This is a genomic window from Anaerotruncus sp. AF02-27 (assembly GCF_003465835.1).
GTDB lineage: Bacteria > Bacillota > Clostridia > Oscillospirales > Ruminococcaceae > Anaerotruncus > Anaerotruncus rubiinfantis.
Map to the genome: position 1 here is coordinate 1 of NZ_QSBX01000026.1, position 40,834 is coordinate 40,834.

The following is a 40,834-nucleotide window of genomic DNA, read 5'->3' on the forward strand; positions in this document are numbered from 1 at the left end:
TGTAAAGAGGCGGTATCGGTACTTTTGGGACACCCCTATCCCCCATTGGCAAGAATTAAAAAGGCAGGGCAGACTTTCGTCCGCCCTGCCCCGAAGCAGTCAGAAAGAACTTATTTGGAAGCCTTCTTGACAGCGATGGCGCCAGCGCCGGCGAGGGAAGCGATCGCGGCCATAACAGCCATGTTGATCATGTCGCTCGCACCGGTGCCCGGGTTGTTCTTGTCGGAGTTGGAGGAGCCGTTGTTCTGGCCCTCATCGTCCTTGTCGCTGGAGTCCGCTTCGGTCACAACAGTGCCGTCTTTGATCAGCTTGTTGGTGACAACGAAGGTGTCCAGCTTGTTGGTGCGGAAGGACAGGGTGCTCTCATCGCCGTCAAAGGTGGCGTTGAGTTTATAGAGCTTGCCATCCGCATAGCGGTAGGTGTACATCTTGTCGAAATCATCGACGATGTCCTCAACATCCAGCACGACACGGCCGGTTGCGGAGAAGCTCGGACGGCCCGGGAAGTTATAGAACTTGAAGTCCTGGTCGTCGAACTTGGAGAGGATCTCCTTGACGCCCGCGTTGTTCGAGAGCATGTTCTTGGTGGACTCATCGGTCACATTGACGGTGAATTCCCAATCGCTGCCCGCGAGGGTGACGTTCTTGTAGTTGTTGATCTTGGCGATCTTGTTGAACTGGGAAGCGGTGATGACCGGGCGGGAGTTGTCGATCTCGACGACGTCGCCTTCGTCCAGGCCGGTGACATAATCGTGCTCAGCCTCGTCATAACCGTACTGGAACTTCACTTCCTGGGAGAAGACGGACAGGTTGTTCGCCTTGCGGACCAGCTTGACGTTGTATTTGACGTCAACCGGCTTGGTCGGGGTCGCGTCTTTCGCCTCAACATAGAGGTAGTAAACGCCTTTGTAGTCATCGATCTCAAAGGTCTTCATGCCTTTGGTGGAAACCTTGGAGTAGCTGAACTTGTAGGTCTTGAGCAGCTCGTCGGAAACCGGGACGGTCTTGTCGCCGATCTTGACGGTTACCGGGAATTTGTACTCGGTGCCGGGCTCCAGGATATCGTCCAGGGTCGCGCCGGTGTCCTCGTCAGCGCCGAAGTAGAGCACGGAAGGCTCGGCGTTCGGATCAGCCTCCTCTTCGGAAGAGCTGCCTTCGGAAGAAGTGGGCTCGGAAGAGCTTTCCTGGGAAGAGCTGGACTCTTCGGAAGAAGACTCGGAAGAGGACTCTTCGCTCGAGGAGCTGGAGGATTCTTCGGAAGAAGAATCTTCGAGGGTAACGATGGAGTTGGTTTCGTTTTCGATGGAATTTACGTCATCAGCCAGAGCAGTCACGCCGACAGACATGGCGGCGGAAGCGGCGAGCAGTAATGCAAGCACTTTTTTCATGTGGTGTTTCCTCCTGAAAAATAAGTTTTGGTTCGGCGGCCTTACGAGCGGCACGCTTGGAACGAGTCTCAGTATACGGGAGAGTCAACAGATTTTCAAGAGGTTTTTGTTACCAAATTGTAATAATTGTCGTATAATATACACAATAAACTTTCGTTTTATAAATCATAATATGTCAAATATGATAATTCCCAGATATCCACTCTCCTTTTGTCCAACTTCCGCTAATTTTCCTGTCAGCTTTGTGTTCCCTTCCCCTTTTCTTCCCATTTCGTTTTCCAATCCCCGTATTTGGGCTGCTTTTCCAGCACTCGACCTTTCTATATCCGTGGGACCCCCTAAGGGGTCTTCTTTTTGCACATCAAAAAAACACGCCCGGAATCTTCCGGGCGTGTTTTTTAATAATCCATTTTGAACGGCAAGCGGTTGTCCTGCGCATAAGCAGCCAAATCATAAAAAATTGAAAACGCATATTTCGCAAGCGACTGTGCGTCAAATTCAGTACAGGATTCACCGGCCGGAACAAGTTTTCCATCCACAATTTGCGCATCCTGTGGATATCCTTCGCTCTTTTGCCAGGAAACAATCGTTTCCCGGTCGGCCTGCCACATCCCCGCGTTGATTGCATCGAGCTCTCCCAGCAACCCGCCGATGGTACCGATCCGCGCGCTGTCGCCGCAGGGATCAGAATAGTCAAAAGTGATCGCCTGATCCAACGGAATCCACAGTTCCACTCCGGACAGCAGCGACCCGCCGCACTCTTTTGACGCGTGTGCCTTCTGGATGACCGGATCCTCATACCATTTCCAGCCCTTCACAACTGTCTGCGGCATCCGCTCCCCAAGCTGATAGCAGGCCGAACAGAGCACCAGACAGCCATATGCCTCCCAGTCGGGCTTGTTGGTACGATAAGCTTTTTCATTATCCTCGGTCCATGAAACAACCGGTTCCCCCAATGCCTGGGAAAGCCCCGCCACGACTCCGTCTCGCCAGCCGCACATCCCTTCAAGCACCTCTTCGGGAGTTGCCGCGTCCCCTCCGTCCTGTTCATCCGGTCGGATTGTCTGGAAGCCCCAGCCATTTTCTTCCGCAAACTGCTGCGCCTGGGTCTTCCAATTGTGGTTATAGTATCGGGTCAGGGTTCCCGCGTAGATATCCAGTCCCATAGGTCTCCTCCTCTTTAAAATGCAATTTTTAAACTGTCGCCATCCACCGAAACGCCCTTTGAGCGGGTGATCGGCAGCTTCTGCCGCTCGGAAAAACCAATTGTCTCTCCATCCCGCAGAGTGACATTCGATGAAAGCACATAATAGGACACATCGAACAGGAACCCGTACAGATCCGCGGGCGCGGCCCTGCTGCCAAGGACCTCGATTTCGTCTTTGCCAAAGGCTGTCATCCCGTAGGTGTAACCGTTCATCCCGCCCTCGCTTGGATAGATGCCGAAATAGATCCAGTCAAGCACCGGCAGCTCATCCGGGCCGTTTTTCATCTCCTGCGCGGCGGCGCAATAGGCATCCGCCTGGAATACCGTCCCGCTGGTGTAGACGCCGATCGCCCCCGGCTGCCGCGATGCGGCGTCGCAGAGCTTCACCAGCAGCTTTCCCGCTTCGATCGCGCTTTTTTCACCCGGAAGTACCGCCGTCATAATATGCGCCCGATGCTTTTTGACCTCCGCCGCTCCGTCCTTCCACAGAAAGTTGTTCGCGGCGTTGCGTTCCGCTTCACCGTCCGGAATCGGAGCGCAAATCAGGCTCATTGCCGCCATCATGCCATCCACATCAAAGGCCAGGGTGGTCCTGTCCTCCGATGAAGCGGATTTGTCCTCTTTTGGGAAGCGGATACTCCATTCGTTTTCCAGATCCGCGCAGAGCTTTTCAAAATCCCACGCGGTATTCCCGAGCAGGACAAACCCCACGAACGGCCCGGTTTTATCCGCGCCGTCCCGCTGCGCCTCCGGGTCATTTTCCGCGTCCGGGCAGGTCCCGCGGCGTTCCGATTCCTCTTGGGCCCGCTGCATCCAGTATTCGCGGATCATCTCGACCATTGCGGCGGCCTTCTCCTGGGCATCTGCCGGGTCGTAAGGCTCCATCTCACTGAACACGTGGCCGCAGTGCTCGGTTTCGCCCGGTTCATATCCGCCGCAGACCCCCAACAGCCATCTGCCCAGCAGGCTTTTCTTATATTTGAAAATATAGTAGTGCATCTCATGCAGGTCGAACTCCCCCGCGCATTCTATCTTTGCGGGTCTACGGCCAAGCTCATGTTTGTCCGCAAGCCATTCAGTCATCGCCCGCTGCGCTGCAATTCGCTGTCCTTCCATCCTTCGGCTCCTTTCGGTGGTATCCACCCTTGCAAAATACGCACTGCATAAACAGCTGCGTGTTTTGTCATTCTAACACAGACCCGCTATTTTTGCAAAAATTCCCTTTGATCATTTTCCTTCATCTGCAAATGCTAAAACCGAGGTGATGAATATGGGTTCCGAAAAATCCATGCAGGAAGGGGCAAACCAGCCCCGGCAGCAATACACGCTTTCGCCCGCGGACATCAAGCTGCTTTCCGCGCGGTTCGGGCATTCGCAGACCTATCCAAACAGTGTGGTTGGCCTCACGAGCGAACAGATGCGCCAGCTGGCTGAACATTTTACACCGTAAGCAAAACGACGGTTTCGCTTTGCCTTTAAAGTTTCTTCACACATTCTTCTCAGAATGTTTTGATAACCATTAAATCTGTGTCATATCTTTCCTTTATACTTTAAACATCTTAGAAAGCCGCCCTGACTGATGGTCGGAATACCGGATTGGCCAGCGGCGGGACAAACAGCTATCCTCCTCTGGAGGTTTCTATATTTTTTCTTTTTCATCTTTTCTTCTCTTTTTCATTATCCTTCTTTATTTCTTATCCCTCCTTTTAAACAGAGTGCGGCATCTGCCGCGCTCTTTCTTTTTATCGGGATTCCTAAAAAAAGCCTACGCCGGGATAACGGGCCGGAAAGCGGCCACAATAAATCCGGAAAGAATCAAAACGTCAGGCGGTGAAACGGTGGAACAGGAAAAGCTGCAGGAAATTTTGGAGCGCTACGCAAAAATACGCGACACCGGCGGGCAGGAGCTCATCGTGGCGCTGCTTCGTGAAATCCAGGACGCGGAAGGCTATATTCCGGATTCGCTCCATGCGCAGGCTGCCCGGGCAATGCAGGTCTCCCCTGCTGTAATCACGGCGCTTATAAAGCGAATTCCCGGATTCAAAAGCGCGCCCTCCAAATACGCCATCACTGTCTGTACCGGGCCGCGCTGCGCGGCCAAGGGTTCCCGTGAAATCCTGCGCGCCTTTGAAACAATCCTGCATATCCGCGCCGGACAAGCCACATCGGATGGCCTCATCAGCCTGGAAACGCAGAATTGTTTCAAAAAGTGCGGCAGCGCTCCGAACGTCCGGTGCGGCCACACCATCTATACCAGTTTCTCCCCGGATCAGGCGGCTTATCTGATCGCAAAACTGCGGGACAGGCAGCCGGACCGGAACACCTGACAATCCCACAGGAGGTATCCAAATGAGTAAAATCAGTAAAGTGCATGCCCGGCAGATCATCGACAGCCGCGGCAATCCAACCGTTGAAGCGGAAGTGACGCTGGAGGACGGTTCCCGCGGGATGGCGGCCGTACCGAGCGGAGCTTCGACCGGAAAATTTGAAGCGCTCGAGCTGCGCGACAACGACAAGAGCGCCTATCTGGGACGCGGCGTCCTTCGCGCAGTAGAGAATGTAAACACCCGTATCGCATCCGCGGCAGCCGGGATGGACGCTGCGGATTTTGTGGCGGTTGACGAGGCGATGCTTGAACTCGACGGCACTGAAAACAAACACAGCCTCGGCGCGAACGCGATCCTCGCGGTGAGCCTTGCCGCAGCAAAAGCAGCCGCCGCATCGCAGCCCGCGCCGCTTTTCCGCTTTCTTGGCGGTGAAGATGCTGTCACACTTCCGGTTCCGATGATGAATATTTTAAACGGCGGCGCACACGCTTCCAACAATATCGATATCCAGGAATTCATGATCATGCCGGCCGGCGCCAAATCCTTCTCCGAGGGTCTGCGCTGGTGTGCGGAAATTTATCACACGCTGGCGCGGCTTTTGAAGGAAAAGGGGCTTTCCACCGCTGTTGGGGACGAAGGTGGATTCGCCCCCGACCTTGCGGGCAACGAAGCCGCGCTCGATTTTATCCTGCAGGCAATCGGGCAGGCCGGTTACCGGCCGGGGGAGGATATCCTGCTCGCAATCGACGCTGCCGCCAGCGAATGGGCGGTGGAGGGCGGCTACTGCCAGCCAAAGAGCAAACGCGCTTTTACAACCGGCGAACTGATCCAATACTGGGCCCAGCTTACCGAACGATACCCCATTGTTTCGCTGGAGGATCCGCTCGGGGAGGAAGACTGGGCAGGCTGGAAGGAGCTGACCAAGCAGATTGGCAGCCGGGTCCAGCTGGTTGGGGACGACCTTTTTGTCACCAATGCCGCACGCCTCTCCCACGGCATCCGCAACGGCTGCGCAAATGCCATCCTGATTAAACTCAACCAGATCGGCTCCCTTTCCGAAACGCTGGAAACGATCCGCATCGCGCACGAAGCAGGCTATGCTGCGATCGTTTCCCATCGTTCCGGTGAAACCGAGGACACCACCATCGCGGATCTCGCAGTCGCGGTAAACGCGGGCCAGATCAAGACCGGCGCTCCCTGCCGCAGCGAGCGAGCCGCGAAATATAACCGTCTGCTGCGCATTGAGGAGCGCCTTTCCCAATCGGCTGTCTATCCGGGCCGGGCCTGTTTCAAATTTGGATAAGCTCTCGCTGGCGGGCCGGTAAATCCGGCCCGCTTTTTGTCAGGATCCCAAATTTGAGGGATGCTTGAGGATTCCACTCCATCCAAACTTTCCCGGCTCCTTTTCTTTATGATATAATGGTTTTGTGTAATACGGACCATAATAGCTTCGTGTGATGCGATCTGCGCCGGGCGTTTCAGCCCCGGTTTAACATACGAAAAAGGGGAGTCATAATGTACCGGGTTCTGATGGTGGACGATGATCCTTCCATTCTGGAGGTCAACCGGAAATACTTTAATTCCAAGGGGTACGATGTCTGCTGCGCGGCAAACGCGCGCGACGCCTTTGCGATCACCCGGACCGCGCAGCTCGACTGTATTGTGCTGGACGTCGATCTGCCTGATCTGGACGGGTTTGAACTTTGCGACCGCATCCGGGAAATCAGCGATCTGCCGATCATTTTCCTCTCCGCCTATACGCAGCAGCAAAGCCGCGTACGCGGGCTTTCTGTCGGTGGGGACGACTATATCTGCAAGCCGTACGATCTTGAGGAACTTGAATTGCGCTGCCGTATCCGCATCCAGCGCAGGCTCGGCGTGGAGGACAAGCAGGTGATGCAGTTTCCCGGGCTTACGATTGATATCGGCCGCCGGATCGCTTTCTGTGGCGATCAGCAGGCAAGACTCACCTCATTAGAGTTCGACATTCTGGCCTTTTTGGCCAAACATCCCGGCCAGGTATTCTCATATGAGCAGATCTATGACCGGGTATGGCGCGCACCAATCAACAGCAGCCTGCACAGCCTGCATGTCTACATGTCCAAAATCCGACAGAACATTTCCATACTCTGCCCGGAATATGAGTATATCCGCACGGTGCGCGGCAAAGGCTATGCGTTTACCCCGCCCAAGGAGGAACCATGATTTGTCGCCGGGAGCATCTTTTTTCCCGGGCGGCATTGGTTGGAGCGCTTCTAGCAGCTTTGCTGTTCTTTTTTTGCGTTTTTCAGCTCGACAACAAATATTCCGAATCCGGTCCACAGGGGGAAAACGGCGTATTCCCCTACTGCGCGGGCCAACTGAGTGAACAGCCCGCCTTTTTGATTGACGGCTGGGAGGTCTGCGCCGGGATCATCCTGCCCGAAGACTTTATAAAACAGGATGTCCAGACGGTTTCCATCGGGCAGTATTCGGATTTTTCCTTTCTGACCGGGTTCCCCTACGGCACGGCGACCTACCGGATCACACTGCGAAACATTGGGGACGCACAAACCATGACCGTTTATCTGCCGGAAGTTTTCTGCGCCGCCAAGGTTTATGTTGACCGCAAGCTGGCTGCACAATCCGGCTCTTTTTCACCTTACCGTCCGTTGGCAAGAGATTTGACCGTTACATTCCCGGCGGATGGAGACACCGAACTGGTTGTACAGGTTGCCAACTACACCCATTACCATGGCGGGCTTTTTTTTATCCCGATGCTCGGCTCACCGGATGTGGTTACCAGAATGGCCGCTATCCGGCTGGCCTTCTATGCCATGCTCTGTTTCGGTTTGCTGGCGGTTTCGCTCTTTTCTACCGCGGTGTGGGTCCTCTTCCGCCATGACCAGCCCACCTTTTGGCTGGGAGCGCTCAGCTTCGCGTATACGCTGACCGTTTCATATCCCTTTCTGCAGCTGGCACGCGTCCCTGTCGTCCGGATGCGTTATGCGCTCGAGGACGCCGCAGCTTCGGCCATGATCTTTTGCGCGGTCTGTTTTGTATCGATCCTGTCGGATGTCTGCCAGAAAAAATTCTACAGGACGTTGGTTCTGCCGGTCTGCGGCGGCTTCCTGCTTATGAGTGCAGTCGCGCCGTTATGGGTGCTGCCGCATCTCCCAGGATTCCTTCCATTCTATGATGCGCTCATCACTTTTTACGAGCTGACCGCTGCCGCCTATCTGGTGATATGCGCATTCCGGGCGGAATGTACCGGGCGGCTTCTCATGCTGACCGGCAGCGTCTTTTTCGGAACTACCCTTTTCTGCGCGGCTCTGAGCGCCGGCATCTATGAGCCGGCACAGTTTGCCTGGCCGCGCGAATACGGCGGATTTGTACTGGTCCTGATCTTCGGTATACTGATGGTGCGCCGGAACCGGCAAATTTTCCTGGAAAATGAACGGCTGACCAGCCATCTTCAGGAGGAGGTCGCTCACAAAACCCAAGGGCTTTCCACCCTGCTTGCCGAACGCAAGCAGTTTCTCTCTGACGTCACGCATGATCTGAAAATACCAATCACCTCGGTGCGCAATTATATACGGATGATCGAGCTCAGCGGCGCGCCGGTCGACGGCAAAATTCGAAGCAGCCTCGATGCGATCAGCATCAAATTTGAAGATATGAATACACGGATTGGGGATCTCCAGCGATTCACCGCGGAAGATGAAGCGCCGCTCGAAATGCGCCCGATATGCCTGAATGAGCTGCTTGCCGATTATCATCGGCTGAACAGGCCCGATGTGGAGGTAACTGGAGCGGATTTTCTGCTGCACCTGCCGGTCCGGCAATATTTTATCCGTGGCGACCGCGACCGGCTCTGCCGGCTGCTGGAAAATCTGGTCTACAATGCCGTCAGCTTTGTCGGCGAAGGCGATTCCATTTCCCTTTCACTGGAAGGCAGCCGGACAACGGCGGTTATCAAGATTTCGGATACCGGCCCAGGTATTCCTGAATCGGCCCTCCCGAACCTGTTCAAGCGGTTTTACAGCACCCGGCCGGAAGGCGGCGGCCGCGGGCTTGGACTTTTCATTGCAAAGTCGATTGCGCTCGAACATGGCGGGGACATTTCCGTAACCTCCACAGAAGGCAAAGGCACTACATTCTCAATCTGTTTTCCTCTGGAACCTGACCGGTGACAAAAAAGCCGGCGTGCTTAGAGCACGCCGGCTTTTCGTTTATTTGTGTCCTGTCCACAGCTTTTTCAGGCCGGCACGCAGTGCCGGACAGTTGACCGCAACAGCCACGCCGCAGATCAGCAACAGGAGAACCGCCGTCCCACCCACAGTGTCCCTAGCCTGCTCTTCCCTGGACAAACCCGGCGCTTGCGCTCCGGTTTGCACCGCTTCCGTTTCATCCGGCATGGAATCCGCAGGCACGGAGCGGGCCTGTTCCGGATCAACGGATCGCGGCTCATCGGACGCGCGCAGATCCGAAACAGACGGCCCGGCTCCACCTGCCGCGGCCGCGATGACAATATCCTGCGCGTACATCGGAAATGCCGTCCCCATCACCTGCAGGACTGCAAAGACAGCCATGAAAAAAGCTACCGGCCGAATGCGGTGCATCGGGTTTCCTCCCAACCAAAATTGTTTTCTTGGTCCTGCGCGGTGTTGGCTCCAACTTTACGGCCGCACCAGAGCATTGATGGTACGGATACTTTTCAGGAAGCTTTCCCCATTCCCGCGCTTGATCCGCAGGCTGCTCACCAGTACACACCCAGCCGGAACCGATTCTCCGCCTTCCGGCGGGACAAAATTGAACGGCTGATGAATGACATACGGTTCCCCTTCGTAAGCACCGAGATACATCACAATGTGGCCGCGCATCTCCAGCAGAGCGCCCGCGGGCATACTGAGGATTTCCGCGGTCTTTTCCGCATCCGACAGCTCAGCGGCGGGGATGCGCCTGCCCGCGACCGCCGCCTGATTGTTTGCATTTCGGGGCAGATCGATTCCAAAACAGCGATAGACATCCAGCACATATCCGGAGCAGTCGCGGGCATTCCAAAGGTTGCTCCAGCCATAGCGCTCCCCAAGCAGCTTAAAGCAGAGCTCCACCAGATTGCGCTGGGTATATGGCAAAAAACCAACCGAAACATCCAGATTATATGGGACGCGCACCGGCGTGAGGATGAGCCCGCCGTCCGGCCCGCGCACCGGAAACTGCACCACGTGGCTGGTCACTGTTGAAAAGCCGTCGATTTCGGCAGGCTTTTTTGCAATAAGCGGCAGACGGGTCCCCATTGTCAATTCCCTGCGCGATACCGCCGGATTTTCCAGGCTGTAATCAAGCAAAACCCGATTTCCAGTAACTACCAGACAGTTTTGGGGATTTCCAAACGAAAGCCAGTCGTCCCGGCCGGTGAAAGCGATCTCCGAAGCGGCAACCCATCCGAGATAATTGTAAGCCTGGACCAGCAGCCATTCCTCATCGGTGGAAACATGCAGCACCGCCACGCGTTCGCCGGTTTTCAGCACAGTCTCGCAGTTGAGGTCAAAGTTCACGTCATCCTGCAGGTCATAGGAAACGTCATAGGTAGGCCAAGTTCGAAGCTGCGCCTCCCCGGTAACCACGCCCCAACGCACGGCATTCTGCTCCTGCACCGCGATTTCGTTCCGGTTTTGCATAAGGGCCGCGTAATATTCCGGGCCAAGCTGCCGGGAGCCGATATAGCGCGGCTCCTTTGGGATTTCATACGCCCGGATCCTGGCGAGCAGTTCGTCCCGCGTCAGGGTTTCGGGATATTTTTCCAGATTGGCGCAGGCTGTGTCCGGCGTCTGCGGGATCATCTGATTGAATTCCGCAATTTCCTGCGGGGTAAGCAGGACTTCATCCGGATTCGGTATCCTTGCAATCCAGAACGCAGGATCATTCATTTCCAGATAGGCATCCGCAAAAGTCTTTTCGCCCTGCACGCCGGGAGTCTGGCTCGGCTCGGAAGGAGAAACAGCCGCCTGCTGGGAACTGCCGGCGGATTCCGCCGGCTCGGACGGCTGAACGTCAGAATTTCCGGGAGAACATCCGCCTATCAGCAGCAGGGCGGCCATCAAAAGTGCCTGTCGTTTCATCCGGTACCTCCTCTTTTTCTGTATAGTTATTTTAATAATAACATATATGTTTTCTTTTTGCAGTTATCCCTCCCAACAAACCTTCCTTTTCTTGGAAAATGAGCAAATATTGAGAATCCGTCCAAACGAAAAGCCACTCCTGATACACCGGAAACTGTGCCCTCCGGAATGATATCCGGGATGATTGCAGAGGATTTTTATACTATTTTAACAAATAACGCTTCGTTTCTAAGTGCACATTAACGAACCATATGATATTCTAAAGCCACAAAGAAAAGATACCAACACCAATTAAAAAACAAAAGGAGTTATCATTATGGGAACTTATGTATTATACAGAATCTGCATGGCCATTTCGGTTGTCATCCTGACTGCGCTTGTTTTGAACGGCGCCAAGCTGATCCACAAGATCTATCGAAGCTATTTTCTCCAGCACACCACTGGGCCGAACCTGCCGGGTTCTTCTGAAAAACTTCCGGCTCACCGGGCCGCGTAAATCCCAAGCTTTTCCTCTTCATATCCTTTTCATGGGGCCCGCCGCCGTGCGGGTCCCTTTTTTCTGGCCATCAGCCGGCCGTGAGGAAAAGCAGCCAAAACCCCCGCCGGAAGATTCCCGGCGGGGGATAGGCCCGCATTTAAAACATCCGGTTTTTCAGGACGCCTGCCAGCGTAAACAGTAGGAACATCACAATGTTCGCAACCACGATGGTCGCGCCAGCGGGTGTGGAAAAAGCAAACGACCCAAGCATCCCGCCAAAAAAGCAGATTACCGAAACAGCGGCCGCGGTGACTACCACGCCTTTAAAACTGCGGCAGACACGCATGGCGGTGAGCGCGGGAAAAATGATGAGGCTTGATATGAGCATCGCGCCCATAATCCGCATACCAACCACGATGGTCACAGCGGTCAGCAAGGCGATCAGCATATTGTAGATCCTCGCGTTGGTGCCGGTGGCCTGCGCGAACGCCTCGTCAAAGGTCACCGCAAAAATCTTATTATAAAAGAGTACGAACAGCACCAGCACAAATGCCGAAAGCACCAGCGACAGGAACACATCCCCTTTGCTCATCGCAAGGATGCTGCCGAACAGATAGCCGTTTACATCGGCATTCATTCCGGAGGTGAGCGAGGTGACAATCACGCCGATTGCCAGCGCGCTCGAAGCGATAAGCCCGATGGCCGCGTCGCCCTTGATTTTACTCTGTTCGCTGAGGCGCAGAAGCAGGAATGCCGCAAGGATCACCACCGGCGTGGAAACGGCCAGTGGTGCGACATTCAACGCCATCGCAACCGACAGCGCGCCAAAGCCCACATGCGAAAGCCCATCCCCAATCATCGAATAGCGCTTGAGGACTAAGCTCACCCCCAGCAGCGCCGCACAAAGCGCGACCAGTGTGCCCACGATGACCGCGCGGGTAAGAAAACCATACGAAAAAAGTCCGCGGACCAGCTCAATCATGGCAGTCACCTCCCAGAAAACGGCGGCAGATGTCGCTCTTCAGATACTCCGCGGACGATCCGTAGAACCGGACTGTCGTATCCATGTGCAGGATCTTGCCCGCATTATGGACCGAACAGTTGATGTCATGCGAAACCATGATAACCGTCACGCCATCCTGGTTGAGGGCGCGCAGCAGCGTGTACATATCCGCCGTCACAACCGGGTCGAGCCCGGTGACCGGCTCGTCAAGCAGCAGCAGCTTCTCGGTCGCGCAAAGCGCCCGTGCCAAAAGCACCCGCTGCTGCTGGCCGCCCGAAAGGTCGCGGTAAGATTTTCGGCTAAGGCCGCCGATCCCAAGCCGCTCGATGTTCTGCGCCGCAATTCTGCGTTCCTTCTCGGAATAAAACGGGCGCAGACCCCGCCGGTTGAGGCATCCGGACAGCACAACCTCCCGGACCGAAGCCGGAAAGTCCCGCTGGACGACCGTCTGCTGCGGCAGATAGCCGATCCGATCGCGGGTAAGCCCGCCGCCAAAGGTGATCGTTCCGGCACTGGGCTGCATCAGGCCGAGCAGCCCTTTGAGCAGGGTGCTTTTTCCGGACCCGTTTTCACCAACAATACAGACGTAGTCGCCTTCCTCGATATCAAAACTGACATTTTCGACCGCCAACTGGTTTTCATAGCGCATGCTGACGTTTTTACAGGAGATGAGCGTCATCCGTTGAGTCCCTCCTTCAGGTTTTCGGCATTCTGCCGCATCAGCGACAGATAAGTAGCGCCTTCCCGCAGTTCATCCCGCGACACATTGTGGCAGGAATGCAGAAGCAGCATCTTTGCGCCTGTTTCCTCGGAAATGGCCCGCGCCACTTTCGGGTCGGTCAGTTCCTCGTAGTAAATGACCGGAATCCGCTCCCTTCCAATCGTGTCAATGATCCGCGCCAGTACCTGCGCGCTCGGTTCAGTCTCATGAGAACAGGAATCGAACGCCGCCGTGTAGTCAAGCCCATACCGCTCGGCAAAATAATGCAGCGCGAACCGCCCGCCAAAGACGATCTCCCTGCGTTTTCCATGAGAAACAATTTCGGAAAATTCCCGGTCGAGCGCTGCAAGAGCTTCAAGATAGTCCCGTTCGTTCCCGCGGTAAAAGGCTTCGCCTTCCGGGTCCGCCGCGCAGAGCGCATCCGCGAGGTTTTGCACCATCTGCCGCGCGTTCACCGGGTCGGTCCAGATGTGCGGATCATATCCGCCGTGCCCATGATCCGCGTGGGCGGCATGCTCCGTCTCGGTTTCGCCCGCGTGGTCATGGTCCTCCGGGTCGAGCACGATGCCCGTGGAAATGTCGAGCACATCGCCGCCCATCTCCACACCGTCCAAAATATTCTGCGCCCACGGTTCCATATACTGCCCGGTGTATACGAACAGGTCCGCGTTTGCGATTTTGATGATATCAGCCGGCGTCGGTTCATAAGAATGACTCTCCACGCCAGGGGGAAGCAGCAACGTGACTTCCGCCCGTTCCCCGGCAAGCTGCCGGGCAAAATCGTACTGCGGAAACAGGGTTGTCACGATCCTCAGCCGTCCGGCCACCGGTTCTTCCGGAGCCGCGCATCCGGCGGCGGATGCCGCCAGCGCGGCTGAAAGCAGCGCTGCGCAAATTTTTTTCAAGAACTGCATGATCTACCTCTTAAGCTTTTTGTGCGCAGGACTCACAGAACCCATAAAGCACCGTCTTTGTGTTATCAATGGTGAAATGATGATGCTCCAGAACATGCCGCGCGACCTCGTCGAGATAGTCGCACTCAACATGGATGAGCCTGCCGCATCCGATGCATTTGAGATGGAAATGTTCCCGGCAGGCTGTGCCTTCCCCGGCATACTGGTAGCAGGCCCCCACGCCTTCTTCCAAAAAGTACCTGCGCACCGCGCCCTGCACGACCAGCCGGTCGAGGCAGCGGTAGACGGTGGAGCGCCCGACCGGTGAACCCTGTCCACGCAGGTAATCCACCACCTCGTCGACGCTCAAATGCCGTTCACGATTGGCTACCAAAAACTGTTCTATCAATTCCCGCTGCCGTGTCCGGTATCCGCCTGAGCCTTCCATAGCGCTCCCTCCAATTTGAATTTGAATTTCAATTTCAAATTTTACGCGCAGTTTTTCACTTTGTCAAGCGGATTCTGCACTTTTCCCACGTGGAATATACATTTTCCCCAAATGAAAACGGGCCCACAAGCTTTGTGGGCCCGCTGAAGGGGCTGCCGCATAGGAAAAATTATGCTTTTCCGGCGTCGGAAACAGCTTCCCGCGCCGCTTCCAAGATTTCCTTTTTCACCTGCGGATCGATCCTGCGCGGGATCGGCTGCGGCATCGCCACATAAAATCCCTGCAGGTAATCCACGCCGCTGCGCACCAGCGTCTCCATCTCGGCATGGGTCTCGACCCCTTCCGCAATCACCTTGATCCCACGCGCTTTGGAATAGGAGATGAGGTTTTGCAGGATATTCTGACGGTTTACGTCACTGTCAATGTTGCGCACGATCGAGATATCGATTTTTACAAAATCCGGGCTGATCGAAAGCAGCGCCACATCACTGTTATAGCCGGTTCCAAAATCATCCAGCGCGATCTTGGCATACCAGCGCCGGGCCATCTCCCGTTTGCAGCGGGTGCAATCCTCTCCGGATTTCTCCTCTTCGGTGAACTCCACGACCACACGCGGCAGCATCGGCGCGTATTTGTCCTGCACCGTTTTGATATCCGTCTCGTTGAGGATCTGGTTCGCGATCGAGTTGATAAACAGACAGGTTTTCGGGTCGACACAGGTAAGCTTGCTGAAGCATTCCAGGCTTTTGCGCCATGTGAGCCGTTCGATACTGTAAAGCTTCGATTGGCTTTTTGCAAGCGCCAGAATTTCCAATGGGGATTTGATGGTCGGCAGAGTCGACCGCATCAGCGCCTCGTAACCAAAAATCTCACCGTTTCTCGCGTCGACAATCGGTTGGAAATGATAGGTCACTAGCTCTCCGTCAATCAGGCGGTTGAGCTCCTCCTTGTTGTGCAGCAGATAGGAATCGCGGTTGTAGCTCTCCATGTCAAACTCGTTGAATTCGCCCTTGGTGGTGTTCTTGACCTTATACATGGCAAAGTCCGCATATTTGATCAGCATCTCGTACGAACCGGAATCGTCCGGATACCAGGCAATCCCTGCGGATGCGCGCACCCTGAATACTTCATTGTCCGGCAGCGGGAACTCGGTGGACTGAATGCCGTTATGAATCCCCGCGATCACTCCGCGGACTTCTTCACGGGAATGGTATCCATATAGGAACACATAGAATTCGTCGCCCGACATGCGCGAAACCAGCGCATGGTATGGGGTGTGGCGTTTGAGGGCATTGGCCATACAGCGGATGTATTCGTCACCGTAATCGTGCCCATAACTGTCGTTGATGAATTTGAGGTTATCCAGGTCGAGCATGATCAGCGCGCCGATCCCCAGTTCCTGCGGATTTTCAAAGTGCTTGGACAGCTCGGTGGTAAAAGCGCGGCGATTGAGCAGGTTGGTCAACAGGTCATAGTCGCGTTCCCGTTCAATCTTGCGCCGTTCGAGCACCTCCTGGGTGATGTCGCTCACAACGCCCATGGCTTTTCCGTTTTCCTCAACGACCTTCAGGCGCACCCAATGCGTCCCTTTCACCTCATTATAAAGCCGCAGAATCCTCGTTTGTCCGCCATCCCGGCGTTCCTCCACCCGATCCCCCATTGCGGCTATCAGGTTCTGGAATTCTACAGAATCGATCGTGCCATCCTGCGCAAGCTCCGCCCGGATATCGAGCAGCACGAAAAAACGCTCCGTACAGTAAACCCGTCCAGTATCCGGCAGATACTCAAACGCTCCGATCGGGACGCCGGCTATATCAATAATTTGAGAAAGACGGTTTGCCGCCTGCACGACACGATCGCTGAGCGATTCGATCGCGCCGGCGAGCTCGTCGACTTCATAAATATTGATCTTTTCGAGCTGGAGCGGCTTCAGCGGATCGCTTTCCCGCACCTGCCGCACCATCCGGATGACCGGCCGCGCAAGCAGCAGACTGGCAAACCACGCGGCAAGCAGCCCAATCAGGAGCGAAATACCCCAAGTGCCCCAGACCGACCGCGCTACCCCATCCGAAAAGCCGAGCAGCTGTTTGCGCTCAAGGATCCCGATAAGCGCCCAGCGTTCATATTCAAACGGCGTGTTGCTGTTATAAAGGGTGAGGTACTGTACGCATCCGTAGACCGGCTGGTCAGTCCGTTCTGTGGGCAGCAGCTCGTAGCTGTTGCCATAAACCGGCGTCCTGGAGAAACCGACTGAAGGCTCTCCGCCGAACAGATGGGTAAAAGCCGGCCCCGTCGAGAGAACCACATCAAAATTCATATCCTGGCTGTCATCCAAACCGAGCAGATACATTCCCTTTTTATCCGCGTTGATCTCCTGGTAAGGAATCAGTGAACGCAGATAATCAAGGGTGATCTCCACTCCTATCACGCCGTAAATTCCCCCGGTTCCGCTGCGCAGCGGGATCGAATAGGTGATCACTTCGAGCCCGGTTTCATCCAGCCGGAAAGGCCCGCACCAATAGCCCAAGTCCTCCTCCCCAATATCCGGGTGCTTCATCGCAGCCTCAAACGGCTTATGGTAAAAGTCCCAATGCTTCTTGTCCTGCGGGTCAAACTGCATGTGCGCCTGCCATTTGGAATCAAGCGAAATGCCCAGTGCTTTTGTAACGCTTGGCGGCGCATATTCTATGAGCAGGTCTGAATTGTCCGCGAGGTAGGTGGTTGGGTCCATGTCACGAATATAAAGCGCGGTTTTCTGCAGCTTCCCCAGCGCGTCGTATTGGTCCTTTTTCCCTTCGAGAATCAGGAATGCGCCGGTCACGGAATTCTGCCGCATCAGGCCGATCAGCTGATCCGACGCGCCCAGCAGGATCTTGCTTTCCAGCGCGGAGTCCATCCCATGGTAATCCCCACTTCTGCGTTCTCCCGCAATGAACTCGGAAATCGTTCCGCGGATGGCATCCGCCGTCTGTCCCACATTTGACCAACGCTGCACCATTTCGTTTTCCAAGTAATTTTTCCGGTTGATCACCTGTTCGTTCAGGATGTCAAACGCATTATTGTTCAGTTTTTCGATGGTGCCGCCCCATAAAATGTTACCGGAAAAAAGCCCCGCCTGAACGATCATCGCAATCGCCATCGGAAGCAGAATTTTATTCATAATGGAATTCATCCGTTTGTGCGCTTTTTCCATATCATCCATCCACCCCGGAGACTTGTTTCCCCAATCGAGGCATGTCTTACGCGATTGCCTCCCGGACGGCGCTCACCATCTGCTCATACCAGTCTGTGAATTGCGCGTCGGTGGTAAACTCGGCCACGGCGTCCTCATGGGACACTCCCCCGGCAATTCTGTCCAGCACCCGCTGCCGGTCAGCATCCGCCTGTTTCTGCAGGCAGGTTTCCAATACATCCCGCGCGGCAGCCGAACCGCGGAACGCACGTTCGGCATACATTTCATGGGTATGCACCTCTTCAATTGCGACAGCAAAGGTCTTTTCAAGGGTTGGGGTGAACGCATCCCCTTCACTGTGCGCCATCAGAATCTTTTCCATATTGTTCGCCGCTTTTTTGACAGGGAGATATCCGGAGCTGACCGAGAAGCGGATATTGCGCTCCTCCTCGGTAAACCATTTCAGGAAGGTGACCGCGGCCAGCTCGGTCTGCGGATCGGACTTGATCACGGCCATCCCGGCGCCCTGCTGTACCGCGCTGGGCTTTGCGCCGTCAAAAATCGGGGCGGGCATCACGACCGCTTCGATCGGGTAGGATTCCGTATCGGAAAGGGTCACGGTATCCGGGAAGTAGAGCGAACCGGAAGTGGAACCCACTAGGGCAATAATATCTCCGGTTTTAGCGTCGTCCGAGCGAAAGCGTCCATAAGCGCCGAACCAGCCATTGATATAGGGAACGTAATAGTTGTCCCACAAGCGTCGGAAAGCAGCTTCATCCGGCTCAAAAACGACAGCGCCGTCCCTGGTTTCAAAAAGCGGATGACCGGCGGTCTGATAATATCCGATCACCATATAATTGGCCATCGCATCCCGGCCGAAAAATGCTCTGCCGTCGTTTTCAATCTCCGGAGTGAGGCCATCGGTCCAGTTGTAGTAGCTTTGCGCGGCGGCCACCACACCTTCGATTGTCGCAAGGGAATCGAGATCGGCCCCGGTTTCGGCAGCGAATTTATCCCAGTCGGTTTTATTGATCATCATGATTTCGGTGGACTTGGCGGTTGGGAAGATTTTCAGCGAACCGGACGCGTCGAAACGGCCTTCCGCTATGTACCCCTCCACATACTCAGAGAGCTCCTCCGGCGTGATGTAGTCGTCCAGCGCGGCAACCAACCCCGCCTGGTCAAGGTCGTATACCGTGTCGCTGTAGGCGGCAAAGACATCCGGAACTTCTCCCGCTCCAACCTTTTTGTCGGCCGCTTCGTGCACCTTGCGGAACAGATCGTTGACATTGCCTTGGCTGAATGCCTCCACAACGATCCCCTTCTCCTGGCCGACCGTTTCGTTGAACTCGGTGACCAGTTCGTCAAAAGCCATTTTCTGCGGGCCATTATAATAGTGCCAGATTTCGACCGACACCGGATCGTCCGGATTGAGTTCCTGCTGCTGTTGCGCAGCCGGAGCGCCCGAGCAGCCAACTGTCAGAACCGCCGTTGTCAAAAGAGCCGCCAGTAATTTTCCAAAACCGCTTCGTATCATTTCATTTCTCTCCAAACCTTACGGTATTTCGCTGCATAATTTCTTCTATTATACTTCCTTAAGATGCAAATAGCAACGGATGACTTCGATTTTGCCTTTTCCCAAGTCCGGTTATTTTTTTCTATAAAAAGAAACGTTTGTTGCAGCCCGTTTTCAGGTATATTTCACCATCAATATGTAAATTGCACAAATATTAAGAACCATCATCGTCTAAAATGGATTAAGTGCAAAGATATTTTATAAATTTCAAAAGAATATTTTATAGATTCCGGATGTGTTCCTGCCTATAATGATGACAGTGGGCCGAATGAGTTTGGGAGAACCGGTCCCACAGAAAAAAATGAAAAGAAAAATTTAGGAGGAATTTACCGATGAAAAAATCTCTGGCGCTTATCGTTGCGACCCTGATGGTTGCCACGCTGGCTGCTTGCGGTGGCAACAGCACTGCTCCGGCATCTTCTGCCGCACCTGCTTCGTCCGCTGCTCCCGCTTCGTCCGAAGCTGCTTCGTCTGAGGCCGCCTCTTCCGAAGCCGCCGCACCGGCAACCCTCGATGGGTCCGGCATCACCATCGGCGCCTGCATCTACAAATTCGACGACACCTTCATGACCGGCGTGCGCGGCAGCATGGATGATACCGCGAAAGCTCTGGGCGCAACCCTCGAGATTGTGGACTCCCAGAACAAACAGCCGACTCAGAATGACCAGGTCGATACCTACATCACCAAAGGTGTCAACGCCCTGGCAGTAAACCCGGTTGATCTGACCGCTGCCGGCCCGCTGGTTGACAAGGCGATGGCGGAAAACCTGCCGATCGTCTTCCTCAACCGCCAGCCCTCAGAGGACGATATGAACAAGTATGACAAAGCCTGGTACGTCGGCGCGCGCGCCGAGGAATCCGGCACCATGTCCGGCGAGATCATCGTCGACTACTTCAAGGCCAACCCGGACGCCGACAAAAATGGCGACGGTAAAATCCAGTATATCATGCTCCAGGGCGAACAGGGCCATCAGGATGCAACCCTGCGTTCCAAATATTCCATCGAGGCGATTCAGGCCGCCGGTTACGAAGTCGAGGATCTCGGCACCGATACCGCGAACTGGGATAAAGTTCAGGCGACCGACAAAATGAAAGCGTTCATCGCTTCCGCTGGCATCGACAAAATCGAAGCGGTCCTCGCGAACAACGACGACATGGCGCTCGGCGCGATCGAAGCGCTGAAAGCCGAAGGCTACAACACCGGCGATCCCGCGAAGTTCATTCCGGTCGTTGGCGTTGACGCGACCGCCCCGGCTCTGGAATCCATGAGCAAAGGCGAGCTGCTCGGCACCGTTCTCAACGACGCACAGAACCAGGGCAAGGCGACCATCAATGTGGCTGTTGCGGCTGCGCAGGGCCTCGAGATCAGCAAAGATACCGTTGGTTACGATGTCTCCGATGCGGATGGCAACGTGGTCGCGGGCGGCAAATACATCTGGGTCCCGTACGTTAAGGTCACCACCGAAAACTACAAGGACTTCATGTAATCCAAAAAAACATTTTTAAGCGGTAACCAAGGGCGGGGAACGCGAAAGCAAGCGCTTTCCGCGTTTCCCGCCCCTCTTTTTGGCAAAGATCCGGCAACCCCTTGTCCCGCCGCCGGACGGCGGCCAATTTTGAGGAAAGAAGGAGGACGGTAGTGTGGGCGAATATGTGCTGGAAATGAACAACATCACAAAAGTTTTCCCAGGCGTCAAGGCATTGGACGGCGTCACTTTAAAAGTGCGGCCGGGCACCGTGCATGCGCTGATGGGTGAAAACGGCGCCGGAAAATCTACCCTGATGAAGTGTCTCTTCGGCATCTATCACGAAGACGGCGGAGAGATCATTCTTGACGGCAAAAAGGAACTCATCAACACGTCAAAGCAGGCCCTGGATCTCGGGGTTTCGATGATCCATCAGGAGCTGCATCCCATCCGGTTCCGGCCGGTTATGGAAAACATCTGGCTCGGCCGGTTTCCAATGAAAGGGATCGCGGTCGACAAAAAGGAAATGATCCGCAAGACCAAAGAGCTCTTCGAGCAGGTTGACCTCGACATCAACCCGGAAATCATGGCAGGAGAGCTTTCTGCATCCACTTTACAGCTCGTTGAAATCGCACGGGCTGTCAGCTACAACTCGAAAATCATCATCATGGATGAGCCAACCTCATCCCTCACCGACAATGAAACCGAACATCTTTTCAAGATTATCAATAAACTGCGCAGCGAGGGGCGCGCGATCATCTACATCTCCCACAAGATGGAGGAGATCCTGCGCATCTCGGACGAAGTCACCATCATGCGCGACGGCCAATACGTCGGCACCTGGCCGGCAAGCGAGCTGACCACCGACCTCATTATCAACCGCATGGTCGGCCGCGACATGACCAACCGCTTCCCGCCCAAAACACATACCCCGGGCAAAGAAGTGGTGCTCAGCGTCCGCGACCTCTGTTCCCCGCTGCCAAAATCCTTCCAGCATGTCAATTTTGATCTGCACAAGGGTGAAATCCTCGGCATCGGCGGCCTGGTCGGCGCACAGCGCACCGAACTGGTCGAAGCGCTGTTCGGCCTGCGTGACATCGAATCCGGCACCGTGGAAAAGGACGGCCAGCCCTTCAAGGTGAAGTCGGTGCGCGACGCGAAGGAACACGGTATCGCCCTGCTCACCGAGGAACGGCGCGCGACCGGCGTGTTCGGCATCCTCTCGGTACTTGACAACACCGTTATCGCAAGCCAGAAGGATTATGCCAGCCACGGCGTGCTTAAACAGAAAAAACGCGCGGATGCCGCGCAGGATTCCTGCAAGCAGCTGAACGTAAAGACCCCTTCGCTTGAAACCCTCATGCAGAACCTCTCCGGCGGTAACCAGCAGAAAGTCCTGATTGCCCGCTGGCTGCTGACCCACCCGGATATCCTGATTCTGGACGAACCCACGCGCGGCATCGACGTCGGCGCAAAGTATGAAATCTATTCGATCATGCTCGAACTGATCGCACAGGGAAAATCGATCATTATGATCTCTTCCGAAATGCCGGAACTGCTCGGTATGGCGGACCGGGTCATGGTCATGTGCGAAGGACGGGTTTCGGGCTTCCTCGAACCGGATCAGTTCAATCAGGTGGAAGTCATGCGCCTGGCGACACAATTCATTAAATAAGGAAAGTGAGGCAATCGGAATGAACGAAAAAATTATCCCGCGCAGGACCTACTCCTTCGCGTTTATCATCGCTGGCATCGTAATTGCCGCAATCGGAATCGCTTTGAAAATCGCTGATATCACAGGCGGCGGCGCGCTGCGCCAGGTCATCTTCGACCTGCCGTGGCTTCTCATGGGAATCGGCCTGATCGTTGCGATCTACGGCGCGTTCCAGCTGCGCAACGCAGACCGGCTCGGTAAGGAAGTCGTCTTTTCCACCAAAACTGTCAAGGCCTTTCTCACCAACAACGCGATCATTCTCGCGCTGCTCATCCTGGTCATCGTCATCTGCTTTATTGAAACGCGCTTCATGCAGATCCGCGTTGTGCTTGATATCCTGACTCAGTCCTCCACCAAGCTGATCATCGCGCTCGGTATCTGCTTTACCCTTTTGATCGCCGGTACCGACCTTTCCGCCGGCCGCATGGTCGGCCTGGCCGCGGTCATCTCGACTTCGATGCTCCAGACAGTCGATTATGCGAACCGTTTCTATCCCGACCTGCCGCAGCTGCCGATTATCCTGCCGATCATCGCGGCAATCGTCGCCTGCATGCTCTTCGGAACCCTGAACGGCTTCCTCGTCGCGAAATATGATATGCACCCGTTCATTGCAACGCTGGCGGTACAGGTCATGATCTACGGCGCCTGCTCGCTCTACTTCGACATGGAGCCGAATAACTCCCAGCCGATCGGCGGCGTGCGTCCGGACTTTGCGATCATCGGCCAGAAAAAACTGCTCGAAGGCGCCTTTATGATCGACGGCAAACCCTTCCCCGGCGTTTCGATCCTGGTGCCGATCGCACTTATCATCTGTGTAATCATCTGGTTCGTCCTCAATAAGACCGTGTTTGGCAAGAACGTCTACGCAATCGGCGGCAACCGTGAAGCGGCGGTCGTTTCGGGCGTCAACGTCTTCAAAACCATCATGGGCATCTTCATCCTGGCCTCCTGCCTGTACGGCGTGGCAGGCGTGCTCGAAGGCGCGCGCACCGCGGGCGCTACCAACAACTACGGCAACGGTTATGAGCTCGACGCCATCGCGGCGTGCGTCGTCGGCGGCGTGTCCTTAAACGGAGGCGTCGGAAGGGTTGGCGGCATCGTGTCCGGCGTTCTGATCTTCTCAGTCATCCAGTACGGCCTGCAGTTTATCAACGTTTCCCCGATGTGGCAGCAGGTCATCAAAGGGATCATCATCGCGGTCGCGGTTGCGATCGATATGGGCAAATACCGCAAAAAATAAGGCTTGTTCACCCACGGGGGAAACCCTGTGGTTCCAGCACACCGGCGGCCGGGTTCCGAAAGGGGCCCGGCCGCCGTGTTTTTCCCACCCCGCCGGAATTTCGGCAGGCAAAGACTGCCTCTTTTCTTTTCCACTATAAAATGGTACAATAAGCGTGGATTATTGCGCCCCAATTTATGCAGGACGCATCAAAAGGAGGATTCCCGTGGCCCTGTACCGCATTATGCTCGTTGACGACGAAGAGGAGATCCGTGAAGGGATCAAACGCAAAATCGACTGGGAGCAAAACGGCTTTGCGCTGGTCGGCACGGCCGAGAACGGCCAGGAAGCGCTTGAACTGGCAGAAGCGCTCCATCCGGACGTGGTGATGACCGATATCAAGATGCCGTTTATGGACGGGCTCACGCTTGGGCGGCGGCTGACCGAAACGATGCCGGGCATCAAACTGCTCATCTTCTCCGGCTTTGACGATTTCGAGTATGCACAGAAAGCGATCCAGATGGGGGCCGCGGAATATATCCTCAAGCCGATCAACGCGCGGGAACTGACCGCGGTGCTGCAAAAGATCCGCGGCCAGCTCGACGCCCAGTTCGCGGAAAAACGCAACATACAGCGGCTGCGGGAACATTATGCTTCCTCCCTGCCGCTTTTGCGCGAGCAGTTCTACTGCCAGCTTCTGGATGGGCGCGTTTCCGAAGCCCGTATCCGGGAGCAGGCCGAACGTTACGAGATCGATCTCTCCGGAAGCTTTTGGACGGCGGCCATTCTCCAATATGACACCGATTCGGCCGAAAAGACGCCCATTGGCGAACAGGAGCTGATCCCGCTGTCGATCAAGCAGCTGGTCGATGAAAACCTGGGCCGGCGGTGCTGCTTCAAAAGCCTGATGTATAACGATCACATCGCGGTGGTCGCCTCCTTCGACGCACGCTCCCAGGTGCTTTCGCTCATCGACGGCATGAACCAGATTTGCAAGCTGGCCCGGCGTTTTCTGGAGCTCACTGTGACAGTGGGGATCGGCTCCCCGGTGGACAGCCTCGCCGACCTGCATCATGCGGCGGACGGCGCGCGCGGCGCGCTTGACTACCGGGTGCTCATGGGTTCCGGGCGCGCAATCTATATCGACGACATCGAACCCGATCCGGCCGCGCAGCTGCAGTTTGACGAGCAGGATGAGCGCGCCCTGCTTTCCGCCATCAAAATCGGCTCGCCGGACGACATTTCCCGGGCCGTCGAGCAGATGATCGGCTGTTTTCGCGCTTCACGGCTGCCGCTGGGACAGTATCAGCTCTATTTCATGGAAATGATGGCGGAGCTGATCAAGATCATCCGCACCTATCAAATTGACATCACCGAGGTGTTCGGCCCGGATTTCGACGGAAACTTCCATCTCTCGCGGTTCGATTCGCTTGATGCGCTCGGCAGCTGGTTCAATGAAACCTGCCTGAAAATTTCTTCGCTTATCCGGCGTGAGCGCACCAACTCCTCCAAAGCGATTGCTGAACGCGCCAAACAGTTCATCGCGGAAAATTTTGCAAATTTTGACATCTCAGTCGAGATGCTCTGTGACCATCTGCATGTCTCACCCGCTTATTTCTCCACACTGTTCAAAAAGGAAACCGGGATGAGCTTTGTCACCTATCTGACCCAGGTCCGCATGGAGGAAGCGATCAAGCTGCTTTCCACCACCGAGGACAAAACCTATGAAATCTCTCTGAAGGTCGGCTATTCCGAGCCGAACTATTTCAGTTACGTCTTTAAGAAGCAGTTTGGGATGTCCCCGACAAAATACCGCAGCAGCAAAGGAGCAGGCAATGGTTAAAGCGATCCGCGCGCGGATACGCCAGTTTTTCAAAGCGTTCCAGAAAAGAAACATCCAGTACATGATCTCGATCTCGTTTACAATTGTGGCGATCACCGGGATGCTGTTCTTGGGGATGGCTTTATACTTGCGCTTTGCCGCTTCCACGCAGAACATGGTCGAGGAGGACAATAAACGGGTCATCAACCAGGTCAATATGAATATCGACGTCTACCTGCGCAATATGATGCGCATTTCGGACGCGATGTACTACCGGGTTATCAAAAACGCCGACCTGGCATCCGATTCGATTGATCCGGCCATGGACCTGCTTTACGAAACCAACCGTGACCTGCTGGTGAGCATTGTGCTGGTGGACGACGACGGGCAGCTTGTAGCGGCCTCGCCGCTCTCGAAGCTGAAAAAGACCGTCCGCCCGCAGGATCAGGAATGGTTCATCCGCGCGATGGGAAAGATCGAGAACCTGCATTTTTCCGCGCCGCATGTGCAAAATCTGTTTGAGGACCCGGATTTCCGCTACCGGTGGGTGGTCTCCCTCTCCCGCGCTGTCGAACTGACTTTCGACGGGAATGTCCGGCACGGCGTGCTGCTGGTCGACATGAACTTTTCCGGCATTGAACAGCTCTTTAAAAATGTCACGCTCGGTGGGAACGGCTATGTCTATCTCATCGATTCCAATGGGGAGATCATCTACCATCCGCGTCAGCAGCTGATCTTCTCGAACCTCACCACCGAAAACAACCTCACCGCCGCCGGGTATCAGGACGGCAACCATCTGGAAAACTACCAGGGGGACGAACGGGTTGTGACCGTCAAAACGGTCGGTTATACCGGATGGAAAATCGTTGGGGTCACGCCGGTGGACGACATCACCTCCAGCTACTATCATTTCCGCGCCTTTGCGGTGTTCATTCTGTTTTTCACCATCTTCCTGATGATCTTCGCCAACCTCTTCGTTTCCTCACGCATCGCCGATCCCATTAAACGGCTGGAAGCTTCGGTCAAAAAGCTGGAGCAGGGCGATCTCAGCGTCAAGATCGCAATCGGTGGATCGTATGAGATCCAGCATCTGGGCAAGACGATCCGTTCGATGGTGGCGCAGATGCGCAAACTGATGGACGACATCGTCGTCGAGCAGGAATCGAAACGCAAGAGCGAGCTCGACGCGCTGCAAAGCCAAATCAATCCGCATTTCCTTTATAACACGCTCGACTCGATCATCTGGATGATTGAAAACGAACGCTATCCGGAGGCCATCTCGATGGTCACCGCGCTGGCGCGGCTGTTCCGCATCTCGCTGAGCAAGGGCCGCAATATCATCCCGCTTTCAGATGAGCTGGAACATGCCCGCAACTATATGACCATCCAGCAGATGCGCTACAAGAACAAATTCACTTTTAAGATAGACGCCGCGCCCGAAACGCTGCGGCTTTCAACCATCAAACTGATCGTCCAGCCGCTTTTGGAAAACGCCATCTATCACGGGATGGAGTTTATGGACGGTGACGGCGAACTGCTGGTCAAGACCTATTTGCTGGAGGACGGGCTTTATGTGGATGTCATCGACAACGGCTCTGGAATCCCGGCGGAAATCTGCCGCACGCTGCTCACCGACGAGACACGCGTGCGCTCGAAGGGCTCCGGCATCGGCCTGCGCAATGTCCATCAGCGCATCCAGCTCACCTACGGCAAGGACTACGGGCTCACCATCCTGAGCGAACCGGACGTTGGTACCACGGTGCGCATCCGCCTGCCGAAGGTCCCCTTCGATACGCCGGACACGACGAAGGAGGTGACGGGCAGATGACCAGGCGCAGAATTTTGATATTCCTGCTGATCCTCGCGGGCTTTGGGGTATCTTTCCTGATCCTGATGTTCGATATGCTTGGAGAAAAGCGTCCTCCCGAGGTCTACAACATCTCGGTGATCGTACGCGGAAAAAACTCCGACAGCTGGGAAGGAATCAAACAGGGCGCCGACCAGGCGGCGAACGAAATGAATGTGGACCTGAGCTTTATCACCCTTTCGGAAGAAAATGACCTTGACGAACAGATTTTTCTGTTGCACCGCGAGCTGGAAAGCGGCGTTGATGCGATCGTCCTCTCCGCCGCCGATTCCGCCGGACTTGCCCCGGCAGTGGATCAGATTGCGGAAAAAGTGCCGGTAATTTGCATCGAGTCAAATGTCGAAAGCCCCGCGGTCACTTCGTATATCTCGGCCGACAACTACGAGATGGGCGTGCAGCTCGGGGAGGAGATCCTCTCCTCCGGCAACTCGCGCAAGCGGCTCGCGGTGATCAATTCCTCACAGGGCTGCAATAACGTCCAGCAGCGGATGGAAGGGCTGATGAGCATCCTGGGGCCCATCGGCGGCGAAATCGGCCTCTGGACGATCCCAAACAACACTGCCGGGGCTGTCGAGGAGCTCGAACACAGGCTTTCCGAGCGGGATGTAGACGTGGTCGTGACCCTCGATCTCGCGGCGCTCGAGGCGGCTGCACAGGCGGCAGCGAATGAAAAATCCACCTATCTTGACCTGTTTGGTATCGGCGCAACCGGCAAGGTAGCTTCCTTTATTGAGCAGGATGTGATCAGCGCCACCATTGTGCAAAACGAATTTGGCATTGGCTATCTGGGGGTGCAGGCCGCGGTGAAGGCGATCAGAAAGCAGCCTGTCCCGCCGGTCACCACGCTCGAACACCGGGTGATCAACCGTTCTAATATGTATGACATTGACAACCAGCGCCTGCTCTTCCCCTTTGTACGCTGACACCCGACCGAATGAATTCGCAGGAGGTAATCCTATGAAACGACATTGGATGCTGCGTGCCGCCGCCCTTGCGTCGGCCCTCTGCCTGATGGGTACGATTGGCGGATGCACCGGCTCGAAGCCGGATGCGAAGCTGACCCAGATCAAGATCGGCATGACCCTTTATAAGCAGGATGATACCTTCATTGCCACCGTGCGGGATCATTTTGTGGAGGCCGCCAAAGCCCGCGAGGCGGCGGACAACGTAAAGATTTCGGTCAATATCATGGATGCCAAGGGCAACCAGGGAATCCAGAACGATCAGGTGGACAAATTCCTCTCCCAGGGATATGATGTGATCTGTGTCAACGAAGTCGACCGCACCGCAGCGTCGGTTATCATTGACAAGGCCATGGCGGCGGACATTCCGGCAATCTTTTTCAACCGTGAACCGGTCAGTGAGGATATGCAGCGCTGGGATAAGCTCTATTATGTCGGTTCCGATCCGAGCGAATCCGGAATGATGCAGGGCAATATCGTGGTGAATCTTTACGACGCGGATCCAGACGCAGTTGACCGTAACGGCGATAGAAAAATTCAGTATGTGATGCTGGAAGGTGAACCGGGCCATCAGGATGCGGCTATCCGCACCGAATACACCATCAAGACATTACTCGCCTCCAATATCCGCGTGGATAAACTGGCCAACGACACTGCAAACTGGCAGCGCGCGCAGGCCTCCGCCAAGACGGCGCTCTGGATCGAGGAATTCGGCGACGCAATCGAAGTGGTATTCTCAAATAACGACGATATGGCGCTCGGCGCAATCGACGCATACCGGGCGGCCGAAATCCCGCTCCCGGTCATCGTTGGGATCGACGCAACCCCACCCGCGTTAGAGGCTGTGCGCAACGGAACGCTCGCCGGAACAGTGCTCAACGATTCCAAAGGCCAGGCCCAGGCGATCTTCGAGATTGCCTACGCGCTGGCAACCGGTAAAGATCCCGCTGAAACGGTTCCACAGCTTGAAGGCAGATATGTCTGGATGCCGCACCGGATGGTCACCATCGAAAATGTAGAGGACGCTCTTGCAGATTGATTGGCTTTCAGGAAGATTTTTTTCGATTGGGGCTTTACAACGCCCGTCCAAAATGATATAATATCATTCGTGACGGGAGCATAGCTCAGCTGGTTAGAGTGCCTGCATCACACGCAGGAAGTCCAGGGTTCGAGTCCCCGTGTTCCCACCAAACGGCCTTGCAGAAATCTGCAGGGCCGTTTTTCATCTATTTTCTGCCTTTGGGAATTATAGATTAAAAAAATGTCCGGCCGCCCCTCCAGTCACATGTCATTACACCTATCTCTCTTATACAAATTATTTGTGACCGATTTATTTATTCTTACAAATATTGGCATCACCTCTTGAATTTATCTGCTAAAGTATGGTAAGCTATAAGCACTCGGAGCAACGAGAATATTGTTTTCCTGCAAAGATGCCCGCTATTTTGCGGGTATTTTTGCATTTTAACGATTTTTTGCATTTTCTCAAAATTAAAATGTCATTCTTTCATGCTGTCATTTTCACATCCAAATTTTTCAGTCACAGACTCAGTCACACAAATCCAATATTTTTTTAATCTCCGTACGTTTTATGACCTATTTATATGAGCAGCTCCAATGCCACACTGTACGCTGTTATGGAAACGGGTATCAGCCGGGAGCGGGATCACGTTGAAGCAGTCGGAAGGGTACGCTTATATAAAACCATAAAAAAATTTTTTAATCTTGCAATAAACAGATCTCCTGCCGCATTATACGGATGAAAGGCACGTACGGCCAACCAACGTACCAAGACTGAGAGGAGATTAAAATCATGAACACCAACTGTATCCATAAAAAACGGGGAATTCTTTTCGGGCTGCTGGCTGCCGTTTTGTTTGCGGCAGGCGCACTCTATTTTTATCTCACCACTCCGGTGAACTTTCTTGCAATCGACCTCAACCCCAGCATTGAGATTCAAACCAACCGGCTGGATAAGGTGGTTTCCCTAAAAGCGTCCAACGCTGATGCCAAAAAATTGCTCGAAGGCTATAAACTCACCGATCGGGACCTTGACGATGTCATCGAGGATCTGGTCGATCGGATGATCTACTTCGGTTACCTCGATGGAAAAAATGATGATATCCTGATCACTGTGCAAGACAATAAGCTTTCGGCCCCCCTGCTCAAAAAAGTCAACCAGTCCATTCAGGGGTATCTTGACCATCGCAACCTGCAGGTCGGTATCCTGAACCAACTCGTCAAGATCACCGACGACGATCGAACTGTGGCAGAGGAAAGCAAGATCTCCGCCGGAAAGCTCGCCATGATCCGCCGCCTGCTGGACGATAGCGATGACCTGGAAGATATCGCCAAGTTTGCCGATGTTTCGGTTTCCCAGCTGGTCGCCTACGCAAACGAGAATAAAATCGATCTGGGCGATCTTTTGATCGATTGGGACGACGTGGACGATCTGCCTTCCAACCACGCGCCTTCCGATAAAGTCATCAGCCTCGACCGCGCCAAGAAGATCGCGCTCGAGAAAGCCCCCAGCGGCGCCGCGCTTGTGGAAATCTCCCTCGACGATGACGACGACCGGGACGGCCGCGCGCACTGCGAGGGCGAAGTGCGCAAAGGAATCACCGAATATGAGTTTGAAAGCGACGCATCCACCGGAAAGGCCATCAAGTGGGAGGCTGACGAAACGTCCGTTTCCTCTTCATCGAAGGACTACATCTGCCTCGCCCGCGCCAAGAAGATCGCGCTCGAGAAAGCCCCCAGCGGCGCCGCGCTTGAGGAAATCTCCCTCGACGATGACGTCGACCGGGACGGCCGCGCGCACTACGAGGGCGAAGTGCGCAAAGGAAACACCGAATATGAGTTTGAAATCGACGCATACACCGGAAAGGTCATCAAGTGGGAGGCTGACGAAAAGTCCGTTTCCTCTTCATCGAAGGACTACATCAGCCTCGACCGCGCCAAGAAGATCGCGCTCGAGAAAGCCCCCAGCGGCACCGCGCTTGTGGAAATCTCCCTCGACGATGACGCCGACCGGGACGGCCGCGCGCACTACGAGGGCGAAGTGCGCAAAGGAAACACCGAATATGAGTTTGAAATCGACGCATACACCGGAAAGGTCATCAAGTGGGAGGCTGACGAAAAGGCCGTTTCCTCTTCATCGAAGGACTACATCAGCCTCGACCGCGCCAAGAAGATCGCGCTCGAGAAAGCCCCCAGCGGCACCGCGCTTGTGGAAATCTCCCTCGACAACGATGACGACGACTGGGACGACCGCGCGCATTACGAGGGTGAAATGCGCAATGGAAATATCGAATATGAATTCAAGATTGATGCGTACACCGGGGAAATCCTGAAATGGGAAACCGATCGGAATGATGACGATCGGTACGACGATGACCGGTATGGCGACGACGATGACGACGATGACGACGATGACGATGACGACGATGACGATGACGACGATGACGATGACGACGATGACGACAACCGGTACGATGACGATGACGACGGCTGGGACGACTGAAGCACACCTTATAAAAATCAAAAAAGGTTCCCGATGCGGCTGCATCGGGAACCTTTTTTATCTGGCTGTCCGAAAAAGAAGAAAAAAGCGCAAAACGGCATGAATTTTGGGAAAAATACTTGACATTCCCCTTTATGGAAGGTGTACACTGATGGCAAAGAGGTGGGAATCATGAAAATCAATGAAGTGGAACAGCTCGCGGGTATTCCAAAAAAGAATATCCGCTTTTATGAAAAAGAAGGGCTGCTTTCCCCCAGAAGGAACAGTGAAAACGGCTATCGGGATTATTCCGACATAGACGTGTCACGTCTGCGTCAGATCAAGCTGCTGCGTAAGCTTGCGGTCCCGATTGTTGAAATCCGGCAGATGCTTTCCGGCTCCCTCACAATGGCCGACGCTCTGCGCCGCCATCTGATTCTTTTGGAACGGGAAGAAAAAAATATCAAACAAATCCAGCTTTTCTGTTCCCGCCTGCTTGACAGAGAAACGGCGCTTGACACATTGGATGCGGAGAGCTATCTACGGGAAATGGAACAGATGGAACAGGAGGGAGTCAGTTTTATGAACATCGGCAAGCAGGACCGCAAGAAAAAATACATCGCGCCAATCGTTGTAACAGCATTGGTGCTGGGGCTTTTGGGATGGCTACTCGGAATCATTCTCTGGGGTTTCTCTGTCGAGCACGCGCCCATCTTTGTCGTAGCATTGGTCGCCTTGATTCCCATCGCAGTGGGCGTTGGCGCCGTATTGGCACTCATTCAGCGGATCAAAGAAATTCAAGGAGGAGAAGAAGATGCTGCTGGTAAATATTGATTATATCCCAGGGAAGGAATTTGAAGTTCTGGGACTTGTGAAAGGGAATGTCGTCCAGTCGAAAAACTTTGGCAAGGACTTCATGGCCGGGATGAAAACCCTGGTGGGCGGTGAGATCACCGGCTACACCGAAATGCTCAATCAGGCGCGGCAGATCGCCGTCAAACGCATGGTTGACGAAGCCGAAGCGCTTGGCGCGGACGCGGTTCTCAATATGCGCTACGCCTCGTCATCAGTGATGCAGGGCGCGGCCGAGGTCATCGCCTACGGAACCGCTGTCAAATATAAATAATTCCCCTAAAAGCCTCCGCGGCATGCCGCGGAGGCTTTTGACAGGTTATTTGCAGATGACCGAAGCCCCAAACGGCATCAGGGCAAGCTGTGCCATCTTGAAGCACTGTTTGCCAAACGGGATGCCAATAATTGTGATACAGAAAAGGCAGCCGTTGACTGCCGATCCGACAGCAAGCGGAATCCCGCCGAAGATCAGCCACAGGATGTTGAGCAAAAGCGAAACCGCGCCGCCGCCATATTGAACCTCCTTTCCAAAAGGAAAAAAGGCGAGCTGTGCGAATTTAAAGCACTGGGTTCCGACTGGGATTCCCACAATCGTGATACACCACAGAACTCCGGTCGCCAGCCATCCAAGCCCCATCCAGAGTCCCCCAAATAAAAACCAAAGCAGATTTCCAAGGCATCCCATCTCTATCCCTCCTTTTAAAGAAACGATTTAAAGCGCCTTCTGGCTTCAACCGGGAAATCCTGTTCCTCACTCAAGCCATCATCATATCCCCTTTTTCGGTAACCTGCCAGGCATTTCCGTCCCACGCAATCAGATTGCCGTGAAACATCACCGCGCCAAGCGGGCCGCGCCATTTTTCTACGTTGAAGCGGATCTTCCCATCCGTATATGGCTCATCCTCAATTGAAACCAGAATCCCATCCGCAAATCCGCCCGGCCGACCAGATTCCTCCACCGTGAGATAACCTTCCTCCTTCAGCTGCGCATAACTTTTGTCGAGCAGCTCGCAGCCGTAGCTTTCCAGCCCGGCGAACAGAGCCTCCTTTGCAGGCGTGGTCAGATTCTGCATCCCGGCGGTATCGACCGCGATCTTTTTAATCTCGGTATTGAGCGCGGGGTCCTCCTGGTAAATCCAATCGAAAATCACCAGATATGCGTCAACCATACGCTGTTCTTCATCGCTCAGGCTGCCGGTAGTTTGTGAATCCAAACCCGGCGGCATGGAGGAGAAAGCTTGCGTTTCAGATGCGGCCGCGGGTGGAAATGCAGTTTGCGGCGGTGTACCGATCAATACTTTCTTGCCGCATGCGCTCAATAAAAGGCAGGCGCAAATTCCAAGCAACAGGAGATATTGGGAGAAACCGCGTTTCATAGCCACCATTCCTTTTCTCTTGTATTCACCCTATTAGTGCACACAAGATACCCCTTTCACTGCCTTGCCCAGATCTTTTCCTCCCGGTTAAAGTCCGTTTTCCGTCTTCGCGCATAGGATGAAGGAGGGATTCATCCCAAGGAGGCATCAGACATGAATTCTTATCATCAATATAGACATCCTGCCAACCACAATTGCGGCAGCCCCTGCCCGCCACCGGTCCCCCCTTGCCCGGTTCCGCCGCCCCCGCCGTTCATTACAGGGCCCACTGGCCCCACCGGCGCAACAGGGCCGCAGGGACCTATGGGGCTACCTGGGCCGACCGGCCAGACTGGAGCAACCGGGCCGGCCGGCATCGGAATTCCGGGTCCTACTGGTCCGACAGGTCCGCGGGGCGCAACCGGGCCGACTGGGCCTGCTGGCACCGGAACTGGCGGTATCACCGGCCCCACTGGTCCGACTGGAGCCACCGGTGCAATCGGGCCCATGGGGCCCGCCGGTATAACTGGACCCACCGGCGCGACAGGGTTGCCTGGCAAAACCGGGGCAACCGGGCCTACTGGCCCCGCTGGAATTTCCGGCGCAACTGGGCCCCAAGGCAATCCCGGCGCAACCGGTCCGACTGGTATCACCGGCGCAACCGGTCCGACGGGAGGAACCGGGCCATCGGGAATTTTCAACAATGCCTGTGCACAGTTTACCGTTTCTCCTGCCACTTACCGCGACAATGATATGTTCGTATTCGATATCAATATCAAGAACAGCGACTTAATTACCCTGTCACCGGATAAAACGGTTATCATCCTGCAGCCGGGCAATATCTATCTTTTCACTTACGCCATTCAGTCCCGTCTTCCTGAAGGCGGTTATATGCAAATTGTCCCTATAGTTGGTGTTTCAAATGAGATATGGTATTCTTCTTCTGTACAAAGCATCACCGATATGCATCCCATCGCCGCAACGGGCGGCTTTTTGGAATATGCGCCTGTTCAGGTGTATATCCGGCTGAAACTGCGCACTTCTCAGGATATCCCAATCACTGGGAGCTTTTCTATTGTACGCGTCGCTTCAATTAGTTGAAACAATGCGCTTCACATATGTGAAGCGCATTGTTTTTATCTCAATTATTTCATCTTATTTTTTCTTAGGTTATCGGGAATGCTATTTCTGAGGTGATATTATGCCAAACGAAAGCGCTTATTTTATCATTGAAAACCTGAACGGTAAGCACGATCTGAAGGACGTAAAATCGGAGCTTGACCAACTGCACGGTGTTTCATCGGTCAGCGTCAATACCGAACATCATCTGGTAGCAGTCGATTATGACAGTTCCGGCACCTCTTATGACAAAATCGAAAACCGCTTAAACAAGCTGGGGTACCAGATTGCGGCGGATGCCAGCGACATCCACACCCGCTGACATAATACCGCAAAATCCCAGCTTGAGCCATCCGAGCAATCGGATGGCTTTTCTTTTTCAGATACATCCGCCAACACAATTTTTTAAATATCTGTCGAAAAATATATTGACATGATTTTCTTCCCATGATATAATAACTCTTGCAGTCTGCGGGTTGTGTCCAGGCTGTGAATAAATTGGGGGCGTAGCTCAGCTGGGAGAGCGTACGGTTCGCATCCGTAAGGTCGAGAGTTCGATCCTCTTCGTCTCCACCAAGAAGAAGTCCATAACCTATCGGTTATGGACTTCTTCTATTCGATTTCAACATGATATAGATTCGCTTTTCACTTCTGCAAAGACACAATGAACTGCGCAAAACAATAGCCCCCAGGCTTTCTAGGGGCTATTTTCAGGTGAAATTCTTCGATTTTAACAGGATACGCCACTTCACTGGCCATAATAAGCGTTTGCACCGTGTTTTCGATAAAAATGCCTGTCCATCAGCCTCTCATCAAATTGAACATCCGCGTTCATACACAGCGTATGCCAGGCCATCATCGCCACTTCTTCCAGGACCACCGCATTATGAACCGCATTGCCTGCGTCACTCCCCCAAGCGAAAGGGCCGTGTCCAGCAACCAAAACAGCGGGGCACTCCTCCGCGGGACGCTCAGCAAAGACCTCTGCAATGAGTTTTCCAGTGTTGTACTCATATTCCCCTTCGATTTCGCTGCCTTTCATGCACCGGGTCACCGGGATACCGCCGTGGAAATAATCCGCATGGGTCGTACCAAGAGCTGGAATCTCACGCTGCGCCTGAGCAAAGACTGTCGCCCAACGGCTGTGCGTATGTACAATCCCACCAACGTTTTCAAACGCGCGATACAGCGCCAGATGCGTCGGCGCATCGGAGGAGGGCTTCCTTTCGCCCTCCACGCGCGCTCCGGTTTCGAGACTGATGCAGACCATATCCTCCGCCTTCATCCTGTCATAGGGTACGCCGCTGGGCTTTATGACGAAGATTCCGCTCTCCCTGTCCACAGCGCTGGCATTGCCCCATGTAAAGGTAACGAGACCGTGCTTTGGCAGTAGGAGATTTGCCTCAAAAACCTGCTTTTTGAGTTCTTCCAACATCGTCTGTCCCTCTAAAATGTTTATCTTGTGGAGAACAGGAACTGCGTCCTGCTCCTGTGATGTTTGCCCGGCTCGATGATGGCAACGCTGCCATACAGGTCGTGCAGCGAACTGAAAAGCATGGTTTCAAAGCAGATGCCGGCCTGTTTCTGATAGTGGAAACCGCATTTTCCACGAAGGTTGTCTATCATGTTGCCCGTATAAATCATGATGCACGGCATGGTGGTCAGGCATCGCATTTCGATGCCTGATGCGGGGCTGTAAAGGGTACCGGCGTCTTTGATTCTTGCAGACAGGTCAGAAAGGATAAATTTGTGGTCGATGCCGCCGCCCATCTCCTCCATGGACGGGGCGTGCAGGTCGAAAATATCGCCCAGCACACGCTCTTCGTTGAGATCGGTCCCTTCAAAAAGCGGGGCGCGTTCCTCAGTGAGTTGGTTAAAGGAACCCGTCACCGGACAGCGAAGCGTGTGGCTGCGGATATTGCCACTGTCGTGACCATTGAGATTGAAATAACTGTGGTTAGATGGGTTGATCACGGTGCGCCGGTCGGCGGTCATGTCGTAATCGATGGTGAGGCCGTCCTCGTCGAGGGTGTATAAGACCTTTGCGATGACCTCACCGGGATAGCCCTCCTCCCCATCGGGACTGATATAAGTAAACTGTACCTGGTTATCGTCAATGACAGCACCGTCCCACTTGACGCGGGAAAAGCCCTTCACGCCGCCATGCATGTGCATACCGTCGATATGATCCAGCGGATAGTCCCTGCCTTCAAAGTGAAGGGTGCAGTCGGGCATCCGGCTGATCAGGCGTCCGAGAACCGCGCCAAAAAAGGTGGGGTTCTCCTCGTATTCCGCCACCGTGTCGTAACCCAGCACAACATCCCTGAGGTTCCCGCCCTTGTCGGCAACCCACAACCCCTGGATGCATCCCCCAAGTTCAATTAAGGAAACCATACGCTTTTCAGCAGCGCTGATGATAAACTGCCGGACCGCTCTGCCGTCAGCAGTATGGCCAAAGGTTTTTACCGTAACAGACATATTTGTTTCCTTCCTCTCAAATCGCATAGCCGCACAACTGAGGCAGCCAGGTGGATACGGCCGGCACAAAGGTGACCAGGATCAAAGTGGGAAGCCATGCAAACAGGAAGTACATCAAGGTGGGCTTGAGCATCTCCTTCAGCGGAGCGTCAATGATGCGGGAGGAGAAGTAAAGCAGCGGCGCCACAGGAGGAGTGATGTTGCCCATGCCCAGGTTGACTGCCAGGATGGCTGCAAAATGGACGGGGCTGAACCCAAGTTCCCTGATGATGGGGACCAGGATCGGGGTTGCCAGCAGCGTGCCGCTGGTGTCGTCCATCAGCATGCCCAGAACAATCAAAAACAGGTTTATCATAGCTAGAATGCCCCAACGGTTGTCGGTGACGGAATAGAATGCGTTCAGGATAATTTTAGGCAGGTTCACGTCGATGAACATCCGGCTGAGCATCTGCACTGTGATGGTCAGAAGCATGATCGTACCGGTCGATTTGGCGGCTTCAATGAAGCTGTCCTTCATGGCGTTCCAGGTGAGCTTCTTATAGACGATGAAGCCGATGGGGATCGCATACGCGGTGGCAATGGCCGCGGCTTCGGTGGTGGTCGTGATGCCGCCGTATATGCAGCCGAGGATGATAAACGGCATCAGCAGCGCCCAGAAAGGGCCCGGCTGCCCGCTTTCCTTGCGGATGCGCTTTTGCTCAGCGTGAACCTTCTTCAGCTCTTCGCCGGTGAGTGTCTCAATATTGGGGTCCTTGCGAAGCATAAACAGCGTAACCAGAGAAAGCAGGATTGCCAGAATGATCCCAGGAACGGCTCCGGCCAGGAAGCACGCCAAAACCGATGTGGAGCTTGACCATCCGTAAAGGATCATAATCCCGCTCGGCGGGATCAGGATACCGATGACGCCCGCGCTTGCCAGCATAGCCGCCACAAGACCCATCGGATATTTTTTCTCGCGGAGCATCGGACCGATGATGCCGCCGATCGCGGAAAGGGTCGCGCAGGCACTGCCGGAGATCGCCGCAAAGATCGAACACGCGATAATGCCGACAACCGCAAGGCCGCCCTTCAGCTTTCCGACAAGCCTGCTGGCCGCGTTGATAATCTGTTTGCCGATGCCGCCGTAGGCCATGATGGAACCAGCCATAATGAACAGCGGAATAGTCAGCAGGACGATCGAGCTGGTGTTTTTATAACTGAAGGACATGAGCAGCGACAGGCTCGCATCGTTTCCTACGGCAATCAGCATGGCGGTCAGAAAGAAGGACAGCGCGACCGGAACGCCGATTATCAGCAGGGCAAACAGCAATACAATTGCTATGATTAATACAGAACTCATATTATTTACCTCGCTTATTCATTTTCTTCAGCGATCTGCCCTGGCTCTGCGCGGTTGTCTTCCGGGGCCGGGCTGCCTTCACGTAAGGCAATGACCGTTTTCACGATATGCGCAACCGTATAAAGGCAGGACATGCCAAAGGAAATAAGCAGAACGATATGGATATATACCACAGGGAAACGGAAAATGACCGATATCTTGTGGCGCACGATGTCAAAAGTCACAAAGTCATAAGCAAGCCAGGTGAGGAGGACAAAAGCAAAAAGCGAGATCACGAGCCTGACAAGCTTCGCGATGTTCTTGGCTTTCTGTGTCTTGAGCATACTTGTAAAAAGATCCGCGCTTATATGCGAGTCCTCATGGGTGGCAATATAGGCGCCAATAAAATACATCCAGAAGGCGATCGCAAGGATGAGCTCCTCCGCCCCTCTGAAGTCACCATTGAAGAGATATCTCTTAGCGGCCCACCAAATGATCAGGGCGCAAATTACAGCGCTGAGTATAAACGCAATATATTCGCTTACCCTGATAAACATATCATTTATTTTTTTCAGAGTTTTCATTTCGCACATCCCTAACAGGTGGTTTTACTAAGTATGGGACCCATAAAGAGTCCCATACCAGTCAGATTCGTTCGATTATACTGCGTTTGGATCAGGTGTTTGCCTCGATATCAGCAAGCAGTTCGGTGAGGAATTCCTCGCCGTACAGTTCATTGAGCTGCGGCCATACCTTGGCGCGGCAGTCGGCTGCAAATGCTTTCTTCTCCTCATCGGTGAAGTAGACCATTTCATAGCCTTCTTTTTCCTCGTACAGTTTTTTGTACTTCGCATCGTTTTCTTCTGCATTCTTGACCGAGAGCTCCGCTTCCTGGAGAATGATGTCGGTGAAAATCTGCTGCTGTTCCGGAGTCAGCGATTCCCAGGTTTTCATACTTGCGATGTAGTGGCGGGATTCCTGCCAGATGTCATAGTCATAGTAGTGGTCTTCGACATCGAGCCACTGTCCGTAGTGCTGGGAAACCGGGCCGCCGCACCAACCCTGGACAACACCGGTCTGCAGGGAGGTGTAGGTGTCGGAATACGGGATGGAGGACACGTTGAAGCCCAGATTCTCAACCGCGAGAAGCATCGAGTTGTTGGGTGGTACGCGGATGATGGCGCTGCCCTTCGGGGTGCCGGAAGTGTTGGCGTTTTCGATTGCTCCCTGAACGCCGATGCCGCAGTAACCGTCGGCATAAACGCCGAAATACTTGACATTCAGTTCTTCATAGCACTCTTCCAGAACTTTGTCGTAGTAACCGCCCTTACGGAACACAGTCGCGACCTCATCATAGGTGGCGGTCAGGTACGGCAGGGTGCAGGCTGCGATACGAGGATCGTAGTAGTCGGGAACGGAAGTCGCGGTGAAGTCAATGCCGCCCGCCATAATTTCGTCGAAAACAACGGTCCAGTCACCGAGGATGTTGTCCGGATATACCTCGAGGATGATCTCGCCGTTGGTTTTTTCTTCGACATAGGCCTTGATGCGCATTGCGGATTCATAGTCGGGATAGCCTTCAGGGGAGTTCGCGGACCATTTCAGTACGCGGGCATCCGCGCTGGGAGCTGCCGCATCGGGAGCGGACGTGTCAGCCGGCGCCGTGCTGGCTGTGGGGGCCGCGCTGCTGGACGGCGCCGCCTGCTGCTGGCCGCAGCCCACGGCAGACAGTGCCATAATAAGGCAAAGAGCGACTGTCAGGATACGTTTTGTCATTTCCATTTTCCTCCTGTTACAATATATTTGCCTCGGAAGAGTGGCAGCCAGCTACGAGCCGAGGCAT

At 54.4% G+C, this 40,834-nt stretch carries 35 protein-coding genes, 2 tRNA genes and 1 pseudogene; 20 read left to right on the forward strand and 18 right to left on the reverse strand.

The features are described from left to right. Nucleotides 1–110: 110 nt before the first annotated feature. The 3 genes from DWV16_RS15135 to DWV16_RS15145 form a co-directional block, all read right to left on the reverse strand. Nucleotides 111–1,388, reverse strand: coding sequence for a hypothetical protein (locus DWV16_RS15135; protein ID WP_118480052.1), 1,278 nt, complete (start codon nt 1,386–1,388; stop codon nt 111–113). A gap of 398 nt (nt 1,389–1,786) precedes the next feature. Continuing rightward, nucleotides 1,787–2,554: a hypothetical protein gene (locus DWV16_RS15140; RefSeq protein WP_118480054.1), complete on the reverse strand. Its 768-nt coding sequence runs from the start codon at nt 2,552–2,554 to the stop codon at nt 1,787–1,789. Between the two features lie 14 nt (nt 2,555–2,568). Then, nucleotides 2,569–3,711: a DUF4261 domain-containing protein gene (locus DWV16_RS15145; protein WP_118480056.1), complete on the reverse strand. Its 1,143-nt coding sequence runs from the start codon at nt 3,709–3,711 to the stop codon at nt 2,569–2,571. 154 nt (nt 3,712–3,865) lie between these two features. Here DWV16_RS15145 and DWV16_RS15150 point away from each other — a divergent pair, with 154 nt between their 5' ends. The 5 genes from DWV16_RS15150 to DWV16_RS15170 all read left to right on the forward strand — a co-directional run bounded on the left by DWV16_RS15150 (nt 3,866) and on the right by DWV16_RS15170 (nt 9,094). Further along, nucleotides 3,866–4,045 carry a hypothetical protein gene (locus DWV16_RS15150; protein ID WP_066454701.1) on the forward strand — a complete coding sequence of 60 codons (180 nt, stop codon included), beginning with the start codon at nt 3,866–3,868 and terminating at the stop codon, nt 4,043–4,045. Nucleotides 4,046–4,433: 388 nt separating this feature from the next. Next, entirely contained in the window at nt 4,434–4,922 is a 489-nt protein-coding gene (locus tag DWV16_RS15155) for an NAD(P)H-dependent oxidoreductase subunit E (protein ID WP_158572930.1), read from the forward strand. Nucleotides 4,923–4,938: 16 nt separating this feature from the next. Next, nucleotides 4,939–6,225 (forward strand): phosphopyruvate hydratase, encoded by a 1,287-nt coding sequence (eno, locus tag DWV16_RS15160; RefSeq protein ID WP_118480060.1) that lies wholly within the window; start codon nt 4,939–4,941, stop codon nt 6,223–6,225. A gap of 212 nt (nt 6,226–6,437) precedes the next feature. Then, nucleotides 6,438–7,127: a response regulator transcription factor gene (locus tag DWV16_RS15165; RefSeq protein ID WP_066454693.1), complete on the forward strand. Its 690-nt coding sequence runs from the start codon at nt 6,438–6,440 to the stop codon at nt 7,125–7,127. Between the two features lie 59 nt (nt 7,128–7,186). Further along, a complete protein-coding gene (locus DWV16_RS15170) occupies nt 7,187–9,094 on the forward strand; it encodes a cell wall metabolism sensor histidine kinase WalK (RefSeq protein WP_158572931.1) in 1,908 nt (635 codons plus the stop codon). 39 nt (nt 9,095–9,133) lie between these two features. On the opposite strand, the gene DWV16_RS15175 is transcribed toward DWV16_RS15170, so the two are convergent. Together DWV16_RS15175 and DWV16_RS15180 are read right to left on the reverse strand one after the other, a co-directional pair. Further along, nucleotides 9,134–9,523 carry a hypothetical protein gene (locus DWV16_RS15175; protein ID WP_066454687.1) on the reverse strand — a complete coding sequence of 130 codons (390 nt, stop codon included), beginning with the start codon at nt 9,521–9,523 and terminating at the stop codon, nt 9,134–9,136. A gap of 57 nt (nt 9,524–9,580) precedes the next feature. Continuing rightward, complete coding sequence (locus DWV16_RS15180) at nt 9,581–11,026, reverse strand: SH3 domain-containing protein (protein ID WP_118480064.1); 1,446 nt, start codon at nt 11,024–11,026, stop codon at nt 9,581–9,583. A gap of 316 nt (nt 11,027–11,342) precedes the next feature. Here DWV16_RS15180 and DWV16_RS15185 point away from each other — a divergent pair, with 316 nt between their 5' ends. Continuing rightward, a complete protein-coding gene (locus DWV16_RS15185; RefSeq protein ID WP_066454683.1) occupies nt 11,343–11,522 on the forward strand; it encodes a hypothetical protein in 180 nt (59 codons plus the stop codon). 139 nt (nt 11,523–11,661) lie between these two features. Here the strand turns inward: DWV16_RS15185 and DWV16_RS15190 are convergent, their stop codons facing one another. The 6 genes from DWV16_RS15190 to DWV16_RS15215 all read right to left on the reverse strand — a co-directional run bounded on the left by DWV16_RS15190 (nt 11,662) and on the right by DWV16_RS15215 (nt 19,278). Then, on the reverse strand, nt 11,662–12,486 hold the full coding sequence (locus tag DWV16_RS15190) for a metal ABC transporter permease (RefSeq protein WP_066454680.1): 825 nt from the start codon (nt 12,484–12,486) through the stop codon (nt 11,662–11,664). Continuing rightward, complete coding sequence (locus tag DWV16_RS15195; RefSeq protein ID WP_066454678.1) at nt 12,479–13,186, reverse strand: metal ABC transporter ATP-binding protein; 708 nt, start codon at nt 13,184–13,186, stop codon at nt 12,479–12,481. Before DWV16_RS15195 ends, DWV16_RS15190 begins: the two co-directional genes overlap by 8 nt. Continuing rightward, the gene (locus DWV16_RS15200; RefSeq protein WP_207734339.1) at nt 13,183–14,142 is read right to left on the reverse strand and encodes a metal ABC transporter substrate-binding protein; all 960 of its coding nucleotides are present in this window, start codon (nt 14,140–14,142) and stop codon (nt 13,183–13,185) included. Before DWV16_RS15200 ends, DWV16_RS15195 begins: the two co-directional genes overlap by 4 nt. Nucleotides 14,143–14,152: 10 nt before the next feature. After that, nucleotides 14,153–14,569, reverse strand: coding sequence for a Fur family transcriptional regulator (locus DWV16_RS15205; RefSeq protein WP_118480068.1), 417 nt, complete (start codon nt 14,567–14,569; stop codon nt 14,153–14,155). Nucleotides 14,570–14,738: 169 nt separating this feature from the next. Further along, complete coding sequence (locus DWV16_RS15210) at nt 14,739–17,729, reverse strand: EAL domain-containing protein (protein ID WP_158572932.1); 2,991 nt, start codon at nt 17,727–17,729, stop codon at nt 14,739–14,741. 79 nt (nt 17,730–17,808) lie between these two features. Next, nucleotides 17,809–19,278, reverse strand: coding sequence for an extracellular solute-binding protein (locus tag DWV16_RS15215; protein ID WP_118480072.1), 1,470 nt, complete (start codon nt 19,276–19,278; stop codon nt 17,809–17,811). A gap of 371 nt (nt 19,279–19,649) precedes the next feature. On the opposite strand from DWV16_RS15215, the gene DWV16_RS15220 reads away from it, so the two are divergent. The 11 genes from DWV16_RS15220 (at nt 19,650) to DWV16_RS15270 (ending at nt 32,995) form a co-directional block, all read left to right on the forward strand. Continuing rightward, nucleotides 19,650–20,804 carry a galactose ABC transporter substrate-binding protein gene (locus tag DWV16_RS15220; protein WP_066454662.1) on the forward strand — a complete coding sequence of 385 codons (1,155 nt, stop codon included), beginning with the start codon at nt 19,650–19,652 and terminating at the stop codon, nt 20,802–20,804. 154 nt (nt 20,805–20,958) lie between these two features. Continuing rightward, nucleotides 20,959–22,458 (forward strand): sugar ABC transporter ATP-binding protein, encoded by a 1,500-nt coding sequence (locus DWV16_RS15225; protein ID WP_066454655.1) that lies wholly within the window; start codon nt 20,959–20,961, stop codon nt 22,456–22,458. 19 nt (nt 22,459–22,477) lie between these two features. Beyond that, nucleotides 22,478–23,737, forward strand: coding sequence for a galactose/methyl galactoside ABC transporter permease MglC (gene mglC, locus DWV16_RS15230; protein ID WP_118480074.1), 1,260 nt, complete (start codon nt 22,478–22,480; stop codon nt 23,735–23,737). Between the two features lie 205 nt (nt 23,738–23,942). Further along, nucleotides 23,943–25,559 carry a response regulator gene (locus DWV16_RS15235; RefSeq protein ID WP_066454650.1) on the forward strand — a complete coding sequence of 539 codons (1,617 nt, stop codon included), beginning with the start codon at nt 23,943–23,945 and terminating at the stop codon, nt 25,557–25,559. Next, on the forward strand, nt 25,552–27,366 hold the full coding sequence (locus tag DWV16_RS15240) for a cache domain-containing protein (RefSeq protein WP_118480076.1): 1,815 nt from the start codon (nt 25,552–25,554) through the stop codon (nt 27,364–27,366). The genes DWV16_RS15235 and DWV16_RS15240 overlap by 8 nt, the downstream gene beginning before the upstream one ends. Continuing rightward, nucleotides 27,363–28,328 (forward strand): substrate-binding domain-containing protein, encoded by a 966-nt coding sequence (locus tag DWV16_RS15245; RefSeq protein WP_118480078.1) that lies wholly within the window; start codon nt 27,363–27,365, stop codon nt 28,326–28,328. Before DWV16_RS15240 ends, DWV16_RS15245 begins: the two co-directional genes overlap by 4 nt. A gap of 34 nt (nt 28,329–28,362) precedes the next feature. Continuing rightward, nucleotides 28,363–29,406 (forward strand): galactose ABC transporter substrate-binding protein, encoded by a 1,044-nt coding sequence (locus tag DWV16_RS15250; protein ID WP_118480080.1) that lies wholly within the window; start codon nt 28,363–28,365, stop codon nt 29,404–29,406. 74 nt (nt 29,407–29,480) lie between these two features. Beyond that, nucleotides 29,481–29,557, forward strand: a tRNA-Val gene (locus tag DWV16_RS15255). A gap of 623 nt (nt 29,558–30,180) precedes the next feature. Then, nucleotides 30,181–31,890 (forward strand): PepSY domain-containing protein, encoded by a 1,710-nt coding sequence (locus DWV16_RS15260; protein WP_118480082.1) that lies wholly within the window; start codon nt 30,181–30,183, stop codon nt 31,888–31,890. Between the two features lie 171 nt (nt 31,891–32,061). Beyond that, nucleotides 32,062–32,703 (forward strand): MerR family transcriptional regulator, encoded by a 642-nt coding sequence (locus DWV16_RS15265; RefSeq protein WP_066454460.1) that lies wholly within the window; start codon nt 32,062–32,064, stop codon nt 32,701–32,703. Next, the gene (locus DWV16_RS15270; RefSeq protein WP_066454458.1) at nt 32,684–32,995 is read left to right on the forward strand and encodes a YbjQ family protein; all 312 of its coding nucleotides are present in this window, start codon (nt 32,684–32,686) and stop codon (nt 32,993–32,995) included. The genes DWV16_RS15265 and DWV16_RS15270 overlap by 20 nt, the downstream gene beginning before the upstream one ends. 45 nt (nt 32,996–33,040) lie before the next feature. Here DWV16_RS15270 and DWV16_RS15275 read toward each other — a convergent pair whose 3' ends face one another. Both DWV16_RS15275 and DWV16_RS15280 read right to left on the reverse strand, forming a co-directional pair. Then, nucleotides 33,041–33,406 (reverse strand): YccF domain-containing protein, encoded by a 366-nt coding sequence (locus DWV16_RS15275; RefSeq protein ID WP_066454455.1) that lies wholly within the window; start codon nt 33,404–33,406, stop codon nt 33,041–33,043. A gap of 70 nt (nt 33,407–33,476) precedes the next feature. Beyond that, nucleotides 33,477–34,097 carry a hypothetical protein gene (locus DWV16_RS15280; RefSeq protein WP_118480084.1) on the reverse strand — a complete coding sequence of 207 codons (621 nt, stop codon included), beginning with the start codon at nt 34,095–34,097 and terminating at the stop codon, nt 33,477–33,479. 255 nt (nt 34,098–34,352) lie between these two features. Here DWV16_RS15280 and DWV16_RS19890 point away from each other — a divergent pair. The 3 genes and pseudogenes from DWV16_RS19890 to DWV16_RS15295 all read left to right on the forward strand — a co-directional run. Continuing rightward, nucleotides 34,353–34,770: pseudogene (locus DWV16_RS19890) on the forward strand (hypothetical protein); the annotation flags it as partial. A gap of 507 nt (nt 34,771–35,277) precedes the next feature. Further along, the gene (locus DWV16_RS15290) at nt 35,278–35,517 is read left to right on the forward strand and encodes a heavy-metal-associated domain-containing protein (protein ID WP_066454447.1); all 240 of its coding nucleotides are present in this window, start codon (nt 35,278–35,280) and stop codon (nt 35,515–35,517) included. Between the two features lie 178 nt (nt 35,518–35,695). After that, nucleotides 35,696–35,771, forward strand: a tRNA-Ala gene (locus tag DWV16_RS15295). Nucleotides 35,772–35,943: 172 nt separating this feature from the next. On the opposite strand, the gene DWV16_RS15300 is transcribed toward DWV16_RS15295, so the two are convergent. The 5 genes from DWV16_RS15300 to dctP all read right to left on the reverse strand — a co-directional run bounded on the left by DWV16_RS15300 (nt 35,944) and on the right by dctP (nt 40,767). Further along, the gene (locus DWV16_RS15300; protein WP_066454334.1) at nt 35,944–36,630 is read right to left on the reverse strand and encodes an L-ribulose-5-phosphate 4-epimerase; all 687 of its coding nucleotides are present in this window, start codon (nt 36,628–36,630) and stop codon (nt 35,944–35,946) included. 20 nt (nt 36,631–36,650) lie between these two features. Continuing rightward, nucleotides 36,651–37,673, reverse strand: a complete 1,023-nt coding sequence (locus tag DWV16_RS15305) for an aldose epimerase family protein (RefSeq protein ID WP_158572933.1) — start codon at nt 37,671–37,673, stop codon at nt 36,651–36,653. Nucleotides 37,674–37,689: 16 nt separating this feature from the next. Then, nucleotides 37,690–39,012: a TRAP transporter large permease gene (locus DWV16_RS15310; protein ID WP_066454330.1), complete on the reverse strand. Its 1,323-nt coding sequence runs from the start codon at nt 39,010–39,012 to the stop codon at nt 37,690–37,692. A gap of 14 nt (nt 39,013–39,026) precedes the next feature. Further along, nucleotides 39,027–39,575: a TRAP transporter small permease gene (locus tag DWV16_RS15315; protein ID WP_066454321.1), complete on the reverse strand. Its 549-nt coding sequence runs from the start codon at nt 39,573–39,575 to the stop codon at nt 39,027–39,029. A 91-nt stretch (nt 39,576–39,666) separates the two neighbouring features. Next, nucleotides 39,667–40,767 carry a TRAP transporter substrate-binding protein DctP gene (gene dctP / locus DWV16_RS15320; protein ID WP_158572934.1) on the reverse strand — a complete coding sequence of 367 codons (1,101 nt, stop codon included), beginning with the start codon at nt 40,765–40,767 and terminating at the stop codon, nt 39,667–39,669. Between the last annotated feature and the right edge of the window lie 67 nt (nt 40,768–40,834).

Coding starts and splice junctions, on each gene's coding strand:
- DWV16_RS15135 (WP_118480052.1), bottom strand. CDS start 1,388: ATGAAAAAAGTGCTTGCATTACTGCTCGCCGCTTCCGCCGCCATGTCT.
- DWV16_RS15140 (WP_118480054.1), bottom strand. CDS start 2,554: ATGGGACTGGATATCTACGCGGGAACCCTGACCCGATACTATAACCAC.
- DWV16_RS15145 (WP_118480056.1), bottom strand. CDS start 3,711: ATGGAAGGACAGCGAATTGCAGCGCAGCGGGCGATGACTGAATGGCTT.
- DWV16_RS15150 (WP_066454701.1), top strand. CDS start 3,866: ATGGGTTCCGAAAAATCCATGCAGGAAGGGGCAAACCAGCCCCGGCAG.
- DWV16_RS15165 (WP_066454693.1), top strand. CDS start 6,438: ATGTACCGGGTTCTGATGGTGGACGATGATCCTTCCATTCTGGAGGTC.
- DWV16_RS15175 (WP_066454687.1), bottom strand. CDS start 9,523: ATGCACCGCATTCGGCCGGTAGCTTTTTTCATGGCTGTCTTTGCAGTC.
- DWV16_RS15180 (WP_118480064.1), bottom strand. CDS start 11,026: ATGAAACGACAGGCACTTTTGATGGCCGCCCTGCTGCTGATAGGCGGA.
- DWV16_RS15185 (WP_066454683.1), top strand. CDS start 11,343: ATGGGAACTTATGTATTATACAGAATCTGCATGGCCATTTCGGTTGTC.
- DWV16_RS15190 (WP_066454680.1), bottom strand. CDS start 12,486: ATGATTGAGCTGGTCCGCGGACTTTTTTCGTATGGTTTTCTTACCCGC.
- DWV16_RS15195 (WP_066454678.1), bottom strand. CDS start 13,186: ATGACGCTCATCTCCTGTAAAAACGTCAGCATGCGCTATGAAAACCAG.
- DWV16_RS15200 (WP_207734339.1), bottom strand. CDS start 14,142: ATGCAGTTCTTGAAAAAAATTTGCGCAGCGCTGCTTTCAGCCGCGCTG.
- DWV16_RS15205 (WP_118480068.1), bottom strand. CDS start 14,569: ATGGAAGGCTCAGGCGGATACCGGACACGGCAGCGGGAATTGATAGAA.
- DWV16_RS15210 (WP_158572932.1), bottom strand. CDS start 17,729: ATGAATAAAATTCTGCTTCCGATGGCGATTGCGATGATCGTTCAGGCG.
- DWV16_RS15215 (WP_118480072.1), bottom strand. CDS start 19,278: ATGATACGAAGCGGTTTTGGAAAATTACTGGCGGCTCTTTTGACAACG.
- DWV16_RS15220 (WP_066454662.1), top strand. CDS start 19,650: ATGAAAAAATCTCTGGCGCTTATCGTTGCGACCCTGATGGTTGCCACG.
- mglC (WP_118480074.1), top strand. CDS start 22,478: ATGAACGAAAAAATTATCCCGCGCAGGACCTACTCCTTCGCGTTTATC.
- DWV16_RS15240 (WP_118480076.1), top strand. CDS start 25,552: ATGGTTAAAGCGATCCGCGCGCGGATACGCCAGTTTTTCAAAGCGTTC.
- DWV16_RS15245 (WP_118480078.1), top strand. CDS start 27,363: ATGACCAGGCGCAGAATTTTGATATTCCTGCTGATCCTCGCGGGCTTT.
- DWV16_RS15250 (WP_118480080.1), top strand. CDS start 28,363: ATGAAACGACATTGGATGCTGCGTGCCGCCGCCCTTGCGTCGGCCCTC.
- DWV16_RS15260 (WP_118480082.1), top strand. CDS start 30,181: ATGAACACCAACTGTATCCATAAAAAACGGGGAATTCTTTTCGGGCTG.
- DWV16_RS15265 (WP_066454460.1), top strand. CDS start 32,062: ATGAAAATCAATGAAGTGGAACAGCTCGCGGGTATTCCAAAAAAGAAT.
- DWV16_RS15270 (WP_066454458.1), top strand. CDS start 32,684: ATGCTGCTGGTAAATATTGATTATATCCCAGGGAAGGAATTTGAAGTT.
- DWV16_RS15275 (WP_066454455.1), bottom strand. CDS start 33,406: ATGGGATGCCTTGGAAATCTGCTTTGGTTTTTATTTGGGGGACTCTGG.
- DWV16_RS15280 (WP_118480084.1), bottom strand. CDS start 34,097: ATGAAACGCGGTTTCTCCCAATATCTCCTGTTGCTTGGAATTTGCGCC.
- DWV16_RS15290 (WP_066454447.1), top strand. CDS start 35,278: ATGCCAAACGAAAGCGCTTATTTTATCATTGAAAACCTGAACGGTAAG.
- DWV16_RS15300 (WP_066454334.1), bottom strand. CDS start 36,630: ATGTTGGAAGAACTCAAAAAGCAGGTTTTTGAGGCAAATCTCCTACTG.
- DWV16_RS15305 (WP_158572933.1), bottom strand. CDS start 37,673: ATGTCTGTTACGGTAAAAACCTTTGGCCATACTGCTGACGGCAGAGCG.
- DWV16_RS15310 (WP_066454330.1), bottom strand. CDS start 39,012: ATGAGTTCTGTATTAATCATAGCAATTGTATTGCTGTTTGCCCTGCTG.
- DWV16_RS15315 (WP_066454321.1), bottom strand. CDS start 39,575: ATGAAAACTCTGAAAAAAATAAATGATATGTTTATCAGGGTAAGCGAA.
- dctP (WP_158572934.1), bottom strand. CDS start 40,767: ATGACAAAACGTATCCTGACAGTCGCTCTTTGCCTTATTATGGCACTG.